Annotated in this window: 61 protein-coding genes and 23 tRNA genes (2 of these 84 running past the window's edge); 16 read left to right on the top strand and 68 right to left on the bottom strand. The window is 72.5% G+C overall.

The window, feature by feature from the left end; all coding sequences use genetic code 11:
* The 3 genes in view from HNR08_RS18015 to HNR08_RS18005 are tightly spaced (at most 29 nt apart) and all read right to left on the bottom strand, a layout consistent with a single transcriptional unit that may run on beyond the window.
* Positions 1–70, bottom strand: the 5' portion of a protein-coding gene (locus HNR08_RS18015) for a pentapeptide repeat-containing protein (RefSeq protein ID WP_183835197.1). 419 nt of this gene lie to the left of the window's left edge; 70 of the gene's 489 nt are visible here — the first part of the coding sequence; its start codon is at positions 68–70; its stop codon lies beyond the left edge, outside the window.
* A gap of 29 nt (positions 71–99) precedes the next feature.
* Entirely contained in the window at positions 100–678 is a 579-nt protein-coding gene (locus tag HNR08_RS18010; protein WP_146839783.1) for a hypothetical protein, read from the bottom strand.
* A complete protein-coding gene (locus HNR08_RS18005) occupies positions 675–1,496 on the bottom strand; it encodes a hypothetical protein (RefSeq protein WP_146839781.1) in 822 nt (273 codons plus the stop codon). The genes HNR08_RS18010 and HNR08_RS18005 overlap by 4 nt, the downstream gene beginning before the upstream one ends.
* 91 nt (positions 1,497–1,587) lie before the next feature.
* Between HNR08_RS18005 and HNR08_RS18000 the strand changes: the two genes are divergently transcribed.
* Positions 1,588–2,970, top strand: coding sequence for a hypothetical protein (locus HNR08_RS18000; RefSeq protein WP_146839779.1), 1,383 nt, complete (start codon positions 1,588–1,590; stop codon positions 2,968–2,970).
* 55 nt (positions 2,971–3,025) lie between these two features.
* Here the strand turns inward: HNR08_RS18000 and HNR08_RS17995 are convergent, their stop codons facing one another.
* The 11 genes from HNR08_RS17995 to orn all read right to left on the bottom strand — a co-directional run bounded on the left by HNR08_RS17995 (position 3,026) and on the right by orn (position 11,129).
* Positions 3,026–3,331, bottom strand: coding sequence for a glutaredoxin family protein (locus HNR08_RS17995; protein ID WP_146839777.1), 306 nt, complete (start codon positions 3,329–3,331; stop codon positions 3,026–3,028).
* A gap of 54 nt (positions 3,332–3,385) precedes the next feature.
* Positions 3,386–4,324, bottom strand: a complete 939-nt coding sequence (locus HNR08_RS17990) for a hypothetical protein (protein WP_146839775.1) — start codon at positions 4,322–4,324, stop codon at positions 3,386–3,388.
* 32 nt (positions 4,325–4,356) lie between these two features.
* Positions 4,357–5,226 carry a Mom family adenine methylcarbamoylation protein gene (locus tag HNR08_RS17985; protein WP_146839773.1) on the bottom strand — a complete coding sequence of 290 codons (870 nt, stop codon included), beginning with the start codon at positions 5,224–5,226 and terminating at the stop codon, positions 4,357–4,359.
* Between the two features lie 6 nt (positions 5,227–5,232).
* A complete protein-coding gene (locus HNR08_RS17980) occupies positions 5,233–5,589 on the bottom strand; it encodes a hypothetical protein (protein ID WP_146839771.1) in 357 nt (118 codons plus the stop codon).
* 59 nt (positions 5,590–5,648) lie between these two features.
* On the bottom strand, positions 5,649–6,302 hold the full coding sequence (locus tag HNR08_RS17975) for an MT-A70 family methyltransferase (RefSeq protein ID WP_146839769.1): 654 nt from the start codon (positions 6,300–6,302) through the stop codon (positions 5,649–5,651).
* A gap of 85 nt (positions 6,303–6,387) precedes the next feature.
* Positions 6,388–7,311 (bottom strand): DNA adenine methylase, encoded by a 924-nt coding sequence (locus HNR08_RS17970; protein WP_183835195.1) that lies wholly within the window; start codon positions 7,309–7,311, stop codon positions 6,388–6,390.
* A gap of 17 nt (positions 7,312–7,328) precedes the next feature.
* Entirely contained in the window at positions 7,329–7,658 is a 330-nt protein-coding gene (locus tag HNR08_RS17965) for a hypothetical protein (RefSeq protein ID WP_146839765.1), read from the bottom strand.
* 3 nt (positions 7,659–7,661) lie between these two features.
* Entirely contained in the window at positions 7,662–8,063 is a 402-nt protein-coding gene (locus HNR08_RS17960) for a hypothetical protein (protein ID WP_146839763.1), read from the bottom strand.
* A gap of 54 nt (positions 8,064–8,117) precedes the next feature.
* The gene (locus tag HNR08_RS17955; RefSeq protein WP_146839761.1) at positions 8,118–8,330 is read right to left on the bottom strand and encodes a hypothetical protein; all 213 of its coding nucleotides are present in this window, start codon (positions 8,328–8,330) and stop codon (positions 8,118–8,120) included.
* A 5-nt stretch (positions 8,331–8,335) separates the two neighbouring features.
* The gene (locus tag HNR08_RS17950; protein ID WP_146839759.1) at positions 8,336–10,156 is read right to left on the bottom strand and encodes an ATP-binding protein; all 1,821 of its coding nucleotides are present in this window, start codon (positions 10,154–10,156) and stop codon (positions 8,336–8,338) included.
* Positions 10,157–10,370: 214 nt separating this feature from the next.
* Positions 10,371–11,129 carry an oligoribonuclease gene (orn, locus tag HNR08_RS17945; protein WP_183835193.1) on the bottom strand — a complete coding sequence of 253 codons (759 nt, stop codon included), beginning with the start codon at positions 11,127–11,129 and terminating at the stop codon, positions 10,371–10,373.
* Positions 11,130–11,424: 295 nt separating this feature from the next.
* On the opposite strand from orn, the gene HNR08_RS17940 reads away from it, so the two are divergent.
* Positions 11,425–12,255 (top strand): hypothetical protein, encoded by an 831-nt coding sequence (locus HNR08_RS17940; RefSeq protein ID WP_146839756.1) that lies wholly within the window; start codon positions 11,425–11,427, stop codon positions 12,253–12,255.
* On the top strand, positions 12,252–12,386 hold the full coding sequence (locus tag HNR08_RS22450) for a hypothetical protein (protein WP_276509376.1): 135 nt from the start codon (positions 12,252–12,254) through the stop codon (positions 12,384–12,386). The genes HNR08_RS17940 and HNR08_RS22450 overlap by 4 nt, the downstream gene beginning before the upstream one ends.
* Before the next feature lie 64 nt (positions 12,387–12,450).
* Here the strand turns inward: HNR08_RS22450 and HNR08_RS17935 are convergent, their stop codons facing one another.
* The 11 genes from HNR08_RS17935 to HNR08_RS17885 all read right to left on the bottom strand — a co-directional run bounded on the left by HNR08_RS17935 (position 12,451) and on the right by HNR08_RS17885 (position 17,482).
* A complete protein-coding gene (locus tag HNR08_RS17935) occupies positions 12,451–14,184 on the bottom strand; it encodes a hypothetical protein (RefSeq protein ID WP_146839754.1) in 1,734 nt (577 codons plus the stop codon).
* A 258-nt stretch (positions 14,185–14,442) separates the two neighbouring features.
* A complete protein-coding gene (locus HNR08_RS17930) occupies positions 14,443–14,889 on the bottom strand; it encodes an HNH endonuclease (protein WP_146839752.1) in 447 nt (148 codons plus the stop codon).
* A gap of 124 nt (positions 14,890–15,013) precedes the next feature.
* Positions 15,014–15,436: a hypothetical protein gene (locus HNR08_RS17925; protein ID WP_146839750.1), complete on the bottom strand. Its 423-nt coding sequence runs from the start codon at positions 15,434–15,436 to the stop codon at positions 15,014–15,016.
* A gap of 471 nt (positions 15,437–15,907) precedes the next feature.
* Positions 15,908–15,981 (bottom strand) — tRNA-Phe (locus HNR08_RS17920).
* A 37-nt stretch (positions 15,982–16,018) separates the two neighbouring features.
* Positions 16,019–16,094 (bottom strand) — tRNA-Pro (locus HNR08_RS17915).
* A 27-nt stretch (positions 16,095–16,121) separates the two neighbouring features.
* Entirely contained in the window at positions 16,122–16,541 is a 420-nt protein-coding gene (locus HNR08_RS17910; RefSeq protein WP_146839749.1) for a hypothetical protein, read from the bottom strand.
* A gap of 68 nt (positions 16,542–16,609) precedes the next feature.
* Positions 16,610–16,682 (bottom strand) — tRNA-Pro (locus tag HNR08_RS17905).
* A gap of 3 nt (positions 16,683–16,685) precedes the next feature.
* A tRNA-Gln gene (locus HNR08_RS17900) sits at positions 16,686–16,758 on the bottom strand.
* 151 nt (positions 16,759–16,909) lie between these two features.
* Positions 16,910–16,985, bottom strand: a tRNA-Arg gene (locus HNR08_RS17895).
* Between the two features lie 11 nt (positions 16,986–16,996).
* Positions 16,997–17,070, bottom strand: a tRNA-Cys gene (locus tag HNR08_RS17890).
* A gap of 22 nt (positions 17,071–17,092) precedes the next feature.
* The gene (locus HNR08_RS17885; RefSeq protein ID WP_146839747.1) at positions 17,093–17,482 is read right to left on the bottom strand and encodes a hypothetical protein; all 390 of its coding nucleotides are present in this window, start codon (positions 17,480–17,482) and stop codon (positions 17,093–17,095) included.
* Positions 17,483–17,713: 231 nt separating this feature from the next.
* Here HNR08_RS17885 and HNR08_RS17880 point away from each other — a divergent pair, with 231 nt between their 5' ends.
* A complete protein-coding gene (locus HNR08_RS17880; protein WP_146839745.1) occupies positions 17,714–18,373 on the top strand; it encodes a hypothetical protein in 660 nt (219 codons plus the stop codon).
* Positions 18,374–18,383: 10 nt separating this feature from the next.
* Here HNR08_RS17880 and HNR08_RS17875 read toward each other — a convergent pair.
* From HNR08_RS17875 to HNR08_RS17840, 8 genes are all read right to left on the bottom strand, one after another.
* A tRNA-His gene (locus tag HNR08_RS17875) sits at positions 18,384–18,459 on the bottom strand.
* A gap of 1 nt (position 18,460) precedes the next feature.
* Positions 18,461–18,532 (bottom strand) — tRNA-Val (locus HNR08_RS17870).
* A 60-nt stretch (positions 18,533–18,592) separates the two neighbouring features.
* A tRNA-Arg gene (locus HNR08_RS17865) sits at positions 18,593–18,668 on the bottom strand.
* Positions 18,659–19,252, bottom strand: a complete 594-nt coding sequence (locus tag HNR08_RS17860) for a hypothetical protein (protein WP_146839743.1) — start codon at positions 19,250–19,252, stop codon at positions 18,659–18,661. The genes HNR08_RS17865 and HNR08_RS17860 overlap by 10 nt, the downstream gene beginning before the upstream one ends.
* 5 nt (positions 19,253–19,257) lie before the next feature.
* Positions 19,258–19,329 (bottom strand) — tRNA-Gln (locus tag HNR08_RS17855).
* Entirely contained in the window at positions 19,330–19,506 is a 177-nt protein-coding gene (locus HNR08_RS17850) for a hypothetical protein (protein WP_183835191.1), read from the bottom strand.
* Positions 19,507–19,640: 134 nt separating this feature from the next.
* Positions 19,641–19,716: transfer RNA gene (locus HNR08_RS17845), tRNA-Gly, on the bottom strand.
* A gap of 44 nt (positions 19,717–19,760) precedes the next feature.
* Positions 19,761–19,836 (bottom strand) — tRNA-Gly (locus HNR08_RS17840).
* Between the two features lie 197 nt (positions 19,837–20,033).
* Here HNR08_RS17840 and HNR08_RS17835 point away from each other — a divergent pair.
* Positions 20,034–20,579: a hypothetical protein gene (locus HNR08_RS17835; protein ID WP_146839741.1), complete on the top strand. Its 546-nt coding sequence runs from the start codon at positions 20,034–20,036 to the stop codon at positions 20,577–20,579.
* 172 nt (positions 20,580–20,751) lie between these two features.
* On the opposite strand, the gene HNR08_RS17830 is transcribed toward HNR08_RS17835, so the two are convergent.
* From HNR08_RS17830 to HNR08_RS17740, 19 genes are all read right to left on the bottom strand, one after another.
* Positions 20,752–20,836, bottom strand: a tRNA-Ser gene (locus tag HNR08_RS17830).
* A 5-nt stretch (positions 20,837–20,841) separates the two neighbouring features.
* Positions 20,842–21,717 (bottom strand): phosphotransferase, encoded by an 876-nt coding sequence (locus HNR08_RS17825; RefSeq protein WP_146839739.1) that lies wholly within the window; start codon positions 21,715–21,717, stop codon positions 20,842–20,844.
* Positions 21,718–21,762: 45 nt separating this feature from the next.
* A protein-coding gene (locus HNR08_RS17820) for an IS3 family transposase (protein ID WP_183834765.1) occupies positions 21,763–23,024 on the bottom strand; the annotation gives its coding sequence in 2 pieces (ribosomal slippage) (positions 21,763–22,676 and positions 22,676–23,024; 1,263 coding nt in all).
* Between the two features lie 91 nt (positions 23,025–23,115).
* Positions 23,116–23,190, bottom strand: a tRNA-Asn gene (locus tag HNR08_RS17815).
* 33 nt (positions 23,191–23,223) lie between these two features.
* Positions 23,224–23,296 (bottom strand) — tRNA-Glu (locus tag HNR08_RS17810).
* A gap of 46 nt (positions 23,297–23,342) precedes the next feature.
* A complete protein-coding gene (locus tag HNR08_RS17805) occupies positions 23,343–23,588 on the bottom strand; it encodes a hypothetical protein (RefSeq protein ID WP_146839737.1) in 246 nt (81 codons plus the stop codon).
* Between the two features lie 129 nt (positions 23,589–23,717).
* Positions 23,718–23,791: transfer RNA gene (locus HNR08_RS17800), tRNA-Thr, on the bottom strand.
* 150 nt (positions 23,792–23,941) lie between these two features.
* Positions 23,942–24,014, bottom strand: a tRNA-Pro gene (locus HNR08_RS17795).
* Between the two features lie 459 nt (positions 24,015–24,473).
* Positions 24,474–24,791 carry a hypothetical protein gene (locus tag HNR08_RS17790; RefSeq protein ID WP_146839735.1) on the bottom strand — a complete coding sequence of 106 codons (318 nt, stop codon included), beginning with the start codon at positions 24,789–24,791 and terminating at the stop codon, positions 24,474–24,476.
* Positions 24,792–24,834: 43 nt separating this feature from the next.
* Positions 24,835–24,927, bottom strand: a tRNA-Ser gene (locus HNR08_RS17785).
* A 1-nt stretch (position 24,928) separates the two neighbouring features.
* A tRNA-Leu gene (locus HNR08_RS17780) sits at positions 24,929–25,001 on the bottom strand.
* A gap of 13 nt (positions 25,002–25,014) precedes the next feature.
* Positions 25,015–25,101, bottom strand: a tRNA-Leu gene (locus HNR08_RS17775).
* A gap of 1 nt (position 25,102) precedes the next feature.
* Positions 25,103–25,178: transfer RNA gene (locus tag HNR08_RS17770), tRNA-Thr, on the bottom strand.
* 112 nt (positions 25,179–25,290) lie between these two features.
* Positions 25,291–25,365: transfer RNA gene (locus HNR08_RS17765), tRNA-Thr, on the bottom strand.
* 170 nt (positions 25,366–25,535) lie between these two features.
* On the bottom strand, positions 25,536–26,777 hold the full coding sequence (locus tag HNR08_RS17760; RefSeq protein WP_168432407.1) for an IS256 family transposase: 1,242 nt from the start codon (positions 26,775–26,777) through the stop codon (positions 25,536–25,538).
* 464 nt (positions 26,778–27,241) lie between these two features.
* A tRNA-Trp gene (locus HNR08_RS17755) sits at positions 27,242–27,314 on the bottom strand.
* 372 nt (positions 27,315–27,686) lie between these two features.
* The gene (locus HNR08_RS17750) at positions 27,687–28,121 is read right to left on the bottom strand and encodes a hypothetical protein (RefSeq protein ID WP_146840466.1); all 435 of its coding nucleotides are present in this window, start codon (positions 28,119–28,121) and stop codon (positions 27,687–27,689) included.
* Positions 28,122–28,148: 27 nt separating this feature from the next.
* Positions 28,149–29,732, bottom strand: a complete 1,584-nt coding sequence (locus HNR08_RS17745; protein WP_146840465.1) for a hypothetical protein — start codon at positions 29,730–29,732, stop codon at positions 28,149–28,151.
* Between the two features lie 8 nt (positions 29,733–29,740).
* Entirely contained in the window at positions 29,741–30,079 is a 339-nt protein-coding gene (locus HNR08_RS17740; RefSeq protein WP_146840464.1) for a histone-like nucleoid-structuring protein Lsr2, read from the bottom strand.
* 168 nt (positions 30,080–30,247) lie between these two features.
* Here HNR08_RS17740 and HNR08_RS17735 point away from each other — a divergent pair, with 168 nt between their 5' ends.
* Together HNR08_RS17735 and HNR08_RS17730 are read left to right on the top strand one after the other, a co-directional pair.
* Entirely contained in the window at positions 30,248–30,538 is a 291-nt protein-coding gene (locus HNR08_RS17735; RefSeq protein ID WP_146840463.1) for a hypothetical protein, read from the top strand.
* A gap of 73 nt (positions 30,539–30,611) precedes the next feature.
* Positions 30,612–30,836: a DUF2188 domain-containing protein gene (locus HNR08_RS17730; RefSeq protein ID WP_146840462.1), complete on the top strand. Its 225-nt coding sequence runs from the start codon at positions 30,612–30,614 to the stop codon at positions 30,834–30,836.
* Between the two features lie 45 nt (positions 30,837–30,881).
* On the opposite strand, the gene HNR08_RS17725 is transcribed toward HNR08_RS17730, so the two are convergent.
* Together HNR08_RS17725 and HNR08_RS17720 are read right to left on the bottom strand one after the other, a co-directional pair.
* The gene (locus HNR08_RS17725) at positions 30,882–31,340 is read right to left on the bottom strand and encodes a GIY-YIG nuclease family protein (protein WP_146840461.1); all 459 of its coding nucleotides are present in this window, start codon (positions 31,338–31,340) and stop codon (positions 30,882–30,884) included.
* A complete protein-coding gene (locus tag HNR08_RS17720; RefSeq protein WP_183835189.1) occupies positions 31,331–32,512 on the bottom strand; it encodes a restriction endonuclease in 1,182 nt (393 codons plus the stop codon). The genes HNR08_RS17725 and HNR08_RS17720 overlap by 10 nt, the downstream gene beginning before the upstream one ends.
* 139 nt (positions 32,513–32,651) lie before the next feature.
* Here HNR08_RS17720 and HNR08_RS17715 point away from each other — a divergent pair, with 139 nt between their 5' ends.
* Entirely contained in the window at positions 32,652–33,146 is a 495-nt protein-coding gene (locus HNR08_RS17715) for a hypothetical protein (protein ID WP_183835187.1), read from the top strand.
* A gap of 152 nt (positions 33,147–33,298) precedes the next feature.
* Here HNR08_RS17715 and HNR08_RS17710 read toward each other — a convergent pair whose 3' ends face one another.
* Positions 33,299–33,751, bottom strand: a complete 453-nt coding sequence (locus HNR08_RS17710) for a hypothetical protein (RefSeq protein ID WP_146840458.1) — start codon at positions 33,749–33,751, stop codon at positions 33,299–33,301.
* 86 nt (positions 33,752–33,837) lie between these two features.
* Here HNR08_RS17710 and arsB point away from each other — a divergent pair, with 86 nt between their 5' ends.
* From arsB to HNR08_RS17690, 4 genes are all read left to right on the top strand, one after another.
* Positions 33,838–34,956 carry an ACR3 family arsenite efflux transporter gene (arsB, locus tag HNR08_RS17705; RefSeq protein WP_146840457.1) on the top strand — a complete coding sequence of 373 codons (1,119 nt, stop codon included), beginning with the start codon at positions 33,838–33,840 and terminating at the stop codon, positions 34,954–34,956.
* Positions 34,953–35,969 (top strand): metalloregulator ArsR/SmtB family transcription factor, encoded by a 1,017-nt coding sequence (locus tag HNR08_RS17700; RefSeq protein WP_146840456.1) that lies wholly within the window; start codon positions 34,953–34,955, stop codon positions 35,967–35,969. Before arsB ends, HNR08_RS17700 begins: the two co-directional genes overlap by 4 nt.
* A 17-nt stretch (positions 35,970–35,986) precedes the next feature.
* Positions 35,987–36,406, top strand: coding sequence for an arsenate reductase ArsC (locus tag HNR08_RS17695; RefSeq protein WP_146840455.1), 420 nt, complete (start codon positions 35,987–35,989; stop codon positions 36,404–36,406).
* A gap of 677 nt (positions 36,407–37,083) precedes the next feature.
* Positions 37,084–38,610, top strand: coding sequence for a SulP family inorganic anion transporter (locus HNR08_RS17690; protein ID WP_146840454.1), 1,527 nt, complete (start codon positions 37,084–37,086; stop codon positions 38,608–38,610).
* A 24-nt stretch (positions 38,611–38,634) separates the two neighbouring features.
* Here the strand turns inward: HNR08_RS17690 and HNR08_RS22925 are convergent, their stop codons facing one another.
* Both HNR08_RS22925 and HNR08_RS22920 read right to left on the bottom strand, forming a co-directional pair.
* Positions 38,635–38,871, bottom strand: coding sequence for a hypothetical protein (locus HNR08_RS22925; RefSeq protein WP_371862411.1), 237 nt, complete (start codon positions 38,869–38,871; stop codon positions 38,635–38,637).
* 14 nt (positions 38,872–38,885) lie between these two features.
* Complete coding sequence (locus tag HNR08_RS22920) at positions 38,886–39,041, bottom strand: MerR family DNA-binding transcriptional regulator (protein ID WP_371862410.1); 156 nt, start codon at positions 39,039–39,041, stop codon at positions 38,886–38,888.
* 238 nt (positions 39,042–39,279) lie between these two features.
* Here HNR08_RS22920 and HNR08_RS22810 point away from each other — a divergent pair, with 238 nt between their 5' ends.
* Genes HNR08_RS22810 through HNR08_RS17665 form a run of 4 tightly spaced genes read left to right on the top strand, consistent with a single transcriptional unit; the run spans position 39,280 to position 43,061 of the window.
* The gene (locus HNR08_RS22810) at positions 39,280–39,903 is read left to right on the top strand and encodes a serine O-acetyltransferase (RefSeq protein ID WP_146840453.1); all 624 of its coding nucleotides are present in this window, start codon (positions 39,280–39,282) and stop codon (positions 39,901–39,903) included.
* The gene (locus HNR08_RS17675; protein ID WP_146840452.1) at positions 39,900–41,795 is read left to right on the top strand and encodes an HAD-IIIC family phosphatase; all 1,896 of its coding nucleotides are present in this window, start codon (positions 39,900–39,902) and stop codon (positions 41,793–41,795) included. Before HNR08_RS22810 ends, HNR08_RS17675 begins: the two co-directional genes overlap by 4 nt.
* 16 nt (positions 41,796–41,811) lie before the next feature.
* Positions 41,812–42,051, top strand: coding sequence for an acyl carrier protein (locus HNR08_RS17670; protein WP_146840451.1), 240 nt, complete (start codon positions 41,812–41,814; stop codon positions 42,049–42,051).
* 26 nt (positions 42,052–42,077) lie between these two features.
* Positions 42,078–43,061, top strand: coding sequence for a glycosyltransferase family 2 protein (locus HNR08_RS17665; protein ID WP_146840450.1), 984 nt, complete (start codon positions 42,078–42,080; stop codon positions 43,059–43,061).
* Positions 43,062–43,070: 9 nt separating this feature from the next.
* On the opposite strand, the gene HNR08_RS17660 is transcribed toward HNR08_RS17665, so the two are convergent.
* From HNR08_RS17660 to HNR08_RS17610, 11 genes are all read right to left on the bottom strand, one after another.
* The gene (locus tag HNR08_RS17660; RefSeq protein ID WP_146840449.1) at positions 43,071–44,135 is read right to left on the bottom strand and encodes a hypothetical protein; all 1,065 of its coding nucleotides are present in this window, start codon (positions 44,133–44,135) and stop codon (positions 43,071–43,073) included.
* Between the two features lie 99 nt (positions 44,136–44,234).
* Entirely contained in the window at positions 44,235–45,476 is a 1,242-nt protein-coding gene (locus HNR08_RS17655; RefSeq protein WP_168432407.1) for an IS256 family transposase, read from the bottom strand.
* Between the two features lie 544 nt (positions 45,477–46,020).
* On the bottom strand, positions 46,021–46,353 hold the full coding sequence (locus tag HNR08_RS17650; RefSeq protein WP_146840797.1) for a helix-turn-helix domain-containing protein: 333 nt from the start codon (positions 46,351–46,353) through the stop codon (positions 46,021–46,023).
* On the bottom strand, positions 46,350–47,441 hold the full coding sequence (locus tag HNR08_RS17645; protein ID WP_246803220.1) for a tyrosine-type recombinase/integrase: 1,092 nt from the start codon (positions 47,439–47,441) through the stop codon (positions 46,350–46,352). Before HNR08_RS17645 ends, HNR08_RS17650 begins: the two co-directional genes overlap by 4 nt.
* A gap of 144 nt (positions 47,442–47,585) precedes the next feature.
* Positions 47,586–48,593, bottom strand: coding sequence for an ATP-dependent DNA ligase (locus tag HNR08_RS17640; RefSeq protein WP_146840798.1), 1,008 nt, complete (start codon positions 48,591–48,593; stop codon positions 47,586–47,588).
* 445 nt (positions 48,594–49,038) lie between these two features.
* Positions 49,039–49,677 (bottom strand): hypothetical protein, encoded by a 639-nt coding sequence (locus HNR08_RS17635; protein WP_146840799.1) that lies wholly within the window; start codon positions 49,675–49,677, stop codon positions 49,039–49,041.
* A gap of 11 nt (positions 49,678–49,688) precedes the next feature.
* Positions 49,689–50,768 carry a C40 family peptidase gene (locus tag HNR08_RS17630; RefSeq protein WP_146840800.1) on the bottom strand — a complete coding sequence of 360 codons (1,080 nt, stop codon included), beginning with the start codon at positions 50,766–50,768 and terminating at the stop codon, positions 49,689–49,691.
* 684 nt (positions 50,769–51,452) lie between these two features.
* On the bottom strand, positions 51,453–51,911 hold the full coding sequence (locus tag HNR08_RS17625) for a hypothetical protein (RefSeq protein ID WP_146840801.1): 459 nt from the start codon (positions 51,909–51,911) through the stop codon (positions 51,453–51,455).
* 137 nt (positions 51,912–52,048) lie between these two features.
* The gene (locus HNR08_RS17620) at positions 52,049–52,369 is read right to left on the bottom strand and encodes a hypothetical protein (protein WP_146840802.1); all 321 of its coding nucleotides are present in this window, start codon (positions 52,367–52,369) and stop codon (positions 52,049–52,051) included.
* Positions 52,370–52,448: 79 nt separating this feature from the next.
* Positions 52,449–52,625 (bottom strand): hypothetical protein, encoded by a 177-nt coding sequence (locus tag HNR08_RS17615; RefSeq protein ID WP_183835185.1) that lies wholly within the window; start codon positions 52,623–52,625, stop codon positions 52,449–52,451.
* Between the two features lie 76 nt (positions 52,626–52,701).
* Positions 52,702–52,946, bottom strand: partial view of a hypothetical protein gene (locus HNR08_RS17610; protein WP_146840803.1) — the 3' portion only. 190 nt of this gene lie beyond the right edge of the window; 245 of the gene's 435 nt are visible here — the last part of the coding sequence; its start codon lies beyond the right edge, outside the window; its stop codon occupies positions 52,702–52,704.

Here is a 52,946-nt window from a genome sequence, read left to right as displayed (position 1 = left end):
GGTCGGCGAGCACGGACTGGGCGTACGCGGGGCCGACGACGGTCAGATGCGGGACGGCGGTGGTGGTCATGGCGGTCCTTGCGTGCGGAGGGGCGGCGGTCAGGCGGCTGCGGCGGCGGCCAGTGGGACGAGGCCTGGCGGCAAGGTGAGCTTGTCCATCGCGCGCAGATGGGTCTGGGGCAGGGACCCCTCGATCGGGCGCCCGAGCAGGCGCGCGCCCATCGCCCCGAGGACCAGCGCGTCCGCTTCGTTGTTGTCGGCGATCTCCACGCCCCAGTAGCGCCGCGTGACCGCGATGATGACGGCGTCCTTGCCCGAGTTGCCCTTGCCGGTGGCGTACGTGGGGCGCGAGCTCGGGGAGATCTGGATGACGGGCACGCCCGCGCTGACGAGACCGTCGACCACCAACCACCAGAGGCCGGACCGGTCGTGGCTACCGGCGCCGGCGGCCTGGCTGTAGGCCGGTGCCTCGATGGCCGCGAGGGTCGCGCCCGTGCAGCGCGCCAGGACGCGATCTGCGAGGTCTCGCAGCCGGGCTCGCCGGGCCGTGATCGTGTCGGCGCGCGTGCCCTTGGACTTCTCGAGCACGGTGCGCACGCTGAGGTCGTGCGCGATCAGGGCAACTCCGGTCGACGTCAGGGACAGGTCGAGCCCGACGACGAACGGGGTCGCGCTCACAGCAGCACCCCGTCGGTCACCGGTGCGGGGTCGGCGAGAGTGACGTTGCAGTAGTAGGTGACGTTCCAGTAGTCGGTCTCGCTGCTGGTGTCGTCGTGGGAGTAGGCGGACGCGATGGCCTTGACCCGGTCCCGGACCTGGTGCGCGTAGGCGCTGTAGCGGCGCTGCCAGGAGGGGTCCAGGGGCGAGCGGCGCTGGAACTGGTCGTCCTCGCTGAGGCCCTCCACCCGAAGGTCGAGGGCCTGCCCGCCCGCGTACTTCGAGGACCGCACCGAGATTGTCACGTCGGGCGGGATGAAGCCGGCACGCTGCGCCGCACGCAGGTCGGCGCGCACGTCCTTCGCGATCGCCGTCACGTCGCGGTACCCGGTGTAGTTGCTGCCGGTCGACTTGCGGTACGTCACCGGGCCTGAGGTCTGCTCATCCTTGGTGAAGGTGGGCGGGGTGTAGCCGCCTTCTCGCCAGGCGCGCTCCCGCTCGGCGATGACGTCCAGCCGTCGCCCGAGGCTCTCCGCCTCGTGGGCCTTGCCGTCGGCCAGGGCTTGCAGCATGGGGTGGTAGAAGTCGTCGGCGACCAGGCTCGTGTCGAGGTGCGGCACGGACGCCAGGACTTCCCGCTCCAGCCGCGTGTACTCCTCGATCGCACCGCCCTGCCAGAGGTGCCAGAGCTCGCGCGCCTGCTCGACCAGTGTGGTGCCGTGCCCGTGGTGCACGGCCTCGAGGTCGAGCGCCACCTCCGCCCGAGCCTTCGTCACGAACTGCCCGCCGGTGGACACGCCGGCACCCTGGCGCGGGTGCACGCCTTCGAAGCTGGTCATGCTCGGTAGATGTGCGGCGGGCTCGGACGCCGCAGATTCGGCGCATGTTGAGGGGTGCACAGGGATACGACGTCACGAGGAGCCGCCACCGATGTCCCAGTTCGAGCGCTACGAGTTCCTGATGAACCCGGGAGAGCTGCTCCTGACCGCCCCCGGGGTCTACGACACCTACGAGGTACTTGAGGGGCGTCGGGCGGCCTTCTTGTCTGCGACCGGCCTCATGCCTGACGAGGTCGTCTTCAGTCCGTTGATGGCGATGCCCATCCCCCTGTGCGGCTACCTCGGCGACGCCCCCGCACCGGGCCAGTACGACACCCGGCGAGCCTTCCCCCGCGTGTCGGCCGAGGCGCTGCGCAACCCGCTGTTCTGGCTCCCGCAGAGCCTGTACGAGCGGCAGGTGCGACCCGAGCCGAACGGCGACCCCGACGACCTGTGGGCCGCCGGTGAACCGGCCGAGCTGGACCCCAGCGTGCCGCCCCAGTTCGAGCGCGACATCGAGTCGGGGCACATGGTCGAGACGGACGCTGCGTGGGCGGTGCGCGTCGCGGTCACGCTGACGGAGGCGGGCATGTACGAGGCGGTGACCCAGACCGACGCCGGGGTCGCCGCTACGTGGCTGGACGTGCTCGCCACGGTCGGCATGGACCCCGCCGATGTGGGCGACGCGGAGCGCATCGCAGCATGGCAGGCCGGCGCGTTCGACCCGGACCTCGACGGCATCGACCTCGCACCTCACATCGACCTCGGGCCCGAGGGGTGGGCGCTCGACCACGTGCGTCTGATCTGGCCGCTGATCTGGCGGGTCTCCTGGGGTCGGCTCGCGGCCTCGCTCGAGGACCAGTGGTCGTGGCTGTCGCTCCTGGGCGATCTCGTCGCCGGCAGCGGGGTCGACCACGAGGACCCCGACCAGGCGGAGCAGCTCACGGTGCTGGCGGCGGAGACGGTGGGTGACATGGTCGACACCACCCCGTCCGACGAAGCCCTCGGTTCGCTGATCGTCACCATGGCCAAGGTGCTCGGTGGAGAGCAGATCGACTCCTCGGAGGGCCAGCTGATGGCTTGGCACCTGGGTCCGACGTGGGGCGAACAGCTGCCGATGGCCCTCGCGGTACTCGCCTCGAAGGAGACACGGCGGCTGCTGCGGCACGTGCTCGAGGCGCTCGGCCCGGGGTACCCGGCCGTCGAAGCGGACTTCGAGGCGACGCTCACCGACCCCGGGGAGGCTCCGGACCCTGCCGTCGCGCTCATCCTCGAGCAGATGCGGCGGGTGCTCTCGGGGCAGTCCGACGCCCAAGTGAGCGAGCTCGCGCAGGTGCTGGCGCCGGACGCCGATCCTCAGGTGCTGTACCGGTACACGGGGCAGGTGCTCTGCGGCCCGTTCTCGGACGGTCGCGCTCTGGTCACCGCTGCCCGCCTGGCCTACGCAGACGACGTCCGCGAGTACGACGAGCAGATCGTGCCGCTGGCGTCGTGACCCAGCGGAGGGCCCCGGGATCGCAGGTGTATCCCGGGGCCCGCTGCTGGGCGTGCTAGCTGCGCGCAGGCTCCGCGCTCTCGCTGCGGCAGCTGGCGATGAACAGGGCGAGGTTCTTGGGCTGGTAGCCGCCCCAGGCGGCGGCGACCCGTCCGTCGGGCGCGGTGACGACGACGACGGGCGCCTCCAGGAACCCGAACGACAGCGCGTACTCCCGGGCGCCGATGTCCTCCGCGAGGTCGATGCCCTCGTACTGGATCCCCGCGGCGTCGAGGTCCCGGTAGGTCGCAGCGGAGTGGACGCAGCGGGGGCGGCTGTACACGGTCAGCGTGCTGGTCGTGTTGCTGGCGGAGTTGCTCATCTGCGGGTGCTGCCCCTCGTCGGTCTGCGGTTGCCCCCTAGATGTGCGGGCGGCTCAGGGCGCCGGTCGCCCCAGCTCGTCGGCGAGGGCTGCGGCGGCCCGTCGCTCGTGCTCGGGCCCGGCGACTCCCGCCTCGTGGTTGTGCCGCGCGACGGTGGCCAGCCGAGCGGCCGCTCGCGAGATCCCGCCCCCGCCCGCGCGCACGATGCGCACCGTTCCCGCGGTGTCGAGATCTGCCAGTGCGCGCTGTGCGGCGGCCCGCGCCCTGTGCGATGAGAGGGGGCGCCCGGTCAGCGCGTCCCGCGCGAGCGACACGGCGGCGCGGCTGGAGCACACCACCTCGAGCCGGCCCTCGTGACGGCGGTGCGCCCGGACGGCCAGGACGATCGCTCGAACCAGCGCAGCGGTCTGGTCGCTGGCATCGACCACGCGGGTCTCGTACAGGCCGTCGGCACGCGCCCAGGCGACCCCGGCGTCGCGGTGGTGGGCGCGAACGGAGGCACCGACGGCGACCTCGACGGTGGCCTCCCGGCCGGGGGCGATGACGTCTCGGTGCAGCTGCTCCACGAGCTGGCGTGCGGCGCCCACGGTCGCGTTCGCCTCAGTGACCTCGGATGCCGGCAGGACCAGCACGCCGTCGAGCGGGGGCCCCTCGCGCAGACGCTGGCGCAGGGTCGGGTTCAGCACGGCGAGCTCGGCCAGCCGCAAGCTGGTGCCTGAGGCCAGCCGGGCGAGCCAGGGCTCGATCTGCGCGAGGATCGTCGGCAGGGCCGCGGCGAACGCAGAGGCGTGGGGATCGCCTCCTCCGGTCTCGGCGACGTCGATCTGCCCGGTCATCGGCTCCGGGTCGGTGTCCGCGACGCAAGCCCACACCACGACCCGCTTGGACATGCTGCGCAGCGCGAGCGCGGCGCGCGGCGGCGCGGGCACCGGGGTGGGCGGGCGCGCGTGCGCGCGCCGGCCCATGGCCAGGGGCGTGACGAGAGCGCTCATGGTTGCCCTATGTGCGGCAGCCGCAGCTCGGGTCAGGCGGCCTGGTCGATGGTCTTGACGTAGGGGCGGCCCGGCAGCGCGATCCGGGTGCGGCGGCGGGCGGTGCGGGAGGTGGTGAACGCGTACCGCAGGCAGCCGCCGTGCCGGACGCGGGCGGCGCCCACCTCGTGCAGGGCGGCGGCCAGCCAGTCGGCGGGGTCCTGCCCGGCGCGCGGCACGGTGGCGCCGAGGGCGATCAGCCGCCGCTCGACGTAGCCGTGGCCCTGCTCGCGGGCGCGGACCTTCTGCTGGGCGCGGGCGGTCAGGGTGGTGCCGTCGGGCAGCACGGTCAGGGTGCGGGCGGTGCCGCGCCCGGTGTAGCGGGCGTTGGAGGCCTGGTAGATGGTGCCGATGTGGCCCGGGAACAGGGTGGTGCCGCCGACGCGGCGCGGCACCGGGTCGGCGAAGGAGACGACGCCGTCGACGCCGCGGGCCGCCAGGTGCTCGAAGCAGCGGGCCAGGAACCAGGACTCGGAGTTGGCCGGGGCGCGCACGGCGCCGCCGCGAGGGCCCTCGAGCACGAACCGGGACAGCTCCAGCGACTGCGTGTACGGCGCGAGGTCGGGGAACACGGCGGTGAGGACCTTGGCCTGGGCGGGGATGCCGAACACGGCGACGCCGACCAGCGCGGGGCCGTCGGGCTCGTGCAGGTACAGCCCGTAGCGGGCAGCGGCGGCCGGGTAGGTGCCGGAGTAGTGATGGGTGGTCACGTACGCCTTGGCGGCGGCTTCGGGCAGCGGCTCGACGGCGTAGCGGGCCGGGTCGAATCCACCGTCGCGGGTGCGCACGAACGAGTGCGACCCGCCGCTCCACCGCTGGCAGGCGGTGCCGGACGGGTCGACCTCGGGCAGGGCTGCGACCATGTGGCGCTACTGCTGCTCGCGGCGGGCGCGGTAGGTGGCGGCGAGCTCGTCGAAGATGAACCGGCCGCCGCGCTCGAACGGCAGGTTCTCGATGCCGATCGCGGGGCCGAACTGCTCGGCCTGGATGATCTGGACGACCTTGCCGTCCAGCTTGTCCCAGGAGTCCACGCCGGCCGCCTTGAGCAGCTCGCGGATGAACGCGCCGGCGAAGCCGGTGTCGCCGGCCAGGTTGTACCCGCCCACGGACTGCGTCGAGCCGCCGAAGTCGGCGGTGAACCCCGCGGTGAAGATGCCGTGGCCCTCCTCGAACCCGAGGAACGGCTTGGTGATCTTGGCGATCTGCTTGTGCTCGACGGTGGGCATGGGGTGGGCTCCCCGGGTTCCGCGCGAAAGTGCTGTCCAGGTGCGTATGTGCGGCACGCTCACGCAGCGGGCAGGGCGTTGCCGCTGGCCTGGTTGCCCCAGGCGGCCCAGCCCGGGCGCGGGCTGCGGGCGAACATCTCCAGGCGCCGCGCGCCGGGGGTGACCCGTTCGACCAGCTCCATGAACGCCGTGGGCTTGGCCGAGTGCGCAGCCCGCGGGGCGAGGATGACGTTCGGTTCGCGCAGCTCGGAGGGGATCCTGGCCCGGCCGCGGGTGGCGTACAGGACGTGCTCGGTCGCGCCCCGGAAGTACCAGCCCATGCCGCCGCCGTGCACCGTCCCGGCCTGCGTGGTCTTGACCCAGGTGAGCACGGTCCGGAACTCGAACCCCCAGGCGGTGGCGATGTCCTCGGGGTCGAGGTCGGAGAACCTGTTGCCGAACATGCCAGGGTTGGTGAACCACAGGAACAGGTGGGCGTCGTCGTCGGCGAGGTCGCGGACCGGCAGGGCGGCGATGGCCTCGTTGGTCATGGTCGGGTACTTGCGCTCGGCCGTCACTCTCGGGCCCGCTCCCCCGGCCTTGGCTCCGGGCGCCTTCTGGTACATCCAGGGCGGGTCGGCCACGACGACCTGGAAGCCGGCGCCGGCGAGCTCGGTCAGGCCGGGGTGGGCGTCGGTGGTCGTGAAGGGGCGGTCGGCGAAGGTGGGCGGCACGCCGGGTAGATGTGCGGCCGGGGTCGCCGTGAAGGCCGTCGCCGTGTTCTGAGTAGGCGGATGCGGGCAACCGCCTGACGCACGCTCAGGCGGCGTGCGAACGGTGGCTGTGCTCGCGCACCCAGGCGGACTCGGCGCCGGGCAGCAGCTCGCCCTCGGGCAGCACCAGGTTGTCCGAGAGCACGGCGTGCTCGGTGGCGATGCGGGCGCGGTTGGCGGTGTTCGCGATCCGGTAGGCCAGCACCCGCCGGTCCGGGTAGAGCTGCTCGGCGACCACCGGCTCGTCGTCGTAGGTCAGCAGCCACCGCACCGGGGAGGCGTTGAGCACCTGCGCCATCCGCCGGTGGTCGGCAGCCGTCATGCCGTTGGTGTACAGGCCGTTGCCCTCGCGGATGTACGGCGGGTCGACGAACGCGAGCACCTCGTCCTCGACGCCCGATCCGTCAAGGTCGGCGAGCGCGGCGATCGCGTCGCCCTGCCAGAACCGGATCCGCGCACGCAGGGAGTGCACGTGCCGGATCCGGTCGGCCAGCCCGGGCCCGTTCCACCGGGAGGCCAGCGTCCACCGGCCGTTCTGGCCCTTCCCGCCGATCGGGCCGACCCGCGGGTGCACGATGCCCGAGCGGGAGCACCGGTTGAGCACGAGCGCGGCGAAGGCCAGGTCGGCCTCCAGACCGCTCTCCCCCGCGGCCAGCACCTGCCGGGCCCAGTGCCACAGGTCCAGGTCCGGGACGGTGCCCTGTACGCGGGCGGCCAGGTCCGGTCCGTCGGTCAGGATGGTGCGCCACAGCGCGGCGATCGCCGGGTGCTTCTCGACCAGCCAGACCTCCGGGACGGCGTCGGCGTCCAGCAGCGTCAGCGCGGCGCCGGCGCCGCCTGCGAAGGGCTCCAGCCAGATCTCGACGTCGAGGGTGGAGACCTGTTCGGCGAAGGCGCGCGCCAGGAACGGGGCCATGCGCGCCTTGCCTCCCGGGTAGCGCAGCGGCGAGAGGTACCGGCGGGCGCTCATCGGCTGCCGCGGGCCGCTCACCACAGGCCGACCGGGTGCTGGTAGAGCGACCCGGTGCCGGCGCGGGCGAGCTCGTCCCTCAGGCGCTGCACCCAGGCGGCGACCTCCGGGGAGGGCGCGGCCTGGTAGCGGTCGGCGGTCAGGCGGTGCAGGCGGCGGTAGGCCTCCCACGCCTCGGCCGGCCACAGCGCCAGGCGTGCACGATCCTCGCCCTGGGCGTACGTGGAGCGGGCGGCGTCGAACGTCACGAGGCACGTGTTGTGGGCGATGCGGGCGGGGTGGTCGCCCTCCGGGCGCAGGCAGATCATGCAGGTCGGCCCGAGGATCGGCGCGGTCTCGCGGCTCATGCCCTACGGATGTGCGGCGGCGTGCTTCTCGCGCGTGATCCCCCGCAGCAGTCGGGCAGCCACCGCGGCGGTCTGCGTGGTGAAGAGCCGCTCCTGATCGCCGATCCAGTCGGCGCGGATCGCGGCGCTGCTGGAGACCACGGTGACGCGCGCAGCACCCCACCGCTGCTTCCATTCCCGTCGGGTGCGTACGCCTTCGATGTCGAGGACACGACCGCACGGCATGACGACGGCGGCGTGCTCCCAGTACCGGGCCGACGCTCTGAGGTCCGTCGGGTCGGCGAAGATCATCGGCCAGCCCGTGCGCTGATGGATCGCATGCGCGAGGTGCCAGCAGTCGCCCTGGGTGTACGCCTCGATCGTGGTCGAGGAGGGCCTGTACGGCCTACGACTGAGGGTGGTCATGCCTGCCTCATGTGCGGCACCTGCAGTGCAGGCCCTGCATCGGGATCATCCAGGTCACCGTAGCGGTGCGCGCGGGTCCGGCTCGGCGTCGATCAGCAGGTCGTCCAGGTGCCGGGCGGCGCGCAGCTGCTCCGAGGGCAACCGGACGTAGCCGTCGGTGGCGCAGGCGATGGCTTCGTCCAGATGGTCGGCCAGGTCCTCGGTGGTGAGCAGCTGCAGGTACGCGCCAGGAGGAGATGCGGAGCCCGCGACCGGCGGGCTCCGCATCTGGTTCAGGTGTAGGACCGGACCGGGATCGCGGGGCCTTCGGCGGCCAGCCGCGCCAACCCGGCGCCTTCGACCGGCAGCGTTCGGGTGCGCGCGCCACCGCCGAGCAGCTGGCGGGCGGCGTAGCGGCCGAATGCGAGCCGGGCGGGCAGCTGGTCCAGCAGCGGCTCGGAGTACCGGTTCGGAAGGCCGAGGCCCACGACCCAGGCACCGGAGGCCAGCGCGGTCCGCAGGGCGGCGGCTCGCTGCGACCAGGCGAGGGCGTCGCGGTAGGGGTTCACGTCGTCCTCGATGTCGGCCAGCATCAGCAGGTCGCCACCGCGGGCTGCCCGTAGGGCGCCGTCCACGTCGGCGAGGTCTGCCAACCGGGCACCCGGGAAGGCCTCGGCCAGTGGGCCGCGGGCGCGGGCGGCCGCGATGGTCACCGTGCGACCGGCATCGGCGGCCTGCCGCGCCAGCAGGTCCCACACGGTGGCCGGCGTGCGCGCCGTGTCCCCGATCAGCAGGCCGGCGCTCAGGTCGAATGTGACCGGGTCCCCGTCGGGGTCGGCGACCAGCACCACCCCGTCGGGGTGCGCCGGTGCCTTGCTGGAGACCAGCGCGATCCGGCCGTCGGCGTAGTAGGCCGGGTCGTCCCATTCCCCCTGGTCGGTGGCTTGGGTCGCGACGATCCGGTTGCCGCCGGGGAGACGGATCTGGACGTGCTGGCCGGCCGCCCAGATGCCGGGCTCGCCAGTGGAGACCGGACGGCTCAGCCAGGGCGGAACCGGCAGCGAGGCGGGCGGGTCGGCTGGCCGGGCCGGGTCAGGCGGGCGGACCGCGGCGATGCGGGCGGGCACCCGGTTGCGGTGGGAGATGCCCAGCTCGCCCCGATCGAGCTCGTCCAGGTGGTCGGTGAACTCGGCGTCGGAGCCCCAGCCGGACCCACCGACGATGTCGTCGGCACCGCGGATCTGCTCAGCGCGGTCGATGATCGTGTAGAAGTCCTCTCCGGTGAGGTTGTTCGGGGACGACAGACCCGCGTACCGGCCGCTCGGCGAGACGGCGCGCACCCGCCACCAGCGGCGGGACTCGGCGAACTGGACCCGCTCCCCCACGGCGAGCTCGCGCACCGGCAGCGGCAAGGCGGGCCGCAGGAACTCGGTGCGCCCGCCTTCGTGCAGCACCCCGCCCCACGGCTGTGAGTAGGTGCCGCGACGCAGCTCGACCACGCCGGCGGTCTGCTGCATCCACCACGACACGTGGTCCGGAGTGTGGGGCTCGTCGAGCGAGCCGGCGCCGACCAGGATCACGGTCCGCCCGCCGCCGCGGGTCACGGCCCGGGTGAGAACCTCGGCGGCGCGCTGGGCGTCGGCGCTGCGCCGTTCCATCGGCCGCGCGGTCAGCAGTAGGCGGTCGATCTCGTACAGGCTGTCGACCACCAGCAGCGGGCCCGCCCCGTCCGTCAGAAAGGTCTGCGCCAGCTTCTCGATCCGTGCGGGGCCGTCGGCCGCGGGCGTCGTGGAGGTGTTGATCTGGGCGACCACCCCGGACCTGAGGCCGCGGCCGATCCGGTAGACGCGCCGGCCTTGTTCGAGCGCGAGGTCGAGGATCTGGTCGGCCATCGTGGTCTTGCCGGTGCCGGCGGCGCCGAGGATGCCCCAGGTGCGCCCGCCGGTGAGCGCGACGTCCTTGCCGTCGTCGGTGCGGCCCAGGACGGCGCGCAGCGGGCTCGACAGGGTGGCCCTGTGCTCGGTGGTCGCCGACCGCAGGGCGGCGGTGTAGGTGGTCCCGGCGGCGCGGGCGGCGGCTCGGGTGCGCGCCTTGGTGGCGGCGTTGCGGGTCATGGCTGCTGCTTCCCGGCACGGCTCCCGCACCGGCGCGCCTGGAGGGGGCATGACCTCGTCCGGGGCGCGATCCGTCGGACCTTGGCCCGTACAGCTCACCGGCCGTGCGGGGGCCTGGTGATCGGGCGAGCGGCGGCGCCTGCTGCCACATCGAGACTAGGTCTGGTGGCGCGCTGGCCTGTCGAGGTGAACGGCGACGCGCCGGACATCACACCTAGACGGCGGCCCCTGCGCGCGCCGAGAGAAGCTCGCGGACCGTCTCGGGGTCGAAGCGGCGGTGTCCGCCGAGCGTGCGCACCGCGATGGGCAGGGTGCCGGCCTCCACCATCCGGTCGGCGGTGGACCTGGACACGCCCAGCGCACTGGCGGCTTCGCGGAGGGTGAGCATCCCGCCGTGGGGCTCGAGCCCGAGCGCACGCCGCACGAACCGCATCTCCTCGATCGACTCGCGGATGTCGGCCATGGCGGTGTGGTTGCGGGCCTTCGGCATCGGCTCGATCCCGGCCCACCACTGGGCAGGGCCGGTCCACGAGGACACGTCGAGCATGCGGTAGTGCAGGTGCTCGTAGAGCGGGGGCAAGTGCTCCTCGACGAAGTTGAGGTCCAGGCGCAGGGAGTTGCCGGCCATGCGGGCGGTTCGCCGCTCGGGCACGAGCTGCTGCACGTACGCCAGTGCCTCCGCCGCGATGGTGGTGGTGGACTTCGTCGTCGTCGGGTCGGTGATCGCGTTCCACAGGCCGTTCGTGTCGTGCATGTCGCGCACGATGGGGTCGGCTGCGTCCCGCATCGCGGCGGACTGCTCGGCGGTGTAGCCCACGGTCGCCTCGTACCCCGTCTCCTCCAGCACGTTGAGGTCCAGGTCGGTGACGAGGATCGCGATCTGCAGCAGATGACCGCGGTGGGCGACCGTGCCTGTGGTCTCGACGTCGGTCCAGACCAGGGCCTTCTCGGGGTACGTGGCGGTGTGCGTCATGAGGTTCGTATGTGCGGCAGGCGGCTCGGGATGCCCCGGCCGGCCGCCGGCACTCGTGGTGGCGCGGCCGCGCCGGAGGGCTGAGCTGCCGGCTCCGTGCGCGCCCGCGTGCTTCGTAGATGTGCGGCAGGCGGTCCTCGCACGTGCCCGCGAGCACCACTCCCGCTGCGGCGGCCGGCGCCCCGCCCTCCGCCGCTCCGGGACGTTCCGGCGCCGAACGTCCCAAGCGCGCTGCGTGCCGCACATCTGCATGCCAGCTCGACCAAGAGGGTCGACATCCAGGAAGCGGAGCGCCATGTCGATCACCAGCAAGAAGCTCAGCACGCGAGCCACCGTCGCGATAGCCGTCACGCTGATGGCCGTGGTCGCGCCGCCGGCGGCGCTGGGCTACGACGCGTACCGCGACATGGTCACCGCGCAGCGGCAGGCCGAGGCAGCCGCCCTGCGCAGCAACGCCTTCGCCAACTGGATCGGGCGCGAGAGCGCGCGCCGCGACGCGATCACCCTGGGCCTCGCCCGCAAGGAGGCAGCCGAGGCGCGTGCTGCCACCATGGCGGCAGCGGACACTGGCCAGGGTGTCCTCGACGCGGCCCCGCACGCCGACGAGGCCCTGCGCTCCGCCCTCAGCGCGGCGGTCGAGGCAGCGCGCAGTGAGGGCGCCTCCGTCGTCGACGACCTCGACCTCGACGCCGCGCGGGCCGTGCCTGGCACGGCTGCCGCAGCGGCTCAGCTCGTCCAGAGCGCGGCCCCCGCGGTCACCGAGTCGCAGGCCGCCTGGCAGGCCGCTGAGGACGCCCGCATCGCGGCCGAAAAGGCGGCTCAGGAGGCTGCGGCCCGTGCCGCCAGTGGCCAGTCCGTCCGCACCCAGCAGGCCGTGGACCGCGTCACGGCTCCCGGCGGGACCCGGGCCGGCAGCGGCGTCGTGTGGTCGGTCAGCGTCGTCAACTCCGGCGGCCAGAGCACCGTGGACGCCTGCGGCGGCGGCCTGACCCGCTACTCCTTCGACATCGACGGCCACCCGTACCTGCCGATCCACATCCACTGCGGCGGTGGCCCGATCCTGTCGCTGCGGGTGGCCAGCTCGTCGCGATCAGCGGCGGTGGGCTGGACGGCGTCTACGAGGTGACGAACTCCCGCGACGTCTCCAAGGGCGCCAGCGCGGACGCCGCTTCGGGCCTGGGCGGGTCGGTCCTGGTCCAGACGTGCTACCGCTCCGGCGACCTCATGCGCCTGGTCGCGCTCACGAAGGTCGGCTGACCGGAACGGCGAAGCCCCCGCGCCGCGTGTGGGCCCGGGGGCTTCGCCGTGATCTGGGCTCGCGTCAGCCGATCAGCATCCGCAGCCTGTCAGCCGGGTCCATGGCGGCGACGCGACGGCTCGCGCGCGACCGCACGAGGATCAGGCCGGCGCCGAGAAGGATCGCCGCGAGGGCGCCGTAGCCGGCGAGCTGGGCCCCGGGCGACAGGCCGGTCATCTCCAGCTCGGAGCGACCGCCCGTAGCGCGGACCTCGGTCGGGTCCGAGGCCGGAGTCCCCTCCTCAGACCCGCCCTCGGGGGGCGCGGGCACCGCAGCGGTCACGTCGAGGTCGACCGACTGGGTGAAGCCCGACGTCAGGCCCGTCAGCCGCAGTGCGTGCAGGCCGACTTCCGCGTCGGCGGGGACCGTCACCTCGGCCCGCACAGCCCCGTCCGCGCCGGACGTGGCCGTGCGGAGCACGACGTCCTCGGGCAGTAGGCGCACCTCCACCTGCTCACCGGAGGCGAAGCCGACGGCGTTCACGACCAGCGCCTCGCCCTGGACGACGTCGTACTTCGGGACCTCGGGCGCCTCCTCGCTGGGGTCGGGGTCGGGGTTCCCCTGGCCGTCACCGGGGGCCGTCGGCGTCGGGCTCGGGTCCGGGATGCTGCCCGGGGAGAGGACCTGCCAGTCGAAGGCGAGCTCGTTCGACGCGACACCGTTGAGCACGGCGGTGACGCGCAGCTCGTGCTCGCCGGTGCCCAGCCCGGAGAGCGACACAGTCCGCCCTGGGGTGCCGGTGGTTCCCCCGCCGTCGAGCGACCAGTTCAGGGTCGCGTTGTCCGGTGTGACCGTGAAGGTGAAGTCCGCGGAGGTGGCCTCGGTCGCAGAAGCCGGGCCGGATGCGAGTGACACCGCTGGCACGGTGGGCGCTGGCGGTGTGATCACGTCGCCGGGTTGGCCGAGCGGGATCAGCAGGCGCCCGGTCGGGGACACCGAGACGGTGCCCGTGCCGGTCGCCGGGTCGATCCCGGCCAGCGGCACCAGTCCGTCGGTGCCGAAGTAGTCGTAGTCCACGACGTAGTCGCCGGTCGCCACCTTGTACGTGCGGGCGTAGTCGTACAGGAACTTGTTGAAGGCGTTGATCGGCACCAGGCCGTCACGGGTCGGGTCGGTGTTGCGGATCCCGAGCGAGACCGAGGCGGATGGGCCGGTCTCGCCCGCGTCGCGCACGCCGTTGAGGTTCTCGTCGACCCAGACGTCGAGCTGCAGGTCGCCCAGCTCGAGGTCGGCCGGCGCCATGCGCAGCTGCAGCGTCCGCGGGGTGAGCACGCCGGCGGCTGGGGCGAACGTCAGGTCGGTGCGCGCGACGGTGCCCGGTGCGATCCCCGAGGCGAAGTCGCCGACCTGCTGGAACCCCGCGGGGCTGACGAGCTCGACGGTGTAGGTGCCCTCGCGGATCCCGAAGAAGTACAGGTCGGCCGCGCCGTACTCGGCCGCCGGGCTGCCGGACGCGACGAGGGTCTCGCCCCGGTACAGGTTCACGATGGTCGCCTCGAGCTCGCTGGGGGTCAGCGCAGCCGTCGTCAGGAACGACGACGGCGAGACGCGCAGCCACGTGCAGGTGCCGTCGCTGGTCTCGCTCGTACTGGAGGGGCACGCGGGGTCGAGATTGATGGTCCCCGGCTCGACGAGGACGGGCGCGGCCAGGGCGGAGGCGGCGCCCGCCAGGAGGCTCGTTGCCCCGAGAACGATGGCGCCCAGCAGCGCGATCGCGCGTGCAGGCAGGCCGCGCCTACGGCGGTTGAGGGACGTCATCTGCGCTGGCTCCTGCCGTACGTGCGGTCACCCATCCCGTGGGCGTGTCACGCTTGACTGTATGTCACCCCGGCGCGCGCTGGCCGACGAATCCGCAGGTGTGTCGCTGCGTGTGCGTCCCTCGTGTAGTACACCGAGGAGGCGCGGTGGGGCCATGCCGAGCACCGCGACCGGTCGAGGCCGATCGCGGTGCTCGGCATGGGGCTGCCCCGGAGCCTGGAGCCGGGCTGGCCGTCGGTGGCCGAGCGGAGCCCAGCGTCACCGGGTGCGCGCCGTCGGGTCGTAGGGCGTGGCGTACAGCAGCGGCATGCCCGCCTCCTGCGGGGTGCGGTCCGCCTTGGCCCCGTTGCACGGGCGGCAGGCAGCGACCTGGTTCAGCCAGGAGCTCGCGCCACCGCGGGACTTGGGGTGGACGTGGTCGATGGTCTCCGGCGGCCCGCCGCAGTAGGCGCAGACCTTGTCGCGGCGCTTGATCCCGGCCTTGGAGACCGGCCCGTACCCGGTGCGGGCGTAGGCCCACCCCATCTGGACGTAGCGGACGAGACGCACGACCAGGGGGCGCGGGTACGGCCCGAACGACCCCGCCGCGGCCTCGTGCACGACGGCGACCTCGCGGACCAGCATGCGGATCGCGTGCTTGAAGTCGACGCGGTGCAGGGGCTCCAGGCCCGCGTTCAGCACGAGCACGCCGGGCGCGGCGGCCATCGTCGTCTCCTCTGGTTGGAGCCCCGACGGGGTGCCGGGGCTCGCCTGGTACATGTGCGGCAGGGCTGCACGGAGACGAGAAGAGGTCAACGACCGCGGGGATCTCGGCGCGGCACGAAGGGGGCTAGGCGATCACCCAGGGCACAGGGTGAGGCGCACCGGGCGGACCGAAGATGTCGCACATCCAGCCCCATTGGCGGGCGGCCTCCGCGGAGTCGCACCAGCCCGGACTGTGCTGGTCGGGGCTGGTCTTGCACTTGCGCCGGTACGCCTCGACGCACGCCGCATTCGACCCTCCGGTGCCGCCGCCATGGTCGTTCAACCGTCGAGCGACCTGTCCAGGCGGCGTGACGCTCGCTGCGTCGCTCAGCTCGAGCGTCACCCACCCGTCATCATCGGGGCGAGACTGCGCGCGCACCGCTGACGGGCTGACCTGCAGCACGAGGTCGCCACCGCCGGCGGGTCTGAACGTCATCACGCTGCCCTTGGTCGCGTCGAGGCGACCGAGCAGGACGATCGGTCGCTGTGGGCGGTCCGGAGTGCTCATGGCTGCCTCCTGGGTGAGGCAATCCACTGTGCTCCCGGGCGCGACGATCGGGCAAGGCCGCGACCCGCGGACGCGGACGAGCCATCTGTCGGTGGAGCTGGCGGGAGTCGAACCCGCGTCTCGGTCAGGGAAGCAGAAAGGGATCCTCACGAGCGTCACCGACCCCGGGGTTCGCGGCGCCGCCGAGGGGGTCGGAGTGCGGCGCCTGGTTCTCACGTGGGGGTGTCCCCCGCCAGCCCGCACGTGAGGCAGCCGGAGGGGCGAGTCCTGCTTGCGGCGCCCGTGCGGCTCGGGGCAGGACCGCCCGGCCGTGGACGTCACCGCTAGGCGGTGAGGGCGAAGTCGCGCTTGGCGCTTCTTGGCGTGACGACATGTTGACCGGGTGACGTCACCTGCCCGGGCTCGACCTGAACTGCTGTCCTGGGCCCGATCGAAACCGGTCAGCCCCTTGGTGGCCGCGTGGCGGCCCCGTGGTCCCCGCCGGCGTCGAACCGGCATCCTCCCGATCTTCAGTCGGGCGCTACTTCCTCCTGAGCTTGGGAACCGTGCCGGCCCGGTCGGCCGGCGGACGCCGTGGCGTCCTGGTCGGGCTGGCCGGGCTCGAACCGGCGACCTCCGCGTCCCGAACGCGGCGCGCTCCCACCTGCGCTACAGCCCGTGGGACCGGCCCGAGGGCCGGGTGGTGCTAGTCCTCGACGCGCTCGCGCCAGGCCCGGAACGCCGGGTTGGCGTACTTGGTCGCGGACTGCTCGATCTGCTCGGGGGCGGGCCACCAGCCGCTGCCCTCGGCCTGGAGCGCCACCGAGGCGGCGATGCCGGAGGCGTCCGGGATGAACAGGCCGCCGCCGGTGCGCACCGCGGTGAACGTGATGTCGGTGCCGGCGTAGGTGACGGTGCTGACGCCGCCGGAGTCCGCAGCGCTCATCACGTAGTTCATCGCGATGCCGGTGCACTCGAGGACCCCGCAGTCGCACGGCGCGAAGATCTCCAGGGCCAGCGGGTCGCCGGGGCGGCCGGTGTCCAGGATGACCCCCGGGCGGGTGCTGCGGTCCAGCTCGACCCTGATCTCCCGGACGGTGGCCTGGGAGTAGTCGACGATGGCCATGCGGTGCTCCTCGTGCTTCGCAGGTCCCGGGTGCCGCCCGGGGCGGGGCGCGCCGAGGCGACGCCGAGTCGGGATGGCGGGGCTCGAACCCACGACCTCACGGCCCCCAGCCGTGCGCGCTACCACCTGCGCCACATCCCGTTGCTGCCCCACGAGGACTCGAACCTCGGTCTCCCGGGCCAGAACCGGGTGTCCGTGCCAACTGGACCATGGGGCATCGCTCGCGGTTTGCTCGACGACCTCGTCGTCACCGGCTCGGCAGCCGGAGGGTCAGCCCCGTGGGGGCTCCGCGAATCCCTACGTCCTGGTCGTGCGGCCCGGCCGGCCGGGCCGACGTGCTCTGCCATGCCGTGCTCCGCTCGTGCTCGTGGTGCCCCCGCCGGGACTCGAACCCGGACACCCGGTGTAGGAGACCGGCGCTCTGGTCCGTTGAGCTACGGGGGCGTGGCGTGGCGTGGAGGTGCTGGCCGGATTCGAACCGGCGTAGACGGCTTTGCAGGCCGCTGCCTAGCCACTCGGCCACAGCACCGGGCCCGCCGTTGTCGGGCGGGTCAGTCGGTGGACTCCCAGACGCCGATCCCCGCAGCCTGGGCCCACAGGCGCAGGTGATCCCGCCCGCCGAGCAGCAGCTCGTGGTACACGCTCGACCACACCTGCAGCGACCAGCTGCAGGCAGCCTCGACCTGCTCGTCGGTCATGCCCGCGGGGGCCTGAGGGTCGATGCAGGCGTAGAAGGCGCCCTCGTCGAGGTCGAACTGGACCACCGCGACCCCGAACTCGACCTTGAGGACGAACGGGGCGTACAGCCACGCGCCGTCAGCGGCCCGCTGCGGGGCCCGCACCGGGGCGATCGGGGTCAGCAGGAGCTTCACCCGCGTCGGCAGCGGCGTGCCGTCGGGCGGCACCGGCAGGCCCGGGCGCGGGCAGGTGATGGAGGCCATGGCCTGCGTATGTGCGGCGCCGCGGGGCAACGACTCGTCAGCTCTTGGCGGTAGCGCATCACGCTGGTACGTTCCGAATCGGTCGAGCACAGACCCCGCTCCGAGCGCCCTGCCCGCGCAGGTCGTGACCGAGGACAAGGTGCCTAGCACCGGTGTGAAGCAGGACATCCGTCGATCCAGATCTGCCTGGGCGTGCGGCGCGGGACGAGCGACCCAGCGAACGGATCTGCGATGTCGAACCACCCGGTGAACAAGGCCCACGCTCGGCGCCTCGCGAAGGCTCTCGGCGTGAAGTACACCGTGGCGTACCGCAAGCTCGAGGACACCGACCCGAGCAGCCGCCACCAGCTCGTGGTGCTGCGTGAGGCGTTGGCCCAGATGCAGGCCCGCGCTGCCGCCCGGCCCGAGTACGTGCCGGCGCCGGATGAGCTCGAGGCCCAGGCGCTGGAACTGGCCCGCACCCGCGCGCGTCGGGAGGACCTCCCGTGGTACGAGCGGGTCGCGCAGGAGTTCGCGGCCTCGCTCCTGCTGAAGTCCCCGCAGAACGTGCTCGCGCCGCCGGACGGCGTGCTGGAGAACGTCGAGCTGGGCTGGATCTCCGCGACCGGCGCCTCGGTCGACGACCGGCAGTTCGTAGAGGCGCTGGACGACGGTGCCGAGCTGCACAACGTCACCTTCACGCTCGACGTGACGATCACGGCCCTGCTGCGCGAGTACCGACCCCGCCGGGAGCTTGAGGCCCTCGGCGTGGTGCCGCTCGCCTACTCCCCCGAGCATGCCGAGGTACGCCTTCCCGTGCAGCGGGTGCGCCTCGAGGTCGCGGGCCTCCTGGACCGCGGCAACGACGACTCCTGGGAGCAGCAGCAGGTGCTGGACTACGTCTGGCTCTAGGGCCAGGACGTGGGGTGCCTGACGGGGATCGATCCCGCGACCTCCCGGGCCACAACCGGGCGCTCTGCCACTGAGCTACAGGCAACGTGCACGACCGGGGTGTCGATCCCCGTACCTCCCGCGTGTCGAGCGAGCGCTCTGCCGGTGAGCTAGACGTGCCGGCGAGGCCCCCTCGCGGTTGGCCTCTGGGTCGGCCCTGAGGGGGCCTCGTCGGTGTGGTGGTGCCCGCGGCAGGACTTGAACCTGCGACCTCTCGCTCCGGAGGCGAGCGCTCGATCCACTGAGCTACGCGGGCGGGTCATCCGACGCCGGAGCGACCTGACCATCCGGCAGGACTTGCGCGCTGCCCTTCCAGAGGTAGTCGCCCTCCAGCGCTGTGCGCAGGGGCAGGTAGAGGTTGCCCCCACGCCGGCGGCCGATGCCGTCCTTGAGGAACGGGCGACTGAACAGGGTGTTGATCTCGTCCGTGGAGAACCGGAAGGCGGCGAACCGCACCGTGGCGTCCAGTCGGACGATCGGCTCATGGGCGGAGGTCTGCGGCCCGTCGTTCCCCTCGTGGTGCAGCAGCACGAGCGCGTAGGTGATCCCCTCGCGCGCCTCATCGCCGTCCGATCGCTTCGGGCTGCCCATGAAGCCGAGGCAGAGCTCGTTGACGCCTCGGACGTTCACGTTGTCGATGAACGCCACCTTGGCGTCGACCTTGAGGTCCCCCGAGGACACGTCCCAGCCGACGTTCCGGCCGCCGGCCCACCACACACCGTGGGGGTCCTCTCGATGCAGCAGCTCGGCGACTGCGGCCTCGGCGAGGAACGAGTCCACCCGCGTCAGGACCGGCCAGCGGCCGACCTCGCGCACGGCACTGGTGATGTCGTGGGTCATTCAGGCTCCCCTCCCAGGGGTCGAACCCGGGCCTCGCGGCTCCAAAGGCCGGCGTGCTGCCGCTACACCAGAGGGGATCACGCGGGGACCCGGTACGAGATGGCGCGCCAGCCGGCGGGGACCCGTGCCGCGATGGCGTCACGGGCCTCCTCGTACGTCTGGCCGCTCGCCTTGATCTCGTCCGCCTGACGGTCGGGGTCGACACCGGTGTGGTCCGGCGGGATGGTCTCGATCTGGGCGATGACGGTGATCACGCCGCGATCGTAGAGGGCCCGGCGGGTCTGCCGTGCAGGCTCAGGCTCCCCGCCGCGCGGCGGGACCCGACTTCTCGACGGTGATGAGCCGTCTTCTCGCCGCGGCCTCATCGGCGGCCGCGGAACCGTGCACGTGGAGCGGATGACGGGACTCGAACCCGCTGCCTCACCCGTGGGAGGGGTGCGCTCGGCCTGTTGAGCTTCATCCGCGGGGTCGCAGCCTCCGCCGGCAGGCGCCGGAGGTGCTGTCGACCTGGAGTGGGTGACGGGTCTCGATCCCGCGGCCTCGAGGATGGCGACCTCGCGCTCTGCCAGCTGAGCTACACCCACGCGCGGCCCGTGTCGTGGGCCAGACGCGCCCTGGGGGCGAAGCGGAAGGCGGAGGGCACGATCCTCAGCCGGCCTGACGCCGACCCGGCCCGCTTCCAACGGGCGCCCCGCACCACTGCAGGGTTCACCTTCCAGACCGTCGCGCGCAGCCGGTCGGCGGCTTGCGTCGCAGGTGTGCAGGGCACGACAGTGCGGGCATGACCTGGGACGCGTCGGACGTCATCGCTGCCATCGCCATCGTCGCGAGCGCAGCCGTCGCGATCACCACCGTCCGCATGCAGCAGCGAGCCGTGATGACAGGCCGTCGTCGGGAGTCCCACCTGCGCGCCTGGCAGGCGGCCAACCACGCCCTTCGTACCCAGCAGGCGCGGTTGGCGGCGCTGCAGCAGCCGGGCCTCGACCCGGACCGCAGCGAGGACGCCGAGATCGCCGTGACGATGGACGCGTACCGTGACGCATGCGTCGAGCTTGAGATCGTCTCTCCGCGGATCGCGGAGGGGTGCTTGAAGGCGCTCAGTGCGCTCGAGCTGAGTCGCGAAGACCTTCGCGAGCTCGCTGGCGTCCGCCACGAGATGCTCTCGGAGGGCCCCACGGGCGGCGCGCTCAAGCGGTCCCTCACCGTAGCGCGCAGCGACCTCGATGCGGCTCGCACCGACATCAATGCCGTCCAGCGCATGATGCACCGGTACGAGCCCGCCGAGAAGCGGCGGCCCTGGCGGTGGGGCAGCCCGTGGCGAACCTGATGCCGCCCGAGCTCCGTGCGGTGGACGGAGGGCACGATCCCCAGCCGCCGAAGCGACCCAGCCGGCTAGCAACCGGCGCCCCGCGCCACCGCGAGGTTCGTCCACCCGGGGGCCTTGTCGTCGGCCAACGCCAGCTGCGGCCGTACGGCCCGGGCATCGCTGGTGCACCCCGCGGAGGGCGAGGGATTCGAACCCTCGGGGCGCGCTGGCCCTCCCGTTTTCAGGACGGGTCCGTTCGGCCGCTCCGGCAGCCCTCCAGGCACTAGGTGAGCCCGAGCCTCGCTCGAGCCGTGTGATCGAGCGCCACGGCGGCCGCAGCAGCCGGGACGTCGCGGTGCAGACTCGCGCGGTACGCGACGAACGTGCGGGCAGCGACCGCGACCAGCCACTCCAGCAGCTCGACGTCCACGTCGGTGAGGGCTCGTAGCGCGGCCGCCGCGTGCGCGGCCAGGCGTTGCCCGTCTTCGACCCGCAGGATCCAGGTCGCCAGATCGCGCTCGATCGGCCCGGCGTACGGGTCCGCATCGATGAGCCACGCGCGGCCCTCATGGAGCAGGACGTTGCCGGCGGTGAGGTCTCCGTGGGCGAGGACGTCCACGTGCGCCAGCTCGACTGAGCGTTCGACGTCGGCGGCCAGTAGTCGGGGCAGATCCTCGAGCCCGGCGCGCCGTGCGCGCTGCACGGCGACGTCCAGGAAGTGCCCGATGACGTCCTGGACCGGCCGGGCGCCGGAGGGAGCGGGCGTGGCGCGCAGGCGGGACAGCGTCCGCCCGACGGCTGCAGAGGCGCCGAGGCTGGACGGGTTCGGGTGCTTCCCCGGAAGCCACTGCACGACGCTCAGGCCCGCGGCCTGGTCGGCGTGCACGACTCGGGGGCCCACGCCGGCGTCGCCGATCGCGGTCACCTCAGGCAGGTGGAGGTTCCCCGGAAGGTCCACCCGCACTGCGACCCGGTCCCCGCGCGGGGTGCGCGCCGGGACGACCAGTGATCGCCCGGCGCCGGGGTGCGGGGGCTCCAGCTCCAGGTCGAGGATGGCGGCCGCGGCACGCACGCTCGCCTGCGCGTGGCGCAGCCAGAGGCCGGCGCCCTCGCCGAGGGCCGCGGCGGCGTACTGCTGCAAGCGGGCGGTGGGCAGCACCCGGTCCTCCGGGCCCTACCCCCGGTTCTTGGACACGGGGTGTGATTACGCGGCGATCGGCAGCGTAGCGGCCCGGCGGGCCTCGTAGGCGGTCGGGGACAGGTAGCCGCACCAGGAGTGGCGGCGGCGGGTGTTGTAGCGGGTCAGCCAGCGGAAGACCTGCCGGCGGCAGGTTGGCTCGTCGGGCCAGCAGGCGTCGTCTTGCAGGACCTCGCGCTTGAGGGTGGCGTTGAACGACTCGGCCATCGCGTTGTCGGCCGAGGACCCGACGGCGCCCATCGACTGGGTCACGCCGAGCCTCGCGCAGACCCTGGCGTAGTCCTTCGAGCAGTAGACCGACCCGTGGTCGGAGTGGAACAGCGCCCCGGCCAGGGTGCCGCGGGTCGCGGCGGCGGCCTTGAGCGCGTCTTCGACGAGCTCGGTGCGCATGTGGTCGGCGACTGCCCACCCGACGAGCCGGCGGGAGTGGCAGTCGATGACCGTGGCGAGGTAGAGGTTCGTGCCGTCGGCGATCGGCAGGTAGGTGATGTCGCCGACGTAGCGCCGGTTCGGTGCCGGCGCGGTGAAGTCCCGCTTGAGCAGGTCGGGGTGCTTGCGGCCCGACGGCTCGGGGATCGTGGTCCGCACTCGACGCTTCTTGACGTAGCCCGCGATACCCGCCGCGCGCATCACCCGGGCGACGCGCTTGTGGTTGACCTGCTCACCGGCGGGCGCGTCGTCGTTGAGCTCGGCCGTGACCCGCGGCGCGCCGAGCGTGCTGTCCGCGGCGTGGACCTTGCGGATCCGTGCCTCGAGCCGAGCGTCCGCCGCGGCGCGCTCGGCCCGCGCCGGCGCGCCAGCCTTCCACGCGTAGTAGGACGAGCGCTCGACCTGCACGAGCTCGCACAGTCGCTTCACCGGGTAGGTGGCGGAGTTGTCGGCGACGAACTGGAAGCGACTCACCAGCGCGTCTCCCCGGCGAAATACTTCGCCGCCTGCTGCAAGATCGCCCGCTCGGTGGACAGCTTGGTCGTCTCGACCTCGAGCTCGCGGACCCGGGCCTCGAGCCGGGCGATCCGCTCCTGCGGCGACTCGCCGACAGGCGCCGTCGAGCTCGCCGCAGCGCTCTTGGACCGCAACGGGCTGGGCGTCGCCGACCCGTCGACGGCCGTCTTGGCGCCCGTGCCGTAGACCTCGAGCCAGTGGCGCAGCGTGCCGCGCACGATGCCCAGGTCCGCGGCGATCCCGCGCACCGTGGCGCCCGGAGTGGACTCGTACAAGTCGACGGCCTGACGACGGAACTCCTCGGAGTAGCTCTTCCTGGCCATGAACTGGATCATCTCGCTTCCCCAGCGCGTTGCTGGATTCAGCGTGTCCAAGAACCGGGGTCAGGCCCCTCCTTCTTCGGTCGCTGGTGTGCTCCCCGACCAGGGCTCGAACCTGGGACGGACGGTGGTTAACAGCCACCCGCTCTGCCATCTGAGCTACCGGGGAAGGGTGCCGCGATCGCAGCTCGCGGCGGCTGTGCACCCCCAACCGGATTCGAACCGGTGCCATCGGCGTGAAAGACCGAGATCCTGGGCCACTAGACGATGGGGGCTCAGCACCGCCCCGACACGATGCCGGGGCGATGCGGGGTGGGCGGGTCAGCCCTCTGCGGTGACCCACCGCTTCTCCAGCAGCGGCAGGAGCGCCGCGTTGAACTCCACGTGCGCCCGGCGGTTGGCCTCCGGCGAGGCCTCGGCCGCGGCGACCACCCTGCGGAGGGTGAAGGTCGCGAAGTGGGTACCGATGGTCTGCGGGTCGCCGTGCAGGTGGACTGCCTCGACGGCGGACCCGAGGAACCGGGTCGCCTGCTGCGTGTCGGCGGGGTGGACCTCGACCTTGAGCATGGTCGTGCCCTTCTCTCGGTGTGGTGCTGGCCGCGTGAGGGGTGACGTCCTGGTCTCCGGGTCCACCCGGCGGAGAGTCCTGCCACCTGCCCGGACCGGGTCCGGGTGTGGCCGCCTCACGCGGTCGCGAGCCCGCCACCGGTCTCGAACCGGTCGCCTCCCGGGTACAGGCCGGGCGCTCTGGCCAGATGAGCTAGGCGGGCGCACACCGGCGGGTAGCCCGGCCGGTGGCGGTGCGGGTCGGGTTCGGGTCGACGCGCGTGAGCACCCATCGCCGGTCCACTGGGCCCGCGGCCGGACCGGCAGGTGGGTCCGCGGGTAGGTGGGCGGGGCCGCTGGGGGGCACTGCCGAGTCCGGGTGGCGGGGCTCGAACCCGCGGCCTTCGGCTCCCAAAGCCGACGCGCTTCCTGCTGCGCTACACCCAGGTGTGCACGGCCCGGGCGCCACCAGGGCATCCGGGCCGTGCACGGTACCGGCCACACGTGGGCGGCCCGGCGCACGGGGCGCGTAGCCGGCCACGGGGCGAGCGTGGAGAGCACGGGGATCGAACCCGCCGCACCGATCTTGCAAGGATCAGTCGCCACCAAGGACATGGCCCCCCAGGTGAGGGCCGCGGCGCCGCGGTGGCCACCTGCTCAGCGGCGGGACTCGAACCCGCTTCCTCCCGCCCCGACGGGCGGGTGCACGTCCCCTCGTGCTGCTGCCAGGCGTGGCGCCGCACGGCGCGCGCGGACCTCTGGATCGGCCGGCGGGCTGCAGTCCCACCGACTTCGGACCTGCTCGAGCGACACGGGTCCGCATCGTGGCCGGGTGCATGTGCCCGGCTCGCCCCGCTACCACTGCGGCGGGGTCTCTCGCTCGAAGTGCCTATGTGCGGCACCGCCTCAGAACGGTGCGGCCTCACGGATCCAGTTCGGCATCGCCGCCCTGATCTGCGCGGCGTGGGCTGCCCCGTCCTGCTGCCGTTCGCGGGCGGCCCGGACGGCCTTGGCGAGCGTGCGCACGTCGCGGCCCTCGGTCTCCACGCCCAGCCGCTGGGCCTCCTGGATCAGCAGCCGGGAGGTGAGGGCGAACGCCTCCCGCCAGTGCGGGGATGCCGTGTCGACCCCGATCCGCTTGGCGGCCCGCTTGTCGCTGGTGATCCACACCGCGCCCGCGACGGCAGCGGCAACGGCGGAGGTGATGACGATGCTGACGATCATGAGCGGTGCTCCTCGTTGCGGGCTGGCCGACGGTTCCTGTGTGCGGAGGGCGCGGGGGTCGAACCCGCACGCGGACGATGAGCCCGCAACCCGATCTCGAATCGGGCGCCGTCGCCGTCTCTCGGCTGGGCCCTCCGTGCCCCTCCCCGGATTCGAACCGGGAGATCCCGAGTTTGAGTCGGGCGCCTCTGCCGGTTGGGCCAGAGGGGCGGGTGCTGCTGGGTGCCCTCGCCCGGACTTGAACCGGGACGCTCCTCGCGGAGCACTGGCACCTCAAGCCAGCGCGTCTACCTGCTTCCGCCACGAGGGCCTGGAGCCACCGCCCGGGCATGATCCGGGGACCTCCGACCTACCAAGTCGGCGCTCTTCCAGCTGAGCTACGGCGGCGTGACGGGCCTGACGGCCCGGGCGTGTAGGTGTCCGCTCCGCGCGCTCCACTCGGGTGCCACGGTGGCGGGAGGGCACGCCGGTCCCTCGTCGTGCGGCGCCGCAGCGCCCGAGCCCACCCCCGGCCTCGATCCGGGCACCTCCCGCTTACGGGGCGGGCGCTCTACCAGTGATGAGCTAGGCGGGCGGGTGCCGGTGCTCGCCGTCCGGCTCGGTCCCCGAGGTCTACATCCCGCCCGGGAGGGCGCCGCCTCGGTGGCCCGGCTGCGGTGCAGCGGGGTGGGGCCGCGGTGGCTCTCAAGGAGTGGGTCAAGTCCCCGGGCGTGGTGTGTGACGGCTTCCGCGTGATCTTCGGGTTCAGGCGCTGAGCGCCGGGAGTTGGGGCGTGGTCACCTCCGGCGGGTCTGGCAGGGCAGTGAGCCGGGATCGGCCAAGAACGTCCAGGGCGAGGTAGCGGCGTCCTTCGGCCCATTCGTCGTGCTGCTCCGCGAGCACGGCTCCGACCAGGCGGATGATCGAGGTGCGGTCGGGGAAGATCCCCACGACGTCGGTGCGGCGGCGGATCTCGCGGTTGAGACGCTCGTTCGGGTTGTTGGACCAGATCTGGCGCCAGACCTCCTTCGGGAAGGACGTGAACGCCAGGACGTCGGCCCGGGCCGCTTCGAGGTGGTCCGCGACGGCCGGGAGCTTGTCGGCGACGGCGTCCAGCAGCCGGTCGAACTGGGCGTGGACCGCGTCGGTGTCGGGCTGGTCGTAGACGCTGTGCAGCAGCGTCTTGACCCACGGCCAGGAGGACTTCGGGCAGGTCGACATCAGGTTCGCCGCGTAGTGGGTGCGGCACCTCTGCCAGGTCGCGCCGGGCAGGGTCGCGCCGATCGCGGCGACCAGCCCGGAGTGCGCGTCAGAGGTCACCAGCTTGACCCCGGTCAGGCCGCGGGCGGTCAGGTCTCGGAAGAACGTCAACCACCCGGCCCCGTCCTCCGCGGTGGACACGTCGATGCCCAGGATCTCTCGGTGCCCGTCGGCGTTGACCCCGGTCGCGACCATGACCGCGATGTTGACCACCCGTCCGCCCTCACGGACCTTCACGCTCAGGGCATCGGCCGCCACGAACGTGTAGGGGCCGGCGTCCAGCGGACGGGTGCGGAACGCGGCGACCTGCTCGTCCAGGTCCGCGGCCATCCGCGAGACCTGGGACTTCGACAGCCTGGTGATCCCGAGCGACTCGACGAGCTTGTCCATCCGCCGGGTCGAGACGCCCAGGAGGTAGCAGGTTGCAACGACGCTAGTCAGCGCCGCCTCCGCGCGCCGGCGGCGCTCTAGCAACCAGTCGGGGAAGTAGGTGCCGGCGCGCAGCTTGGGGATCGCCACGTCCATCGTGCCGACCCGGGTGTCGAAGTCGCGGTGCCGGTAGCCGTTGCGCACGTTGGTCCGCTCCGCAGAGCGGGAGCCGTAGTCAGCGCCGCAGATCGCGTCGGCTTCGGCGCCCATCAGGGTGTCGATGAACACGCCCAGCAGCTCGCGCAGCAGGTCGGGGCTGGCCGTGCTCAGGTGCTCGTGCAGGAAGCGGGCAGGGTCCAGACTGGGTCCAGCGGTCATCGCGGGTCCTTCTCTCGAGTCGACTTGGTAGGTCTCTCGAAGAATCACGCGGTGACCGCCTACACGTCTACGACGATGCCCGATCAAGGCCGGGCTCGCACACCACTCTGCGGGACGCCACTTCGCCGCTCGGGTCATCGACGCGCGACCAGGTGGCTCCGCCCGCCTTGCCCTCGCGGGACGCCCGGCACGCTCGAACGCGGAGGCCGGGCGCGCAGGGCGGCGCCACCTGGAAGGTTCCGAGCAGCCGCGCGTTCAGGTCCGCGAGGGCCGGGGCTCGCCCGCACTTGGCGGGGTCCACACCTCGGCACGCCCGGGGGTGTGCTGGCTGCTCGAAGGTGACCGACCGGTTGGCTCCGGTCGGCTACTTCTCGTCTCTGTGCAGTTGACAACCCTCCCCGAGGGGCGGGAGCGAGCGCATCGCGGTGTATGACACTTCCGTGCCTCAGTGACCGAGAGCAACGCAGGGATGGGGGGAATCGAACCCCCGACCTTCGGTTTTGGAGACCGGCGCTCTGCCTGCTGAGCTACATCCCTAGGTCGTTCTGTGCGGCGGCGCCGGGCTGGCTGCTTGGTGTCGCCATCGTGTGTATGTGCGGCATCCCCCAGGAACAGGAAAGGCCGCCCGTCTGCGCTGGCAGGGGCGGCCTCTCGTAGCGTCCGGGCGTTCCGTTCGCGCTACGTCAAGGTCGCCTCCACCGGGAGCCTGAACCACCGCTGGACGTGGTTGGACTCGGCGTAGGCGCGGACGATGGCAGGGGTGTGCGATCCGCTGGTCAGGGTCACGTTGCGATCCACGGTCGGCACCTCCTTCATCGTCTGCTGGACTGGCGTCCGGATCGACTGTATGACACCGCCGCGGCGCTGGCCAGCGAATTCCCGATGCCAGTTCTGCCGGCGTGTCGCGGATCAGCGCGCGGGGGCGTCGCACACCGGGCAGACCCACACCGGCGCAGGCCGGGGCCGCTCGTCGTCGACCTCGTGCACCATGGTGGTGGCGCAGTCCGGACACGTCGGCGTGAGGACCGGGTGGCGCCGCTCGAGCTTGTCGGCGACCCGGACCACGAGCGGGTAGGTGTGCTCGGCCCAGCGCATGGCGTCGTCGAGCGTCGCGTGCGAGCCGCGGGCGCGCTGGGCGTCACGCAGGACGGGCTTGCCGGTGGCCTGGTCGGCGAGGTACCAGCGGCCGGCGGCGTTGAGCCGGGGCACGAGGCCGTTGACGGCGTCGACCTGAGGCGCGTCGGGGACGCCCAGGTCGAGCGGCGCCTCGGCGCGGGCGGTGGCAGCGAACTGCCCGCCGGTGCGCACGCCCGCGGGGTGTCGGGCAGGGGTCGTGGTGCTCATGCCCGGTAGATGTGCGGCGGTGCGGGGCTAGGCTCCTGCGGCCCGCTCGTCGAGCTCACGCAGGATGCCGAGCAGCGCCGCGGTGTGCTCCGCCCCCGCGCTGACCATGGCGTCCTGGCGCGCTGCCAGATCCCGAGCCTGCTCTTGGACCTCGACGTCGATCTCGTCGAGCAGGGAGACCAGTTCGACGGGCTCGAGGCGCGGTGTGATGTAGAGCCGGTCGCTGCCTGTATCGCGTCGGACCGCCGTGACCCGTGCGTCGGCCTCGAGACGGGTTTGCAGCCCTCCTCCCACGGCAAGGAGCCATGCGAAGTCGTGGTTGATCGTCAGCAGCACGGCGGTCCCGCCCATGTCGGGGGTGAGGGATGCGCTGGCCGCCCACTCCGGAAGGTCGCCGGCCGCAGCAAGACTCTCCCGGTAGTCGCTCGCACGGCGCGCCTCCTCGCCTTGGCGAACAGCGTCGGCTGCATGGTCGGCATCGAGTCGGGCTTCAGCCTGCTTGAGCGCCCCATCGAGCGCGACGAGCTGGGAACGGAGATCCTCGGCGTCCCGGCCGGTGAGCCTGACCGTCCCGTCCCTTTGGATGCGACTCCCCTTGGGTATGTCACTCGCCTCCCCGTCGCGAAGTCGCTCGACCGCGGTCCGCCAGGCCTCGTACTGGTCCTGTGCCGGGACGTCGGCAAGGACCAGCGCGGCGATGATCCCGTCGCCGTTGAGCATGACCCGACCATCGGCGATGTACGCGGTGCCGTCGCCGACGCGCACGCGGCGAGCCGCGCGCTGCGCTCGCTCGTGCCGGTCCTGGACCCAGCTGTGAAGCGCAGCCTCGTAGCCAAGGATCCACGACGTCGCGAAGGCGAGTGCGCGTTCGGCGTCGTCGCGGTCCATGGCCGAGGGGAAGTCGTTCATCAGCACGGTGAACCAGGACACCTCGGCAGGGTCCTGCGCGAAGGTGCTGAGCTCGATCCTCTGTTCCACCGCGGACATGCGGGCACCCGGCCCGCGCGGGTTGGCGAACAGGTCCTGGATGCTGGTCCGGCCGTTTTGCAGGTTCGTCCACGACGAGAGCGCGAACACCGTGGCGGTGACGCTGCGCCCGACGCTGTACGCCGGACTCCCGCCCTCAAGGGCCGCGGCGGCCTGCTCGAGCATCTCGCGCAGCCGGGGGTCCTGGACGGCGTCGGTCAGCGCGACGCGGTCGAGGTCGAGGCCCAGGTGCGTGTCCACGACGTCGCGCACGAAGGCGCCGACCGCGGTCGTCCAAGGACCGAGGTCGTCGGGGTGCGGGCGCTGGCCGGCGTGCTGGGCGCTGTTCCGCGCGCGGTGCAGGTCGTCGATGTCGCGCCAGTGGCGCGGCTTCCAGTCGGGGGCCTTGGTGCGGAGCTTGTCGGCGATCTGCGGGAGGGTGTCGCGGGGCCCGACGGTCACGCCGATCTCTGCGGCGGCGAGGTTCATCGCGCGCTCGACGACGCCGTCGAGGAGGATGACGGCCGTCGTCAGCCGCTCGGGGCCGGCTTGCGTGGCCCAGCGGGTCGCGTCGACGAGCATGAAGCGCAGGGTCAGCAGGTGTCGGAGCAGTGCCGCGTCCGGCACCTGCTGCTCGTCCGTCACGGTCGCGGTCAGTGCGCGGAGCGGTACTGCTCGAGGATCCCCGCGGGGATCCGGCCTCGCGCGGGGATCTCGATACCCTGGGCGGTGGCCCAGGTGCGGACCTCGGCGGGGTTGTAGTCGCGGGTGGCCTCGCGCGAGCCCCTGCTGCTGGTGCTGCGGGCGCGGGTCTGCGAGCCGATCTTGCGTCCGTGGGCGACGTACTTCGCCACGGCGTCGCGCAGCTCGGCGGCGCGGGCGGTGGTGAGGTCGATCTCGTAGTGCACGCCGTCGAGCGCGAACGTGACCGTCTCGTCGGCAGGGGCGCCGTCGAAGTCGTCGATGAGCGTGATCTGAGTCTTGCGGGCCATGTTCGTCCAATCCGGGCCGGTCAGGTGTTCCAGATAATGGCGTGGGTTGCATTCCGCGGGCGCGTGACACGCGGCACGATGGGCATTCAATGTGCGGACGCCGCCGCATTGGGCTCTGCCGCACCCAGCGTCGCGCGCAGTCGAACACGTGTTCGATACGATCCCGGGGTGTCAGCCACCAACGACTTCGCGAAGGGGTACCGTCCGGACGACCCCCACCCGGACTACTCCAGGTGGATCGTGACGGGCCCCACTCCCCCGTCCCAGCGCCCCGTCTCGCCGCCGGCACCGGCGGTGGCCCGGGTGGCCCTGTACGACGGCAGCACCGCCGAGGTGGACGTGCTGGTGGTCGCCGCCGGGCCCGGGGTGGTCTGCGTCCAGCAACAGGTCGACCGCACAGGCCGGGCGCCCGGCCCGTGGAACGCCTGGGTGGCTGCGGCAGCGGTCCGCCGCCGATGAGCTGTGGGCGCTCGACGTGCCGGAGCGCGCATCCTCGCCGAGACTGGCGCCACCAGCACCGAAGGAGGTCAGCATGAGCAACGGCAACGGGGTGCACACCGTGCACAAGGACGACAGCTGGCTCAACGAGGTCGACGGGAGCCAGGTCGGCGGCACGTTCGCCGTGAAGGACGATGCGGTGTCCGCTGGGCGCGACCTCGCGATCGAGCGCAAGCTCGAGCACCACATCCACGGACTCGACGGTCGCGTGCACGAGAAGAACAGCTACGGCGGCGACCCGCGCAGCATCCCAGGCTGAACCCGGCCGGCGGTCCGCCGCATGGGCGACTCCCCCGGCGGGCCGTCACACCCGGTTCAGCGGCGGAAGCCCTGACGCACGAAGTCTGCGCTCCAACGCCTCGGCGACCTCTGCCGACGGACACGTCAGCCACGCCACATCACAGCTCGCCAGCCAACGGTTCACGACGTCGACCTGCTCGGCGGTGATGAGCGTCGGGCGCTGGCGGGCGAACCTCCGCGAGACGCCGAGCTCCCGCTCTGCGACCGTCGCACGCAGCGTGCTGGGGCTCAGATCTCTGGTCGACGCGCGATGGGCCCGCAGTCGCGTGCGCAGGTTCGACGCCTTGCCCACGTAGATGCAGGCGCCGTCGCGGAACCACGCGTACACCCCCGGCGCCGCAGGCACCTCGGACGAGCGAACGTCGCGCGCCGCTCGACGCGGTGCCGCAAGGACTTCCGGCCAGCCGAGCTCGCCCGCCGAGGGGTCTGGACCGCCCGGTCGCCGCGCGTCGCTCAAGTCCATGCCGCGGCCACGAGGAACGACCTGGACGATGCGCCGGCGAGCACCGTGAGGCACTTCTGCTCGTCCAGCCCGAGCGGGCGCAGAGCCGCCACCGACTTCTCCCAGTCGGTGGCGGCAAGGCCTTGACGGACGCGCTCCAGCGCGCGCCGGTTCTCCCACCAACCCGGAACGGAGAACGGGTCGCTTCGCTCGAACCTGCCAGCCGACCACCACACGACGGTCCGCTCCGCTCGAGGGGTCCCAGGATCGTCGCCCGAGGCCGCCAACCCCTCCAGCTGCGCTGCGGACACCGCCCAGCGGTGCACCGCGAGCATCACCTCGTCCCAGCGCGGATCCGACCCCGCGCCCGCCAGCGTCGCTGCGACGTCGTCCGCAAGCTCGCGGACCCGCTGCCTGAGCAACGGCACGCGCTCCACCCGCCACGGGGCGCCAGGCGATGGCCGCTGCGTGCGGGTCAGCACGTCGTGGGCGAACCGCACCGCGGTCTGGGCGGTCACGACCACGAACGTCCGGAGGTCCTCGACCTGCTCGGACGTCCACGGCTGCGGCCCGGCGAACCGCGCCGCGAACGAGGCCGCCGCGTCGTTCGCGCGGTCCAGGACGTCCGCCGCCCGGGCGTGGTCACTCTCGTCGCGGCGTTCGCGCTCGAGGCGCGCCCGTGCAGCGTGCGCGGTCATCGAGAGCACCTCGGCAGCTGGCGCCACATCGGGCTCGGGCGGCTCGGGCGGCTCGGGCGGCTCGGGCGGCTCGGGCACTGCCGCACCGCCGGCCTGAGCGGCCAGCAGGTCGCCGGCCGCAGCGTTGACCGGTACGACGTCGCCGTAGACGTCGTACCGGAAGAGCGCGACGCGCGCCGCGTCTGCGAACGCCACTGCCGACTGCGTGTACCCGACCAGCGCGTAGAACAGGACCAGCTCGTGCCCGTGGCCCGCTCCGCGGCTCCTCTGGACGTCCGGGCTGCCGACCAAGGCGCCGTGATGCTTGACCTGGGCGACGCCCCGGTCGGCGACAACGTCGAGTCCCCCGTCTGCGCCGGCCGCGGTCAGCGTCACACCGCGCAGGCCGAGGACGTGCCGCATGTGCCATGCGGCAAGCTCTTCGGCATCGCGCCAGTCAGCGACCCGAACCTCGCGGTCGTGCCGCGACGACCGGAACGACTCGGCCTCCTGCACGTGGCACACCTTCCCTCGGCGGTCCGCGCACCGTACCGCGCCCGACGGGCACCCCGGACACCGATCCGCACGGTGCGGTTCACCCCGCCGCCCACCCAGATCCAGCCCGCGCGCGGGCGGGCGACCGTAGCCTCGGGCCATGAGTCGATCGCTCGCCGCAGCCGCCGGCGCCTTCGCCCTCCTGCTGGTCGGCGGGTGCTCCCCCAGCGCGCCCCCGCCGGCGCCGGCCCAGACCGCCGAGCCGACGCCAGAGGATGCCTCGCTCGAGGTCGAGCTGGCGATGAACGTCGTCCTGAACGAGGACGGCTCGGTCTCGGTGACTGCGCAGACCAACCTGCCGGACGGCACCGAGCTGGGCTCGTCGGTGTTCCAGGAGGGCGGCTTCATCGCCCAGGACTCGGGAACGCTGCAGAACGGTGCGATCGCGTTCGGGCCGTTCAGCGACAAGGGCAACCCGGTGCCCCCTGGCACCTACGAGGTCAGCGTGACCATGCCCATCGCGCGCAACCAGCCCGACGACGTGAAGGCGGTCATCGGCGACGCCGGCGAGAACCTGACGGGGCCGCTGGTCACCGAGGAGAGCATCACCGGCGACGCCGTGGTGAGCGTCAGCGATCAACTCGTCGTGCCCTGACGGGCCCAGCTCGTAGCGCGAGCGCGCTCGGTCAGGCGGTACCCGCAGGTGGCGACACCTCTACCGGGTCCAGCTCTGGACGTGCACCTGGCGGCGTCCTGTATTCGCCACCGACGAAGTTCCCCGTGTGGTGGCACGCGAGGCGCCGGCAATCACATGGGCAGGCGGCCCGTGATCGCGGCTCCGGCGACGTCGACGAGGACGTCGCGACCTGCGGCGAGCAGACCGTCGCGTGCCGCCTTGAGCCGGCTCTGCTTCGGAGACCCGTCCGCGGTGGTGTCGATCAGGGCATCGAGCGCTGCGACGAGACGATCCGCGGCCGTGTCGGGGCTGGGCCACTGCCCGACGGCTTCCAGGCCGGCGGGCATGATGCCGACCACGTAGTTGTCGCGCACCGCCTCGCTGCTGGCGTCACGGACGTCGAAGTGACGATGGCCGAGGTTCGCGAGAGCCGCGACGACCTCCTGGTGCTCGAGGCCGGTGGCTTCGACGAGGTCCTGCGACATCAGCGGCCGCGGCCGCTCCCTGAGCCGGCGCGCGGCCGCCACGAGGACGGGGTAGTCCCGCGCGCTCCACAGGTCGTCCAGACGTTCCAGCGACTCCATGCCGCGAGGCTAGTCGGCCGGCCCGGCGAGGCGGTCGAGACGTCACGACGCTTCGCCTCTGCATCGAGATGTGTCAACATAGAGACATGTCGAATCAGACCACGCCGGTGACTGCCCCGGACGCGACGAGGGGGCGGTTGTCGACGCTCGACCGGTGGCTGCCGGCGTGGATCGGGCTGGCGATGGTCGCGGGCATCGGCCTCGGCCGGTTCGTCCCCGCTCTTGGGGACGCGCTGGCCGAGCTGGAGGTGGGCGGCATCTCGCTGCCGATCGCGCTGGGCCTGCTGGTGATGATGTACCCGGTGTTGGCGAAGGTCCGCTACGACCGGGTCGCTGCGGTGACCGGGGACAAGCGGCTGCTGGTGAGCTCCCTCGCGCTGAACTGGGTCGTGGGCCCGGCGCTGATGTTCGCCCTGGCGTGGGTGTTCCTGCCCGACCTGCCCGAGTACCGCACCGGCCTGATCATCGTCGGCTTGGCGCGGTGCATCGCGATGGTGGTGATCTGGAACGACCTCGCCTGCGGCGACCGTGAGGCGGCCGCGGTGCTGGTCGCGATCAACTCGGTGTTCCAGGTGGTGGCGTTCTCGCTGCTGGGCTGGTTCTACCTGTCCGTGCTGCCTGGATGGCTGGGCCTGGACTCGCAGGGCCTGGACGTGTCCGTCGGGCAGATCGCGGTCAACGTCCTGGTGTTCCTCGGCGTCCCGCTCGCCGCCGGGTTCGCCTCGCGGTGGATCGGTGAGCGCACGCGCGGTCGGGACTGGTACGAGGAGCGGCTCGTCCCGCGGGTGGGTCCGTGGGCGCTGTACGGGTTGCTGTTCACGATCGTGCTGCTGTTCGCGCTGCAGGGTGAGGCCGTGACGTCGCGGCCGCTGGACGTCGCGCGGATCGCACTGCCTCTGCTGGCGTACTTCGCGGTGATGTGGGCCGTGGGCCTGGCCACCGGGCGGGGCCTGGGGCTGGGGTACGCGCGGTCGACGACGCTGGCGTTCACCGCGGCAGGCAACAACTTCGAGCTGGCGATCGCGGTGGCGATCGGGACGTTCGGTGCGACCTCGGGGCAGGCGCTGGCCGGTGTGGTCGGCCCGCTCATCGAGGTCCCGGTCCTGGTCGCCCTGGTCTACGTCAGCCTCTGGGCCAGGGACCGCTGGTTCCGCACGTCTTCGACCTCCCCCGCCACCGCCGATCTGCAGGAGGCACGCTCATGACCACCATCGCCCCCGACGCGACCACGACCGCCGCCGGCGGCTGCACCCCGCAGCCCTCGCCGGCGGACCACGCGATGGGCGCCGACGCCGCGGCGCACGTCGCCGGCACCCTGAAGGCCCTGGGTGACCCGCTGCGGCTGCGGATGCTGTCGCTGATCGCGACCTCTCCGACCGGCGAGGCGTGCGTGTGCGACCTGGCCACGGTCGCGGAGGTCTCCCAGCCCACCGTCTCGCACCACCTGAAGCTGCTCAAGGACGTCGGGCTGCTGACCTCCGAGCGGCGCGGGACCTGGGTCTACTACCGGGTGCAGCCGGCGCTGCGCGGCGCGGTCACCACCCTGCTGGACTCCTTCGCCCCCGCAGCCGCGGACGCCGCGAACGCGGTCCCGCTGGCCGGGCTCGTCGACGCCGAGGCCGCCCTGGCGCGGATCGCCGACCGGCTCGCCGCGGCGTTCCCCGACCGCGACCCCGGCGCGGTGCTCAGCGTCGTCCGGGAGTCCTACACCGGTCTGGCCCGGTCCTCGGCGATCCGCTCGCACCTGGTCGTCAACGCCGAGCGGTTCGCCCGCCAGCGCCTGACCGACACCGCCCGCGCGATGGACGCCGCGGACACCCGCCCGCAGGTGCTGTTCGTGTGCGTCGCGAACGCCGGCCGCTCCCAGCTCGCCGCCGCCCTGCTGCACCACTACGCCGGGGACGCGATCACCGTCCGGTCCGCGGGGTCCGCGCCGGCCGCGGACGTGCACGCCGCGGTCCGGCCGCTGCTCGCCGAGCTCGGCGCCGACGGCGAGGCGTTCCCCAAGCCGCTGACCGACGACGCGGTCCGCGCCGCGGACGTCGTCATCACGATGGGCTGCGGCGACACCTGCCCGATCCTGCCCGGCAAGCGGTACGAGGACTGGGTCGTCGGCGACCCGGCCCTGGCCTCCGACACCGGGGTGCGGGCGATCCGCGACGAGATCGACCGCCGCGTGCGCGCCCTGCTGACCGACCTCACCCTGCCGACCGCCTGACCCCCGTGGAGAACCTGATGACCGAGAACAAGCCGTCCGCCCTGTTCGTCTGCGTGCACAACGCCGGCCGCTCCCAGATGGCCGCCGGCTACCTGCGGCACCTGTCCGGCGGCGCCGTCGAGGTCCGCTCCGCCGGGTCGATGCCCGCCGAGCAGATCAACCCGGTCGCCGTCGAGGCGATGCTCGAAGAGGGCATCGACATCCGCGACGAGCGCCCCAAGGTCCTGACCACCGACGCGGTCCAGGCCTCCGACGTGGTGATCACCATGGGCTGCGGCGACGCCTGCCCGATCTTCCCCGGCAAGCGGTACGAGGACTGGGCGCTGGACGACCCGGCCGGGCAGGGCATCGAGTCCGTCCGCCCGATCCGCGACGCGATCCGCGCCCGGGTAGTCGCCCTGCTCGCCGAGCTCGGGGTCGAGCCCGTCACCGCCTGAACCCGCGACACCACGAGGGCCGCACCCACGCACGCCTGAGATGCCGGCCACCCGCCGATCGGAGCGGTGGGCATTGAGGACCGGCGTGTTCAGGCGGTAGTCGGGGGTGGCGAGACCTCGTCTGGATGCATGTCAGGTCGTCCACCTGGCGCAGCCCCGTATTCGTCACCGACTAAGTTCCGCGCCGGGGCCCGCGGGCCCCGTCCGCTAGAGAGGCCACGGCTCCGGGCGTCCCATCGCCCGAGCACGGGTGTTGCCCGCACCGGCCGCGAGCTCGATCGCCACGGAGGGTGAACCTCAGACGGCGCCTTCGCACTTCACGATTCGCCTCGCCCATCCCTGGCGGCGGGGCCACGACCTCGTCGATGGGCCCGTCTGGACGGACACCTGGCGGCGCGCCGCATCGGTCATCGCCGAAGTTCCAGGTGGCGTGCGTGCGTGGCGGAAAGGGCGACCAGCGAACGCCACAGGGGGCGGCCGGCCCGTGCCGTCGGTCCCCGCGATGTCGGGCCCGACCGCCCCCTCAACCCTCCTCTTACGTTAGGGTTGAGACCAGACGGGTCCTGCTGCGCCCTGCGCGCGCGGACTCGCCGCCGACTTCGCGCATCGCTGCGCATGCCAGCGACCTCGCGCGGTCCCATCGATCGAGGTCACCCCTCAATCGGAACGGACTCCTCGTGACGTCACCCCACGCTGCCCCTGTCCACCCGACCGTGCCCGAGGCCGACGTGCAGCACTCGGTGCTGGCCGCGCTGCGGTCGCCGCGGCGTCTGCGGACCGAGGTCCTTGCCGGCCTGGTCGTTGCCCTGGCGCTGATCCCCGAGGCGATCTCGTTCTCGATCCTGGCCGGCGTCGACCCGCGGGTCGGACTGTTCAGCTCGTTCGTGATGGCGGTGTCGATCGCGTTCCTCGGCGGACGTCCGGCGATGATCTCAGCTGCGACCGGCGCGATCGCCCTCGTGATCGCCCCGGTCGCCCGAGACCACGGGCTCGACTACCTTCTGGCCACCGTGATCCTGGGCGGCCTGATCCAGGTGGTCCTCGGCGTCGTCGGTGTCGCGCGGCTGATGCGGTTCATCCCCCGGTCGGTCATGGTCGGATTCGTCAACGCCTTGGCGATCCTGATCTTCCTGGCGCAGGTCCCGCACCTGGTCGACGTGCCGTGGGTGGTCTACCCGCTCGTGGCTATCGGCATCGCGATCATCGTCCTGCTCCCTAAGGTCACCACCGTGGTGCCCGCTCCGCTCGTCGCGATCGTCGTCCTGACCGTGGTGACGGTCGCGTTCTCGGTGCAGGTGCCGCAGGTCCGCGACGAGGGCGCCTTGCCCGACAGCCTCCCGGCGCTGCTGTTCCCGGACGTGCCGCTGAACGTGGAGACGCTGCGCATCATCGCTCCCTATGCGCTGGCGATGGCGCTGGTCGGCCTGCTCGAATCGCTGATGACGGCCAAGCTCGTCGACGACGTGACCGACACCCACTCGAACAAGACCCGCGAGGCGTGGGGCCAGGGCACGGCGAACGTGCTGTCCGGGTTCTTCGGCGGCATGGGCGGCTGCGCGATGATCGGCCAGACGATGATCAACGTGAAGGCATCCGGGGCGCGCACTCGGATCTCCACGTTCCTGGCTGGGGTGTTCCTGCTGGTGCTGGTGGTCGGTCTCGGCGACGTAGTCGGGATCATCCCGATGGCGGCGCTGGTCGCGGTCATGGTCATCGTGTCGGTGGCAACCTTCGACTGGCACTCGATCAAGCCCGCCACCCTGCGGCGCATGCCGCTCAGCGAGACCGTCGTGATGGTGCTGACGGTGGCCGTAGTCGTCGCTACCCACAACCTCGCCTACGGCGTCGTCGTCGGCGTGGTCGCCGCGATGGTGCTGTTCGCCCGCCGCGTCGCGCACCTGACCACGGTGACGCGGCTGGACTCCTCGGACGACGACGGCGAGCGGGTCTACGCGGTTTCCGGCGAGCTGTTCTTCGCCTCGTCCAACGACCTCGTCTACCAGTTCGACTACACCGGCGACCCCGAGCGCGTGGTGATCGACCTGTCCGACGCGCACGTCTGGGACGCGTCCACCGTCGCGACGCTCGACGCGATCACGACCAAGTACGCCGCGAAGGGCAAGCAGGCCACGATCATCGGCTTGAACGAGGACAGCGCCCGCCGGCACGGCCGCCTCGCCGGTCAGCTCGGCGGCGGTCACTGACCGCTCGGCCGTCGCCGGCTGCGATCAGGCGCGGTCGGCGGCGGCCCGCCCGGACTGCTCGTACATGAAGCGACGGAAGTCCTCGGCGACGTCGAGCTTCTTGCGCAGCGCGCGGGCGCGTTCGTCGGCAGCCGCGCGGTAGGTGCGCAGCCGGTCGAGCAGGCTCTCGCGGGTCTCGCCGGCGACGCCGTCCGCCTGGAGCCCGTCGAGGATCTCAAGCAGGTCGCCCATCTCCTCCAGGGAGAAGTCCAGCGGCTTCATCCGCATGATGAGCTTCAGGCGCTCGACGTCCGGTTCGGTGTAGAGCCGGAAACCCCCTGGCTGCGGGCCGACGGCTCCGCCAGCCCGACCTCGCCGTAATAGCGGATGGTGCGCAGCGACAGGCCCGTGCGCTCGGCCACCTCGCCGATCTGCATGTGCCGCGTGTCCACCACGCTCTCCCTTCCGCCAGCGACGCCCGAGCATAGCCACTCCGGGCCGGGCCGAAGCCCGCGCCAAGCTGCTTCGCGTCCCCAGTCAGGATGCGGAGATTCACCCGCCCGAGGGCACGGCCAACGGGTGACGGCGACGACACATACTCTCACCTCACGTTAGAGTCGAGTCGAGCGATTCGCCCGATTTGCCTGGTTTGGTGGCGCGCGCTGACGGCAACGCCAGGAGAGGCCCTCTGTGACCACACCGAGCACCAGCACCGCCCGCCGCACCAGCGGTGACGACCGCACACCCCCGACCCCCGGGCCCCGCACGCTGCGGGACTTCCTGTCCGCGGTCCGGGAGGACCACCGGATCAACTCCGAAGGCTTGTGGACCCCGGGGTTCTATGCCGCCGCCACGCACCGCTGGGGCACCTGGATCGACTCCCCGGGCTTCCCGCGCGCCCTACGTCCGGTCGCGTCCGCAGCCCAGCAGCTGGCGTACGTCGTGGTGCGCAACGTCGCCGGCATCCAGATCCCGCACACCGTGCAAATGGGCCGACGCGTGCGCATCGCGCACCAGCACGGCATCGTCATCCACCCGCACGCCGAGATCGGCGACGACTGCGTCATCCGCCAGGGCGTCACCCTCGGCGCCGGCTCAGGCGACCCCGCCACGTTCCACGCCCAGGCCCCCCGGATCGGGCGCGGCGTCTCCCTCGGCGCCGGCTGCGTCCTGGTCGGTCGGGTGGTCGTAGGCGACGGCGCCACCATCGGCCCCAACGCCGTGGTGATGACCCACGTGCCCGCCGGCGCCACGGTGCTCGCACCACCCCCGCGCGTCATCCCCGCCCGCCCCCGACCCGGAGACGCGCGATGAAGGCGTACCTCGACCAGGCGCTCGCCCACCGCACGGCCAGCGACGCACCCGCGGCCCTGCACGCCCTCGCCCGCCTGGCGCGCACCGAGCCCGACTTCACCACCTGGGCGACCGCCGACCGGCTGCTCGGCCGGCTGCGCGCCACCGGCGCCCTGGACACGTGGGCCGGGCGCACCGTCCGGCTCGCCCTGGCGTCCAGCCACACCAGCGGTCAGCTCGCCGCAGCGTTGCGTGTGGCGGCGCTGGCCCACGGCATCGCGTTGGAGACGTACGAGACTGGCTACCGCGCCTACGAGCAGACGATCCTCGACCCGACCTCCGACCTCTACGCCTTCGCGCCCGACGTCGTCCTGCTCGTCATCGACCAGCGCGACCTGCGGCTGCCGGAGGTGTCCGACGACCCCGAGGGCGACGTCGCGGCCGAGGTCGCACGGTGGCGTGGGCTATGGGCGACGCTCACGGAGCGCACCGGCGCCACGATCGTGCAGACGACGTTCGCGCCGACGCCCGACGATGCCCTCGGCGACCTCGGTGCCGTCCACCCCGGTGGCCGCCGCCGCCTGGTGCGTGCGGTCAACGCCGCACTGGCCGATGCACTGCCGGCCGATGTGCACCTGGTCGACGCCGAGCTGGTGGCCGCCGAGGTCGGTATCCCGGTCTGGTCCGACGAGCGCTTCTGGTTCGCGTCCAAGCACGCGGTCGGCCTCGGCGCCGTCGGGCCGCTCGCCGTGCGGGCGATGGACGTGGTGGCCGCCGCGCGGGGGTTGTCGCGCAAGGTCGTCGTGCTGGACCTGGACAACACCCTGTGGGGTGGCGTGATCGGTGAGGACGGCCTGGCTGGCATCGCCCTGGGTGGCGGGCCCGCCGGCGAGGCGTTCGTCGCGTTCCAGCGGTACGTCTCTGCGCTGCGCCGTCGCGGTCTGGTGCTGGCGGTCTCGTCGAAGAACAACACCGATGACGCGCGGCTGCCGTTCACCGAGCACCCGGAGATGGTGCTGTCCCTGGAGGACTTCGTCGCGTTCGAGGCGTCCTGGGACGACAAGCCCTCAGCCCTGCGCGCGATCGCTGCCGACCTCGACCTCGGTCTGGACGCCCTGGTGTTCGTCGACGACAACCCGCTCGAGCGCGAGCGCGTGCACCACGAGCTGCCTGAGGTGGCGGTCGTCGACCTCCCCACCGACCCTTCCGGGTACGTGCGTGCCCTGCGCCGGTTCCCCGGGCTACAGACCGTCGCGCTCAGCGAGGAGGACTCCCGGCGCACCGAGCAGTACCGCGCCCGTCGGCGGGCGCGCGATCACGCCGCCGGCGCCGGCACCGCGGAGGAGTTCCTCGCCGGCCTCGAGATGACCGCGACGATCGAGACCCTCGCCGCCACCAACCTGGCCCGGATCGTGCAGCTGATCGGCAAGACCAACCAGCTCAACCTGACCGGCCGCCGACACACCACCGCCGCCGTCGAAGCACTCGCCGCCGCCCCGGGAGCGGTGGTCTGGGGCATGCGGGTCCGCGACCGGTTCGACGACCACGGCCTGGTCGCCGCCCTCATCGCCGTCCCAGACGGCGATGACCTCGTCATCGACACATTCGTCATGTCCTGCCGCGTCCTGGGCCGGACCGCTGAGAACGCCCTGCTCGCCGCACTGGCCGACCACGCACGCGACCGCGGTCACGCCCGGGTCGTCGCCCACTACGTCCCCTCGGGACGCAATGCCCCGGCCGCCCCGATCCTGCCCGGGACCGGGTTCTCCCCCGTGGACGACCCTGGCGCACGTGATGAGCACGGCCACGGGCCCACCCAGACCTGGGAGCTGACGGCGGGCCACGCCCCCCGCCGACCCGGCTACATCACCGTGGTCCTTCCCGACGCCGCTCCCCAGACCACCACAGCCTGACCGGAGGAACACGCACGTGCCCACCACCGAGGACCAGGTCCACGACGTCATCCGCGACGTCCTCCTCCAGCCCGACCTGCAGCTCACCGACACCACCACCGCCGGAGACGTGGAGGGCTGGGACTCCCTCGCGCACATCAGCATCCTGTTCTCCCTGGAGTCCGCGTTCGGGATCCGGTTCGCCGACGCCGAGATGGGCTCCATCCAGAACGTCGGCGAGCTGGTCACCCTGATCCAGGCCAAGACCGGGACCTGAGCCGCGCAGTCGACGGGAGGCCCGACATGCCGACGATGCGCCTGGACGTCTCCGTCGTGATCGCTGCTCGCGACGCGGCCGCCACCCTGCCCGCCCAGCTCAGGGCCCTCGCCCGCCAGGACTTCGCCGGCGACTGGGAGGTCCTGGTCGCCGACAACGGCTCGCGCGACGCCACTGCGCAGGTCGTCGGGCAGGCCCCGCGGCGGCTTCCGGCGCTCCGGGAGCTCAGGTACGTCGACGCCTCGGCGCAGCGCGGTGCCGGACCCGCACGCAACGCCGCGGCCTCGGTCGCACGAGGCGACGTGCTCGCCTTCTGCGACGCGGACGACGTCGTCGCCGACGACTGGCTGCGCACCCTGCTGCCAGCCGTGCACCGCACCGACGCGCTCGTCGGCGGGCGGCTGGAGTGGCAGCGGCTGAACGCCGCATCCACCCTCAGCTCGCGGGCGCTCCCGCAGACCGACGGGCTGCAGCACAGCGCCCCGGTCTGGTGGCTGCCGTCCGCCAGCTCCAGCAACCTCGCAGTGCCAGCGGATGCCTTCCTCCGCGTCGGTGGTTTCGACCCCGTTGCCCGTTACCTCGAGGACACCGACCTGTGCTGGCGCGCGCAGCTCGGGGGTGCGTCGCTGCACTACGAGCACGACGCCGTCGTCCACATGCGGCTACGAGAGACCGCACGAGGTGCCTTCGCCCAAGGCCGCGGGAACGCGTCGGGACAGCGCTGGCTGCAGAGCCGCTACGCACTCGTGGCGGCGCAGCACCGCCCGGCCGGCGGTGCGGACGAATGCTCGGCCGCGCCTCGTCATGCGCCTGCGAGCATGGCCGCCCGGCGGGTACGCCGCGTGCGCGCGGAGGCCGCCGCGATCGCTCGGGTGCGCGCACGCGGTGACGTGCACGCACTGGCATGGAACTGGGGGTTCGCCTACGGGTACCGGCTCCCCACGGGCCCCACCCCGAACCCCATCGACCCGCGTGGCGGCGGTCGCGGCCGCATCGTTTCCGGTGCTTGATCCGGCCCCTCACACCGGCGGTCGGTCGCGCATCGCGTTGAGGTAGCCCTGCCAGTCGCGTCCGGCGCGACGTGCCCATCCGGTCGATGCGGCGATACTCAGCCCGAACAGGTCGCTGATCACCGCCGAGGGTAGATCGCTGGCCAGGGAGATCAGTGCAGCGTTGCGCGCGCGGCGCACTGTCAGCCCATGACGACGCATCCGGGTGACGAGTCCGGTGTAGCTAACGTGGCCTGCGGTGCCTCGACCGGGAAAGAGCCACGCGGGCTGTCCCGGTGCAGCGGGAACCAACGGCACGCCGCGCATGCTCGGCTCGTACGGCAGTCGCGCGAGCAGCTGTCCTAGCGCCGGGGGTACGAGCACGACGGGCCCACCCAGAGCGATCGAGAAGCCTGCGGGGTGGAGGCTGCCGTCTGATTGGTGGACGTGGTCGCGGGTGAGCTCCACGATGCGCGCCAAGGGGATCCCGTAGAGCAGCACCAGCGCGCCGGCTGCCCTGACGTCGGCGGGGATCGTCGGGTCGGTCAGACACCTACGGACCTGCGCCCAGCGTTCGTCCTCGGTCATCGAGACGTCGGGCTCCTGACGCTGGACGTGCATCACGTGCAGCGGGGACGCAAGCCGGCGCCGGGCCGCCCAACGAAGGAAGTCCGCCGTTGCGATGCGGCGATCGTGCGATGCGCCGGTGAGCCAGACGTCGAGCGCGGCCTGGTCTAGCTCAGCGAGGGCGGAGCCTCGCGCGTCGAGCCAGGTCAGCAGCTCCGCGACGCGCTCGAGGCGCTGCCACGCGGCTCGGAACTGGCTGTAGGTGAAGGTGCCGGTGCGCTCGTAGCGTCGACGAGCTCGGCGCAGCAACGACCAAGAGCCGTAGGCCCGGACGACCTGACGGGTGGGGCCGCGCAGGTCGGCCGTGACGCGCTCCAGCGTGGCGTCGAGTCGCTCGATCGGGTCGTGGCGCCCGGGGAGCACGCCGATGTCGACAAGCGTGCGGCGCAGGGACCACACCTCGCGCTCGTCGTACGCGTCCAGCGCGGCGTGGTCGATCGTGACGTTCTGGGCAAGGAGATCGCGCACGACTCGTGCTCCCCCGCGAGGGTTGGTCAGCCACTTCATCACCGAGCGAGGTCAAGTCCCCGGGCGTGGTGTGTGACGGCTTCCGCGTGATCTTCGGGTTCAGGCGCTGAGCGCCGGGAGTTGGGGCGTGGTCACCTCCGGCGGGTCTGGCAGGGCAGTGAGCCGGGATCGGCCAAGAACGTCCAGGGCGAGGTAGCGGCGTCCTTCGGCCCATTCGTCGTGCTGCTCCGCGAGCACGGCTCCGACCAGGCGGATGATCGAGGTGCGGTCGGGGAAGATCCCCACGACGTCGGTGCGGCGGCGGATCTCGCGGTTGAGACGCTCGTTCGGGTTGTTGGACCAGATCTGGCGCCAGACCTCCTTCGGGAAGGACGTGAACGCCAGGACGTCGGCCCGGGCCGCTTCGAGGTGGTCCGCGACGGCCGGGAGCTTGTCGGCGACGGCGTCCAGCAGCCGGTCGAACTGGGCGTGGACCGCGTCGGTGTCGGGCTGGTCGTAGACGCTGTGCAGCAGCGTCTTGACCCACGGCCAGGAGGACTTCGGGCAGGTCGACATCAGGTTCGCCGCGTAGTGGGTGCGGCACCTCTGCCAGGTCGCGCCGGGCAGGGTCGCGCCGATCGCGGCGACCAGCCCGGAGTGCGCGTCAGAGGTCACCAGCTTGACCCCGGTCAGGCCGCGGGCGGTCAGGTCTCGGAAGAACGTCAACCACCCGGCCCCGTCCTCCGCGGTGGACACGTCGATGCCCAGGATCTCTCGGTGCCCGTCGGCGTTGACCCCGGTCGCGACCATGACCGCGATGTTGACCACCCGTCCGCCCTCACGGACCTTCACGCTCAGGGCATCGGCCGCCACGAACGTGTAGGGGCCGGCGTCCAGCGGACGGGTGCGGAACGCGGCGACCTGCTCGTCCAGGTCCGCGGCCATCCGCGAGACCTGGGACTTCGACAGCCTGGTGATCCCGAGCGACTCGACGAGCTTGTCCATCCGCCGGGTCGAGACGCCCAGGAGGTAGCAGGTTGCAACGACGCTAGTCAGCGCCGCCTCCGCGCGCCGGCGGCGCTCTAGCAACCAGTCGGGGAAGTAGGTGCCGGCGCGCAGCTTGGGGATCGCCACGTCCATCGTGCCGACCCGGGTGTCGAAGTCGCGGTGCCGGTAGCCGTTGCGCACGTTGGTCCGCTCCGCAGAGCGGGAGCCGTAGTCAGCGCCGCAGATCGCGTCGGCTTCGGCGCCCATCAGGGTGTCGATGAACACGCCCAGCAGCTCGCGCAGCAGGTCGGGGCTGGCCGTGCTCAGGTGCTCGTGCAGGAAGCGGGCAGGGTCCAGACTGGGTCCAGCGGTCATCGCGGGTCCTTCTCTCGAGTCGACTTGGTAGGTCTCTCGAAGAATCACGCGGTGACCGCCTACACGTCTACGACGATGCCCGATCAAGGCCGGGCTCGCACACCACTCTGCGGGACGCCACTACCGAGCGAGGCCGGCGACTGCTCGCCAGTGCCTCGACCAGGAGCCCAGCCGGTTCACTGACCGCCGGTTGCCCGAAGGCACTGTCCAGCTGATCGCGCAGGGCACAGCGCACGCAGAGCTTCGCCTTGTACGGCTCCTCGCCGCCTCCGCAGCGGATGCACACGTAGTCGTAGCGCCGACTCCCCGAGCACGGCCCGCACAGAGTGGGTTTCGTCGACGTGGAGTCAGAGGTCGAGCCGATCAGCACACGCGCCCTGCCACAGGACGCGCAGGTGCCCGGGTGGGCGCGAGCCGACGAGTAGCACGACCGGCAGACAGGGCCCACCGGCCACCTGGCCGCCGCACCCGCAGACGACCCGCAGATCGCGCAGTGCGTCCGCGGGGCTTGGTAAGGGTGAAGCTCCTGGCCGGGCACGTGGACTCAGTCGAGGTTGGGTCGGCGGATCCGAGTGCGCTGGACCGCAGGGCCCGCCCCGCCGGGCCCTCGCGAGCCGTTGCCCGCCTTCGCGACGGTGGCGTCGACGGCGACGACGGAGATCAGGTCGTTCGGGGTGCAGTCCAGGATGTCGCACAGGGCGGCGAGGGTGTCCGTGCTGAGGCGTTGCGGGGGCGCTGTCACGAGGCGGTAGACCTGTTCTCGTGACAGGTGCACGCCACGTTCGGCGAGTTGAGGTACCAGGTCGGTGGTGGCGAACATCCCCCGCTCCGCCATGCGTAGGCGCAGGTTCCACTCGATACCCATCTTCTTGATCACGAGCTTCCTTCCTCGGCGTCGTCGCGCCACAGGTCCGGCTGATGGGCGGTGATCGCCCGGCGCAGCAGGGTGTTGCGGTAGGAATCGGAGACGCCGGTGTAGATCGCGGTCGTGGCCGCGTAGGCGTGGCCCACCTGCTCTTGAACGAACCGCTCGGGATAGTCGAACTCGACCAGGTGGGTCACGTACGAGTGCCGCAGACAGTGCAGATCCAAGCTCCTGTCCAACCCCGCAACGTCCCTCGCTTCGGCGAACGCCGCGTTGATGCCCCGCCAGTCAAGGCGGCTCCGTCGCTCGGTCACCCACAGAGCCGGGTGCTTCCCGGGATCGAAGCGAGGGCGTACCTCGTCGATCCACTGCCGCAGGACGGGCACGATCCAGTCCATCTCCGGCACGAGCATCACGGTGCGACGTCGCGGCGGTCCCCCGCGCTGCGACTTACCCCAGCGGACCATCACCGCACCGCACCGCCCGAACGCACGGACCTTCGGGTTGGCACGTAGATCCACCAGATCCAGGCCCCACGCCTCTCTCCGGCGCAGGCCGAACGCATACACGGTCTTCAGCAGCGCGGCGTCTCGCTGAGCCGCCAGCGCGCCTTTGCGTCGGCGCGCCCGCGCGAGGTCCACGAGGTCGTCCGCGGCGTCGAACAGCAGCTGCACCTCCTCGTAGCTCAGCGGGCGTCGCCCTGGGCGACCCTCGTAGTCCGAGGTGTGTACGACGGTGTTCCACTCGTCGAGCACCTGCTGCGGCACCTGGCCGAACCGGTCGGCGCAGACGTCGCGCCAGCCGTAGCGCGGGTCGGTCACGTACTCGAGGAACATGCGCAGATCGCCCGTGTAGGAGCGGGCGGTCGACACCGCGATCGGCGTACGGCCTGAGGACTGCCCGCTGATGAACGCCTCCACCTCCGCTGCCGTCCACTGCCACGGGTAGAGGTTCGAGAACTCGACCATCCGCCGCACCATGCTCAGCCGCCGGCGCACCGTGTCCGACTTGAGGAACCGGACCTTCTGCTGCCGTTCCCAGCCCTGCAGCATGGCGGCGAGGACCGCCGACTCCGGGTCGATCAACCCGACGCCGTCCACGAGGACCAGGTGCGCCGCACCTGGTAGGTCGAGCCGCCGTCCCACAGTCACCGTTGCATCAAACACAACATCGATGCGCTAACACAAGAGGCACTGGTCAAGGGGCGGCGCAGCGCGATGGACTGGTGGCCGGAGCCGGTGAAGTCAGGCGGTAGTCGAGGGTGGCGAGACCTCGTCCGGATGCAACTCTGGACGAACGCGCACGAGACGCAGCGGGTGCCGGAAGCTCTGCCCGCTCCAAGCGACGTCGGCGGAGACCTCGACGACGATGGGCTCGATGCGGGTCAGCGTCACCGGGTCGCGCGAGCCCCCGAAGCCGTTCACGGTCGCGGAGGTGACGACCGGCGGCCACGGGTGGGCTTCGCCGGCGGCCTGGATCTGGCGACCGAGCGTCCGTGAGGCCAGCGCAGTCAGGGGCACGGTGCGTCCGACGATGCGCAGCTCGCCGCCGATCGGCAGCCCGGCGACCACGACAGTCGGCCGCCCGATGGGCCCGATCACCGCCGCGCAGACGACGTCGACGGTCGATCGGTGCTTCACCTTCAGCCAGTCGCGTCGACCGGGCCGGTACGGCTGGCCGGCACCCTTGGCGACGAGTCCTTCGATGCCGGCCGCCACCATGTCGCGGAACCACGCGGCCGCGACGTCGATGTCGGTCGTGGTCGGCGAGAGGTTCAGCGGCGGTGACCACGTGCGGGCGAGGGTCTCGAGGACTCGCTGCCGGTGCCGCAGGGGTTGGCGTCGCATGTCGGTCCCGTCGTGCTCGAGCACGTCGAAGACAGCCATGCTCGCCGGCTGCTCTCGGGCGAGCCGGGCGGCCGTTCGCGGGCTGGCTACGCGCCGTTGCAGCGCGGAGAAGTTCAGGCGGTCCCCAGACCAGACGACCGTCTCACCGTCGAGCACCGTGCCGACGGGGACCTGCTGGCGGGCGGCCTCGGCGATCTCCGGGAAGGGCGCGGTGAGGTCGGTGCCTCGGCGCGACCACAGCACGACGTCTGCTCCGCGGCGGTCGATCACGAGCCGGTACCCGTCCCATTTCGGGGACCACATCGTGCCGCCGGGCAGGGCGCTGGTCTCCGCGATCGACTCCACGGCCCGGGCGAGCGCGACGTCGATCGGGCCACGGCCGTCGGGGTCTCGGGAGGTGGGCACGGCAACAGCATCGCGCGCCCCACGGCAGTCGGCGCGAGGGACCCCGCCAGCACGTTGTGGAACCCCGACGCTGCGGCGTACCACCGATGACCCGTTCCGGGCGCCGCGGGTCGAGTGCCCCTCTCGAGGCGCCGCCGGCGCCAAGAGGGAGACGACGATGAACCAGCTGACCCCGCCCCGCTGCTGCGACGACCAGATGGTCTTCGACCTGGACTGCTGGAGGTGCCCCAGCTGCAACTGCGTCGTCGCGTACCGCGGCGACCGCCGGTCGCGGCTTGTGCGGTAGCCCCGGCAGCACCCGACCTTCGGACCGGCAGCGCACGGCAACGCTGACCGGCCGAGGGCACGAGGTCCGGGCCATACCGACCGTCAGGTCGGCCACCCAGGACCCACGGCAGCCAGAGTGGGCGTTCGGACGAGACGTCTGGGCGCCCACTCGGTCGTCCTACTGCCAGGGCAGGCCGAAGGTGTCGACGCGCCAGGTGCCGTCGGCGAAGAACCACAGGGAGATCGCCTGCGACCAGGACGGGTTGGGCGAGACGGTCTCGACGATCGCGACGCCGTGGTCCTCGTTCATCGACGAGACCGCCTGCAGCTCGGGCGACCCCCACGCCGAGACCTCGGTGCGCACGCCGTCCTGCGCGAGGCGGTCCAGGAGCCGGTCGGTGACGTACGGCCGCACGCCCTGCAGCCAGGTCGCCGCGTCCGGCTCGGGCGCGGACACCGCCGCGACGAACGACTCGACGACGGGGCGCCACGCCTCGGCGTCGACTCCGGCGGCCGGCCACTGCTCACCGGTGTACAGGCCTGCACCGCCGGCCGAGTACGGGGCGTCGGGGAGGGTCTGTCCGGGGTGGGAGAGGCTGTAGTCGTCACCGGGGGCCGCAGCGGGCTCGTACGTCGGTGTCGGTTCCGGCGACGGGCTACTGCTGGGGTCGGGGCTCTGACCACCGACGGGCGAGGTCGGGACGACGACCGTTCCGACGCCGGCCGGCGGGTCCGAAGGCTCCGGCGCCGACGAGCAGCCCGCCAGGAGGGCGGTGGCTGCGAGCAGTGCGACGGCGGTGAGCGAGGTCCTGGTCATCGTGCTCCTGTTCAGGCCGGCCGCACGACGTACGGCATGAGCTTGTCGCGGTTGAAGATCGGGGCGATCTTCACCACGGTGGACGGGTTCGGGGCGTGCATGACCGTGTTGGCGTCCATCCAGATGCCGACGTGGTAGATCGACCCGGGGTTGGAGGTGTTGTTCGCCCAGAACAGCAGGTCGCCGGGCTGGGCCTCGGCGAGCGGCACGAGCCGGCCGTTGCTGGCGCCCCAGCTGTACTGGGAGCGGGAGGTCCTGGTGATGGGGACCCCGGCGGACTCCCACGCACGCATCGTGAACCCCGAGCAGTCGTAGGAGTTCGGTCCGGTCGCCCCCCAGACGTACGGCTTGCCGAGCTGGGTCTTGCCCCAGGTGATCGCTGCGCCGGCCTTCTCGGAGGCGGGCAGGGTGCTTCCCGTGCCGCCGTCGGCGCATGTGACCATCGACCCGCCGGCGCCGGTCGGGGCGACCCAGGGGTCGGTGACCGAGGCGGCGGCGTCGCCCATGATGGCCCGCACGATCGCGACGGCCTGGCTGTACTTGGCCTGGTAGTTGTTCCCGTCCGCGAACGCGGACCTCTGCACCGACTGGGCGACGAGCCAGGGCGTGAGCGATGCACGGGTGCTGGGTGAGGCGTTGACCAGGGTGCTGGTGCGGTAGAGCGTGAGACCCGGCGAGGTCAGCGCATCCAGGAAGAGGCCGGTCGCGCCGGCCGGGTCCATGCGGACCTCGTACGGGCCCCAGGAGTCCCGCTGCTGGAACAGGCCGCGGGAGTCCGGGCCGACGTCGTCGCCGTAGTCGACGTTGCGCAGGCCCGACTCGGTCAGTGCGGTCATGATCGCGATCACGGCGTCCTGAGGGCCGAGGCTGCGGGAGGCGACGGTGGACACGATGGTGCGGGCGTTGGCGGTCTGCTCGGACGTCAGGAGCAGGATCGGCAGGGAGTCGTCGACCCCGGGGAAGTAGCAGTAGTCGTCGTTCTCCGCGTACTCCTCGTCCTGTGCGGCAGCGATGGTCGCGAGGAGGGTGCCAGCCTGGTTGACCGTGGAGAGCACCATGAGGACGGCGACCGCCATGGCCAGCAGAGGCATGAGGATGGCAGCCCCGATGGCGATCTGGATGCGCCGGTCGCGCAGCGCAGCCCCGGTGACCTTGCCGGCGACCTTCCCGACGATCGGGCTCGCGGCGGCTCCGACGGCCGCGGTGACGGCGGCTTCCGCCCCGGCGGCCGCGGTCTCGGTGACCTTCTCGGTCGCGGTGGCGTTCGGGTCGGCGAGGGTCGACGCGGCGCCGGCGACCTTCCCGAGCCCGCTGTGCCCGGCGAGGCCGGCCGCGCTGCTGGCGGCGCCGGTCGCGCGTGCGGTGCGCTCCCGGCCGCGCCGCTGGCGGGGCTCTGCCGTCGCCTCGTTGGGTGCCGGCGGTGCCGGTGACGAGGCCCTGGCGGTCCGGTCCGAGCCTGGCCGCCCGGCGCGTGCGGGCCCCGGCGTGCGCGGCCCGGAGGGCGCGCCAGGCGTGGGCGGCGGTGTGGCCGGGTTCGAGCCCGGCGTCGGGGTCGGCGCGCCAGGGGCGGGCGTGCCCGAAGGCGCCGCGGTGCGCCGGGCAGGCCGTGGTCGGGGGCTGCTCGTTGCCGCGGCGTTCGGGCTCGCGGCGGCCCGCCGTCGGCGTGGGGGCTGCTGCGGTGTGCTCACGCCGGGTCAACATGCGCCGAAACGCTCAGCGGGCGCCCGTCCGGGGCCGAGCGTGGGCGGGCGGGTGCTGGCGCGTGGCCGCGGCGGTCACCGTCCCGTGTCGATGCCGAGGTTCAGCCGGGACCAGACCTCCTCGAGGTCGTCGGGCAGGCGCCCCGCGTCGGCGCTCAGCAGCGCGGGGAACGTCCCGCGGGGCGTCGCCGCACCGAGGCGCCTGGTGAGCAGGTCGCTGGGGATGGTGACCTCGTGCGCAGGCCAGACGTCGAGGGCAGGGAGCAGTCCCCACGGCTCGATCCGGGCGCCCCCGCGCGGGACGCCCCGAGCGGGCCACGCGGGGATCACGGCGGCCCAGTGCGGGCCAGGCTCGGTCACTACAGCCAGGCCGAGCTCGACGTCAGCGACTGCGACCAGCCAGAGGTCGCCTGTCGCGGGCTCGACGCCGTGGTCGGCCGGCCAGCGGCTGCGTCCGGAGGCTCGCATCAGCTCGGCGGTCGGCGCGACGCTTGGGGCGTGGAAGGGCAGGCCGGGCACGAAGTGGGTGGGCACGCGGGCTCCTGGTTCGGTCGAGGTCTTCGTCGGGCGCCTACATGTGCGGCACCGGCCACTCGCGGCGTGGTGGGGCGCAGGTTCCCTCGAACGGTCGCCATGGCCCGTCGTGAGCCGGAGCAGCAGGACCGCCCGGGCTACCGGGCCGCGTCGAGCTGCTCGCCGTCCTCGTCGCGGCGCAGGCCGGCTCCCGGTGTCCGCAGCCACCACCGCCCGGCAGCGTCCTGGAACTTGATGCCGACCTCGGGGCTGGCGACGTGCCCCTGGCGCCCTGCACCGGGATCGCCGACGCTCGGCCCGACCACCCGCGTCGACGACGGCGGCAGGACGCGGTCGGTGCCGGTGAACGTCCAGGAGTTGTCGTGCGTCATAGCCATGACGGTCACGTCGAAGGCTGGCAGGTCCGAGCTGTTCCTGAACAGCAGCCTCCAGCGGCCGATGTCCCCGCCGGCCATCATCGGCTGGATCGTCTCCCACTCCGCCCAGGCGACGATGCGCTCGGCCTGGTACCGGGCGGCCGCCGCGGCGTCGCGTTCCTCACGCTCGAGCGCGTCCTGGATCCGGGCCGCCTCGGCGGCGTCGGCGGCGCGCCTCGGCTCTCCGGCGGGCGTGCGCCTCGTGCCGGATGCCCAGGACCGCGACCACGACCGCGGCCAGCGTGGCGATCGCGGTGAAGGCGCCGATGATCGCGTCGAACGTCTCCGCGGTGGTCATGGCCAGACCGTACCGGCCTGCAGAAGGACTAGAAGGACTCCATGCAGGCGGGCGCTGGCTCAGGGCACGAGGTTCCTCATGTCAGCGAGATCTCGACCTCGGCTGTGGGGTCGTCGTCCACGCTGAACCGGACGGTCAGGTGCTCACCGCCGCGACCCGGACGCTGGTACCGCCACACGGAGTGCCACTCCGACCCCGTGCCGGCGGTCTGCCCCGCCACCAACGTCCACTCCCGGCCGAGATCGTCGATCACGTTCGCGTGCAGCCTGGCGAGCCGGTCCCCGGGCATCTTCGGCGGGGGTCCCGCAGCGTCCCGTCCGC

Origin of the sequence: Cellulomonas hominis, assembly GCF_014201095.1 — a bacterium.
Lineage (GTDB): Bacteria > Actinomycetota > Actinomycetes > Actinomycetales > Cellulomonadaceae > Cellulomonas > Cellulomonas hominis.
The sequence above is the reverse complement of the archived record's forward strand: the minus strand, read 5'-3'. Positions and strand labels throughout refer to the sequence as shown.

Excerpts from the sequence above, each read along its gene's own strand:
- HNR08_RS18005 (WP_146839781.1), bottom strand. The coding sequence starts at position 1,496 with ATGACCAGCTTCGAAGGCGTGCACCCGCGCCAGGGTGCCGGCGTGTCC.
- HNR08_RS18000 (WP_146839779.1), top strand. The coding sequence starts at position 1,588 with ATGTCCCAGTTCGAGCGCTACGAGTTCCTGATGAACCCGGGAGAGCTG.
- HNR08_RS17995 (WP_146839777.1), bottom strand. The coding sequence starts at position 3,331 with ATGAGCAACTCCGCCAGCAACACGACCAGCACGCTGACCGTGTACAGC.
- HNR08_RS17990 (WP_146839775.1), bottom strand. The coding sequence starts at position 4,324 with ATGAGCGCTCTCGTCACGCCCCTGGCCATGGGCCGGCGCGCGCACGCG.
- HNR08_RS17985 (WP_146839773.1), bottom strand. The coding sequence starts at position 5,226 with ATGGTCGCAGCCCTGCCCGAGGTCGACCCGTCCGGCACCGCCTGCCAG.
- HNR08_RS17980 (WP_146839771.1), bottom strand. The coding sequence starts at position 5,589 with ATGCCCACCGTCGAGCACAAGCAGATCGCCAAGATCACCAAGCCGTTC.
- HNR08_RS17970 (WP_183835195.1), bottom strand. The coding sequence starts at position 7,311 with ATGAGCGCCCGCCGGTACCTCTCGCCGCTGCGCTACCCGGGAGGCAAG.
- HNR08_RS17965 (WP_146839765.1), bottom strand. The coding sequence starts at position 7,658 with ATGAGCCGCGAGACCGCGCCGATCCTCGGGCCGACCTGCATGATCTGC.
- HNR08_RS17960 (WP_146839763.1), bottom strand. The coding sequence starts at position 8,063 with ATGACCACCCTCAGTCGTAGGCCGTACAGGCCCTCCTCGACCACGATC.
- HNR08_RS17955 (WP_146839761.1), bottom strand. The coding sequence starts at position 8,330 with ATGCGGAGCCCGCCGGTCGCGGGCTCCGCATCTCCTCCTGGCGCGTAC.
- HNR08_RS17950 (WP_146839759.1), bottom strand. The coding sequence starts at position 10,156 with ATGACCCGCAACGCCGCCACCAAGGCGCGCACCCGAGCCGCCGCCCGC.
- orn (WP_183835193.1), bottom strand. The coding sequence starts at position 11,129 with ATGACGCACACCGCCACGTACCCCGAGAAGGCCCTGGTCTGGACCGAC.
- HNR08_RS17940 (WP_146839756.1), top strand. The coding sequence starts at position 11,425 with ATGTCGATCACCAGCAAGAAGCTCAGCACGCGAGCCACCGTCGCGATA.
- HNR08_RS17935 (WP_146839754.1), bottom strand. The coding sequence starts at position 14,184 with ATGACGTCCCTCAACCGCCGTAGGCGCGGCCTGCCTGCACGCGCGATC.
- HNR08_RS17930 (WP_146839752.1), bottom strand. The coding sequence starts at position 14,889 with ATGGCCGCCGCGCCCGGCGTGCTCGTGCTGAACGCGGGCCTGGAGCCC.
- HNR08_RS17925 (WP_146839750.1), bottom strand. The coding sequence starts at position 15,436 with ATGAGCACTCCGGACCGCCCACAGCGACCGATCGTCCTGCTCGGTCGC.
- HNR08_RS17910 (WP_146839749.1), bottom strand. The coding sequence starts at position 16,541 with ATGGCCATCGTCGACTACTCCCAGGCCACCGTCCGGGAGATCAGGGTC.
- HNR08_RS17885 (WP_146839747.1), bottom strand. The coding sequence starts at position 17,482 with ATGGCCTCCATCACCTGCCCGCGCCCGGGCCTGCCGGTGCCGCCCGAC.
- HNR08_RS17880 (WP_146839745.1), top strand. The coding sequence starts at position 17,714 with ATGTCGAACCACCCGGTGAACAAGGCCCACGCTCGGCGCCTCGCGAAG.
- HNR08_RS17860 (WP_146839743.1), bottom strand. The coding sequence starts at position 19,252 with ATGACCCACGACATCACCAGTGCCGTGCGCGAGGTCGGCCGCTGGCCG.
- HNR08_RS17835 (WP_146839741.1), top strand. The coding sequence starts at position 20,034 with ATGACCTGGGACGCGTCGGACGTCATCGCTGCCATCGCCATCGTCGCG.
- HNR08_RS17805 (WP_146839737.1), bottom strand. The coding sequence starts at position 23,588 with ATGCTCAAGGTCGAGGTCCACCCCGCCGACACGCAGCAGGCGACCCGG.
- HNR08_RS17790 (WP_146839735.1), bottom strand. The coding sequence starts at position 24,791 with ATGATCGTCAGCATCGTCATCACCTCCGCCGTTGCCGCTGCCGTCGCG.
- HNR08_RS17760 (WP_168432407.1), bottom strand. The coding sequence starts at position 26,777 with ATGACCGCTGGACCCAGTCTGGACCCTGCCCGCTTCCTGCACGAGCAC.
- HNR08_RS17750 (WP_146840466.1), bottom strand. The coding sequence starts at position 28,121 with ATGAGCACCACGACCCCTGCCCGACACCCCGCGGGCGTGCGCACCGGC.
- HNR08_RS17740 (WP_146840464.1), bottom strand. The coding sequence starts at position 30,079 with ATGGCCCGCAAGACTCAGATCACGCTCATCGACGACTTCGACGGCGCC.
- HNR08_RS17730 (WP_146840462.1), top strand. The coding sequence starts at position 30,612 with ATGAGCAACGGCAACGGGGTGCACACCGTGCACAAGGACGACAGCTGG.
- HNR08_RS17725 (WP_146840461.1), bottom strand. The coding sequence starts at position 31,340 with ATGGACTTGAGCGACGCGCGGCGACCGGGCGGTCCAGACCCCTCGGCG.
- HNR08_RS17715 (WP_183835187.1), top strand. The coding sequence starts at position 32,652 with ATGAGTCGATCGCTCGCCGCAGCCGCCGGCGCCTTCGCCCTCCTGCTG.
- HNR08_RS17710 (WP_146840458.1), bottom strand. The coding sequence starts at position 33,751 with ATGGAGTCGCTGGAACGTCTGGACGACCTGTGGAGCGCGCGGGACTAC.
- arsB (WP_146840457.1), top strand. The coding sequence starts at position 33,838 with ATGTCGAATCAGACCACGCCGGTGACTGCCCCGGACGCGACGAGGGGG.
- HNR08_RS17700 (WP_146840456.1), top strand. The coding sequence starts at position 34,953 with ATGACCACCATCGCCCCCGACGCGACCACGACCGCCGCCGGCGGCTGC.
- HNR08_RS17695 (WP_146840455.1), top strand. The coding sequence starts at position 35,987 with ATGACCGAGAACAAGCCGTCCGCCCTGTTCGTCTGCGTGCACAACGCC.
- HNR08_RS22925 (WP_371862411.1), bottom strand. The coding sequence starts at position 38,871 with ATGAAGCCGCTGGACTTCTCCCTGGAGGAGATGGGCGACCTGCTTGAG.
- HNR08_RS17675 (WP_146840452.1), top strand. The coding sequence starts at position 39,900 with ATGAAGGCGTACCTCGACCAGGCGCTCGCCCACCGCACGGCCAGCGAC.
- HNR08_RS17665 (WP_146840450.1), top strand. The coding sequence starts at position 42,078 with ATGCCGACGATGCGCCTGGACGTCTCCGTCGTGATCGCTGCTCGCGAC.
- HNR08_RS17655 (WP_168432407.1), bottom strand. The coding sequence starts at position 45,476 with ATGACCGCTGGACCCAGTCTGGACCCTGCCCGCTTCCTGCACGAGCAC.
- HNR08_RS17635 (WP_146840799.1), bottom strand. The coding sequence starts at position 49,677 with ATGACCAGGACCTCGCTCACCGCCGTCGCACTGCTCGCAGCCACCGCC.
- HNR08_RS17630 (WP_146840800.1), bottom strand. The coding sequence starts at position 50,768 with ATGCCTCTGCTGGCCATGGCGGTCGCCGTCCTCATGGTGCTCTCCACG.
- HNR08_RS17620 (WP_146840802.1), bottom strand. The coding sequence starts at position 52,369 with ATGATGGCCGGCGGGGACATCGGCCGCTGGAGGCTGCTGTTCAGGAAC.
- HNR08_RS17615 (WP_183835185.1), bottom strand. The coding sequence starts at position 52,625 with ATGACCACCGCGGAGACGTTCGACGCGATCATCGGCGCCTTCACCGCG.